This window comes from Pseudoalteromonas sp. Angola-7 (genome assembly GCF_028599255.1).
In the GTDB taxonomy this organism is placed as follows: Bacteria; Pseudomonadota; Gammaproteobacteria; order Enterobacterales; family Alteromonadaceae; genus Pseudoalteromonas; species Pseudoalteromonas atlantica.
On sequence record NZ_JAQREL010000015.1, the window covers coordinates 1 to 57,671 of the forward strand.

Here is a 57,671-nt window from a genome sequence, read left to right on the forward strand (position 1 = left end):
TAACCGACGACATTACTTGCTTCATCCTATGTATTAACTCGCTCTAATTCGAGCTAAAGTAATTATGGCTTAAAAAGTTAGGCAGGGATCAGTGCGTTTAACTTGACAGTGGGAGTCATACCAACGTGGCGCTCTGCGGCAAGTATGGAGCGCAGCGGAAAACTTGTCCGACAGCAGCTCCTTGTTAACCCTAAACAACCTTTGAAGCTGACACTTTTGGTGTTGCATCAATTATCACTATATTTTCAGCTCCCTGTTGCCCCATAGTCTTTAGTATTCTATCTACTTTTGCTACCTCTGACTTCGTGTAGCAGAGGATTACTTTGATATCGGAGATAGATTTAGATGCCTTTTTGTATATCCCTGTTTGATTTTTAAGGTTGTTTTTTAGCGATGAAGATCGGGCTAACTTAAATTCGATAATTGTCGAGTCACCACTACCAAAAGAAACTTTATAGTCAGCGGGCCCTCGGCCGTTGTTAACTTCAGAGTTTACGTCATACGGAGAGGCGTACCAAGTCAACCTAAACACACGCTGAATAGTATCTTCGGAAGCAATAGGCTTTCCTTTTTGATAGAAAATTCTGTACCCATCATTATTTTCTATATTGTCTTTAAGGAAGTTGGCTCTTTGTAGAGCTTCATTGTAGCTATTAGGTTTAACTTCGAAGAAATCACTAGATTCGAGTAGATTTTCACAGAAAAGCGAGAGGGTATTGATAAGCTCGCCGCGTATTTTTTCAATTTTCTCTTTTGATATTTTCGTGGATTGGTCTTTTTTGTCTTCTTTTTGCTTTATGTAATAGTCCAGAATCTCTGGAAATTCATTTATTGTTTTTGATACGGCGTACTCAATATCCTTTTTCTTAGGCGATATTGGTAAAGCTTTAAGGAAGTATGAGTTTACAGATTCGCGCAATGCTGCATTACCGATTGAGCTAGCTATTCTTCTGAAGTTACCCGAAAGTTCACTATAACATATAAATGCTTCATCTTTTGTAAGTATATCTAGAGGGGTAAGCAGTATAAAATCCCCATCTTCTTCAAGGTGGAAATATGGTAACTCATATTCTTTTGGCTTCCATATCATCAGTTTCTCATCATAAGAACATCTGACGCTGAAAACCTTTCTTTGATGGGATTGCAATGATTTTCTGGCAAAACTTTGCGTGTATTCTAATAGGTACTCGAGCATTAGATTAGTGGCGAAGTCACTAATAAAGTCTTTTCCAATTCCCGCACCTACAAGAGTCAGCTTCTCAATGTGGCTAGCTGATGAAATCGTCTCTTCGCCGAAATTTGAATAGAATCCGTTGAACGCTGCAATTATATCTTTAGCAAATTTTGCACCTAGACCCTTACCATTATTCCCATACTTACAGAGACCAAGCCAGTTTTGCTTTATCTCTGGAAATTTGAAGAGGTTTGTATTTGCACCGTCGCCCTCATTTACCGCAATCTCTTTTAGTAAAATAAGGTGGGAAACGATTTTGTCATGTTGCTCTTTATACTCTGGTTTATCTGATGCAAACAGTAGGAATGGATCGATAAACAGCGGTAAATCTGAAGTCAAACATATATTCAGAGCGCCGTGATCATCCAACTCTTTTTCTTCTATTTCAAAGTACTCTGAGAATATTAATTTGACACTCATAATCTTCCTTGAGGATTAATAATTTAATAGTGCGCTCGTCGCGCATATTTCTATCGACTTAGCACTCATTTATCTACTTTATATAGTTTTAACAAATTACCTAAGGTATTACTATAACTAAGTTTTCTAAAGTTTTTAGGTAAAATTAAATAATCCAATTTGCGCGCAGCGCTCATTTCATGGATATATGCGCAAAGCGCATTTAACCAATCAATTAACGACGATATTTAGCCAATCTCAATGAGCGTTTATCACTGATAAACGCCTTACTACATTTTTAACATCAGATAGCTTAGCTTTCAGAACATTCTTTTAATACGAGTTTAAACAATAAACGCTATCCATACCGTATTAAATCAAGAAAAATACAGCATGGAATATTAATTTAGGATCTTTATTTGGTGTTTTAATCAGTTTTAGCCTAAAACTAAACTCCAAACCTTATGAGAAAGAACATATAGCGATCTTTTTTGATCAAAAAACAGCGATTATCCGATTAAGTGCAATTTGTCATAAAACTGCAATCAAAATAGGTGATAATTTAAACTCGAACTGTATTTTTTATAATCTAGAAGTTGAAGTAAATGAGCACACCAATGACGCAACTCACATTTGCGTTACAATCGTTTGAAGATCCTCTCTCTGCGGCTATGGGCCACACAATGGAATACGAGCAGTTAACCTTGCAAGCCAGTGCTATGCATGAAATAACGCTGCAATGCGTATTGCCTGACGACGCCCACGAAAACGATATTATTTCGCTGAGCGCAACGTATCCCAGTGCCCGTGATGCACAATACTTTACTGAAAAAGTACTCACTAACGCCGACTTAGAGCGTGGTTATGTGTATTTAACATTAAGTAAAATTACTCAAAGCCACTGCTTAGTAATGCAATTGATGCTGCATGGCTTAAATGCCACTTTAAAAAATAGTTTACAGTTTGATATGCAAGTAAATGCGTTTGAGGCTGGTTATAAAAATCAGCAAGCACTAAAAAGCCAAACTAAGCCACATGGCGTTAAAAAATACTTTCGTAATATGAGCTCAAGTTTATTTTCGTTTTTTTAATGTGTTGGTATACAAATTTATAAAAACTTAATCAGCAAAACTCACTTTACCCATAGTGACCCCTGCAATACCCTGCGCAGTATTATTTAGGTGCTGCTGCTCACCTGCTAGGCATTCGTTGGCTAAAATGGCAAATAGTACGGCTTCTTTGGCATCGGGGTTTATGCCTAAATCATCAGTATTTTTAAACGCTTTAATAGTCGGGCACAGCGCATTAAGGTGCGCTATTAATAATGGGTTATGAATACCGCCACCACTTGCATACACCACACACTCTTTAGCACTTTGCGCGCATTCGTTTAACGCATTTGCAATTACCCTCGCGCTAAACATATTTAAAGTTGCCATTACATCTTCATGGCTTAAGTGCTGTGTATTTGTTTGCTGTTGAGCAGCATATAAATAGCCTAAATTGAATACCTCAGGCCCCGTTGTTTTAGGCAGCGCAAGCTCAAAAAAAGTGTTGCTACACATTGCATTTAATAAGGCTGTATTTACCTTGCCCGCTTTTGCTATTTTTGCGCCATCATCAAAGTGCATGCCTTCAAAATGCTGCTGTACGTACGCATCCATAATGGTGTTACCTGGGCCTATGTCGCTACTAAATACGCTATTTGCATCACCGCTTTTAAGTAAAAACGTTAAATTAGCAATACCACCCATGTTTAATAAAATGCGGTTCTCATTGGGGTTTGTAAAAAATAAGTAGTCGCCATATACCGCAAGCGGTGCACCTTCGCCCCCTGCGGCTATGTGTTTTTGCCTAAAGTCGCCAATCGTTGTAATACCGGTAGTAACGGCTATTTGGTCGCTGTCGCCAATTTGTAGTGTGCCATTAGTAAAGCTTTTATGATTATGCTGCGACTGTGGGCAGTGGTAAATTGTTTGCCCGTGACTGGCTATTACATCAATACTTGCTGGATTCACCTGCCAAGTATCTAAGCACTGATTAACCATATCGCCATGGAGTTTACCCACCCATGGATGCAGTAAGGTAACAAGTTCTAAATCACACTCTCGTTTGGCAAATACCTGCTTTATTTTACTTTTATACTCGTTGTTATAGTCAACGGTGGTAAAGTTCAGCACTTCAATTTGCGTATTTATACCTGCGCCCGCTACCTTACACAGTGCTACATCGAGCCCATCTAAGGAGGTACCACTCATTAAACCTATAATTAAACGGCTTGGTTTTTGGGCACTATTATAAAGGGCGGCTATGTGTGGGTGCATAAAAGTATCTTAAACAGGTATTATATTTTGCTTATATTAGAGTACTTTAAAACAAAGTTATAGGCGTAAACGGTTAATCTTTGTGATTGTGCAATCTCTAATTGCTTGCTAAGTTGACCCGTATGCAACAGACACTTAATTAAAACAATGATCACCCTAAGAGACTTTAAACCAAAAGACGCGCCACATATTATTAATACCTTAAACGATGAACAGGTTACGCGCTTTTTATCCTCTAAAATTCCATTTCCGTATACTCAAGCCGACGCCGACTGGTGGATAAACCAAGGCCCTAAAAGTGGAATAGTTAAGGCCATTGTTGTAGATGAGCAATTTGCGGGGTGTATTGGTATCACCCCCGGAGAATTTGAATATAGCCGCAGTGGCGAAATAGGCTATTGGCTTAATAGCCACTTTTGGGGGCAAGGAGTAATGACTCATGCTATTTCGCATATTTGCGATGACGCATTTAAAAGCTCAAACCTAAACCGTATTTTTGGCGCTGTATTTGCTGGCAATACTGGCTCTATAAAGGCACTCACTAAATGCGGTTTTAAGGCCGAGGCTGTGCTCAAACAAGCCATTTATAAACATGGTGTGTTTTACGATAGCCATATTTTTAGCAAGCTAAAATAAACCGTTTAGAATAAATACTCTGCAAAGCTTGAATTACCAGCCTCGCGCCCAAAGCTCGTGTATTAAGGTACAAATTTTTATTTTCGTAAAACTTAGCGCGCATTATTGTTTAGGCTCAACCTGGTTTTAAACGCGTAAACATTCGCTAAGTAAATTCACTCTTAAGAGGAGATTTTTATGTCTGCAACTAGTCGTCAACTTACTTTAGCATCACGCCCGCACGGTGCCCCTACCGATGAAAACTTTGAACTTAAAACAGTAGATTTACCAGCGCTTAAAGATGGCGAGGTGCTGCTGCGCACTATTTACCTATCACTTGACCCATACATGCGTGGCCGCATGAGCGATGCAAAGTCGTATGCCGATCCAGTTAATGTGGGCGATGTAATGGTAGGCGCTACCGTATGCCAAGTAGAAGAGTCTAAAAACGATAAATACAGCGAAGGCGAATGGGTACTTGCTTACACCGGTTGGCAAGATTACGCCATTACTAACGGCGAAGGTCTTATGCAATTAGGTAAAGAGCCAGAAAACCCATCGTACGCACTCGGTATTATGGGTATGCCAGGCTTTACAGCCTACATGGGCTTACTTGATATTGGCGCACCTAAAGAAGGCGAAACCGTTGTAGTAGCTGCAGCAACAGGGCCGGTTGGCGCAACCGTTGGCCAAATAGCTAAAATTAAAGGCTGTAAAGTGGTAGGCGTTGCTGGTGGCAGCGAAAAATGTACACATGCCGTTGAAAAGCTGGGCTTTGATGCCTGTATTGATCACAAAGCCGATGACTTTGCAGAGCAGCTAGAAAAAGCCTGTGATAACGGCATAGATGTTTATTACGAAAATGTGGGCGGTAAAGTGTTTGATGCCGTATTACCTCTACTTAATACCGCAGCCCGTGTACCTCTGTGTGGTTTAGTGTCGCAATATAATTCTACCAGCCTCCCAGATGGTCCTGATCGTATGGGAATGCTAATGGGGCAACTGCTTACTAAACGTATTAAAATGCAAGGCTTTATAATTTTTGACGACTACGGCCACCGCTACGACGAATTTGCGCAAGACATGCAAAAATGGCTACAAGATGGCAAAGTACAATACCGCGAACACATGGTAGAAGGTATTGAAAATACCATTAGCGCGTTTAACGACATGCTAAATGGTAAAAACTTTGGTAAAACCGTTGTTAAAATTAACGAGTCACTTTAAATTTTACAAAGCGTTACTGCACATGCAGTAACGCCAACAAGGACTGACATGATTAAACTACACCATTTAAATAAATCGCGCTCAAAACGTATTATTTGGCTTTTAGAAGAGCTGGATGTTGATTACGAAATTGTTGCCTACCAGCGCAACACAGAGACCTTTTTAGCGCCTGACGAACTTAAAAAAGTACACCAATTAGGTAAGTCACCAGTGATTGAAGACGATGGCTTAATTGTTACCGAATCTGGCGCGATCACCGATTATTTAATTACTAAATACGGTAACGGTAAATTTGCACCAAAAGCCGGCACTGCCGAATATGTTGAGTATCAACAATGGCTTCACTTTGCCGAAAGCTCAGCTATTTTGCCGCTACTGCTTAAAATGTTTGTTTTAAAAGATGGCGCTAAAACAGAGTTTTTAGAAAATTACGCCGATGCAGAAACCGTAAAAGTAATTAGCTACTTTAACGACCGACTCCAAGGTAAACGTTATTTAGTCGGCGACACGTTAACCGGTGCCGATATTATGATGTCGCTTATTGTAGAAATAGTTAAAAACTCGGGCCAGCTTGCCCACTTTAAACACCTTGTAAAGTACGATGAGCAATTACAAAGCCACGAGAAGTTTCATACAGCTAATGAGTTAGAAGCTAAATACGACTAATTTTATACGCCTATGACTGTGGAAACACAGTCATAGCAAACATTTTTGCTGCTCTGTTTTATTTACACTAATTTGCTCAAGCGTATTAAAATTCAATTAAAAATAATTTATCTGGATCATTGTGCTGTAGAGTAAAACTCTAAAGTTCTCATTTTTAGTCAACCAATCGATAACCCACGGCCGGTTCAGTTAAAATATATTTTGGACTCGCAGGGTTAGCCTCTAGTTTTTGTCTGAGCTGTGCCACATGGACTCTTACGTATTCAGGACGCTCTACATACTGCGCCCCCCAGATATGGCTTAAGATTGCATTATGGGTGAGTACTTTATTTTTATTTTGAAACAGCAATAAGAGTATTGCGTACTCTTTTTTAGTGAGTTTTACCTCACCTCCAGAAGCAGTAACACTGTGTTTTTGCGGATCTATTTTTATATTCCCGCAGGTAAATGCCACACTCGGTTGGCTTTGGGTGCGTAATAAAACCCGAATTCGGGCTAGCAACTCATTCGCGCTAAACGGTTTAGTAATATAGTCATTTGCCCCATTATCAAGCGCTGTGACTTTTTCAACTTCGCCATCTCGAGCTGAGAGTACTAAAACAGGTAAGGCACTCCATTGTCTAAACTCAATTAACCAGTCTTGACCATCCATGTCTAAAAGGCCCAAGTCTAACAATACAAGATCGTAACTTTGCTCACTTAAACGTGCAAAGCCATCTAACCCTTTATCACAAATACTTAGCTCGTAGCCACTGGCTTGCAACAAAGTTTTTAAAAAGCTTTGAAGGGGGGGAGAATCTTCTAATATCAAGATTTTAGTCATTACTTTTTTCCCAGATTAACTTTGCGTACGCCATATTTGTTTCGTTATTAATTGTTAATGTAAATGTGCCCTGATGAAATTTAGCAACTACATCACAAATAATGCTGCCTAACCCAACGCCTTCATTGCTACTTGTTTGCGCTTTAGTGATCACGTTATTAGTGAGAATTAGCTGATAACATATCTTTTGCTGATTGCTACTTCGAATAAATTCAACGCTCACCTTTTTATCACCATAACGCCATGCATTTTCGAGCATATTAGCCAGCGCAATTTCTAACAAAGTCACATCCCCTTCGCATGTTGTCTGAGCGTCTATATTGGTATTTATGACAAAATCAGTGAGTTGCTGCTGCCTTCTAGCTTTAGCTTCACTAAGTAGTGCTTGTAAGTTTATTGTTTGCCAACTTAGGTTTTCACCCATTTTATTAACTCGGCTTAACTCCATTACTTTATCAAAGTGCTCATTTAGTATTTTACTTTGCTCATAAATATTACTCGCTTGCTCTTTTATCACGATGTCACTGAGTGTAATCTCATCATCTGCAAGCATGCTCGATGCGCCCATAATAGTCGCCAGTGGTGTGCGTAAATCGTGAGACAAACTGCGTAAAAGTGCATTTTTAGCGCGCTCTAATTCCGCTTGCACCGAAATAGCAGCCGACTGTTGGCGTAATAACGTTTTTTCATGTACCTGATAAAGAAGCGAAATAGCGGTGTCAGCAAAGGATTTTTGCCCTTGCGTTAACCGTTTAGTAAAATTAAACCCGCCCCAGCTAGGGTTAACTTCACTAAGCAATATAAACTCACTATTGCCCTGCGATGTTGCAGGTATAAATGTACAAGATGCGTTTAAATGCTTACTGATGCGCTGCACAAAGTACTTTTTTTGTTCATCCAGCGTATCTAGGCTGTTTAATTCTTTGGCCAGTTCGTACAAGGTGCGACTATTACTTGCATGTAATTGCACATCCCTAACTTTAGTACTGAGCTCCCCTGCCAATTGGCTGATCACAAAACCAACAATGAGCATAACCATAAAGGTTACTAAATATTCTATGTTTTCAATATGAAAAGTAAAATTTGGAGCAACAAAAAACCAATCTGTACACGCTACACTCACTAAGGTGGTCAGTATGGCAAGACGACGATTACTGCGCACAGCAACCCAAGTCACCCATAATAACTGAAGCATCACGATATCGGTGGTAGTAAACCAATTACGCACAGGGTAAATGGCAATAACAACAATTAATGGCATTATTATTGCCAAAAACAATGCGTTATACCAACGTGGTTTAGCCTCTGCCTGATTCATTAATTATTCCTCTAACATTTGAGCACCTAGATTACTGCCTTTTCGATATTGCCTCTATAAAGTTTTTATAAAGTTTTTTATCTGATTCGTTAAATCTTTATAAAGCTTTTAACGCCTACCTTCATTGTTACTTTAATAACTCATATTCTAACTTCAGCAGAAGGAGTAATAGGTGTGTTGGGTTGGATAAAAACAGTGATGCTTACAGCCTATGTATTAACTGTTTATTGACCAAATGAACTTTACCACTTCTCTCTTTTAACTTTAATTTAGGTATCAACATGGCACATTTTACAGTGATCGGATTAGGTCGATTTGGCATTGCAGCAAGCCTTGAGTTAATTCATTTAGGGCATACAGTCACTGGAGTTGATAGTAACCCTAAACTCGCTGAAAAATATGTTGAGCATTTATCTGAAACCGTTGTTTGCGACTCCACTGATGAAGCCGCACTTAAAGAGCTTGATTTAGCGAGTAGTCAGGCAGTTTTAGTGGCAATTGGGGAAGACATGCAATCGAGCATTCTGTGCACCCTTGCATTAAAAAACCTAGCTGTTAAGCAAATATGGGTAAAAGCGAGCACTAAAGCACATCACACAATTATTTCTAAGCTGGGTGTAACACGCATCATTCATCCTGAAGAAGAAATGGGCGTACGCGTTGCACAAGCGCTTAATTACCCTGTAGTAAACGACTATATTTCCTTAGGCAATGGCTTATACGTTGTTGAAGTAAGTATAAAAGCGCACTTACATAAAACAAAACTAGGGCATTTACTTAAAGAAATAAAAGGCACTGTAAACCCATTATTGGTCAAGCGCGCAAAGCAAACGTTTGTCGAACTTGATGACGACTTTGAGTTACTTACTTACGACATTTTACTGTTATCAGGTAGCCGAGTCGAACTAAACTATCTTGCACCAAGGCTTTTATAATTATGGTTTTATGGCACCCTCTCAAAACACCTATAGATCGAAAAGCCAATGGGCATAAAAAACTCAATGTGGCTCCACCGCTTGTTCTCTGCTGTAGTTTTTTAATATTAATAACGCTAGGGGCCTTGGCGTTAAAACTACCTTTTGCAACCTATGAGCCTATTTCATGGATACAAAGTGCGTTTACAGCTACCTCCGCGGTGACTGTAACCGGATTAGTTGTAGTTGATACAGGTTCAGTATTTACTCCTTTTGGACAAGGCGTTATTGCGCTATTAATTCAACTAGGTGGTCTGGGTTTAATGACCATTGCGGTTGTAACTTTAATGGCGCTGGGTAATAAAGTTGGCTTTATTCAAAAAACAGTGACCAAAGCAGCCTTTAATCAAACAGATACATCGACTTTGGTAAATACCGCTAAGTCTGTTTTGCTGTTTGCGCTAATCGTTGAATCTTTAGGCATTATTATTTTAACGCTGTATTGGCTACCTGAAATGGGTTTACAAAAAAGCTTTTTCCATGCACTTTTTTATACTATTAGCGCTTTTAACAACGCAGGGTTTGCATTGAGCCCCAATAGCTTAATGCAATATGTAGAAGACCCCATTGTAAATTTAACAATTACCTATTTGTTTATTATTGGCGGCCTAGGCTTTACCGTATTAACCGATTTATATAAATCAAAGCGTTGGGCTAAGCTCAGTCCCTACAGTAAATTAATGCTGATCAGCACTGTTATTATTAACGTTATTGCATTGTTGCTTATTTACGTAATTGAATACGATAATCCAAAAACACTGCAGCCGTTATCTGAAATAGGTAAATGGCTAGCAGCTTGGTTTCAAGCCGTTACCCCTCGTACTGCGGGGTTTAATACCATTGCTATTGAAGAGTTAAAAAATGCAAGTACCGCTTTAACTATGATGCTTATGTTTATCGGTGGCGGGTCTTTGAGTACTGCAAGTGGCATAAAGGTCGTTACGTTTATCGTTTTAATATTAGCAACCTATAGCTACTTAAGGCGTGACAAGGGCGTCACCGTGTTACGCCGAGAAATAGACAAAGATTCAGTGTATAAAGCATTAGCCTTAACCGTTATTTCAGCGGGAGTCACTTGGTTGGCTATTTTTACATTACTGGTCGTTGAAGATGCACCTTTTTTAGATATTGCTTTTGAAGCGGTATCGGCACTGGGTACGGTAGGACTTTCACGCGGTTTAACGTCATCGTTATCACCGCTGGGGGAGTTTATCATTATGTTTTTAATGTTTATGGGAAGAATAGGCCCGCTCACTCTCGCCTACTTTTTAGCAAGTCCACGAAGTAAAAAACTAAGATACCCAAGCGCACAACTCTCTATTGGTTAAAAACACAAACGCGGGGTTATTAGTTAGTCCGTATTTTTAAATACCGGCTAATTCGCGCTCTGTTATACACTCGTTTGAGGCCATTTCAAACTCGCGGCACGTAAGTGGGCGGTTTTCGTAAATAGTACACATTAGGGTATTGCGGTCGAGTGCTTGGCACCAGCCGTCGTCTGCGCGTTTCATTACTTCGCTGCCCCATTTGTCGTAATCAATGTACTGAAAAGGCACGCCGGTGTCGGTCACTATGCGCACTTCTAATTGGCAGCAACATGCCTGGCAATTAGCGCAGGTTACGGGCTCAGGTGTAGAGGAAATAGTTTTACTTGGAATAACAGTATTAGGCATAGTGACTTACTTTTTTTAATAAGCCACTAGGATACAGTAACTAATTTAACGCGCTAGTAGTTTTGCTTTTATATCGCTGTAACGCATCTGCTCACAAAGCGCAAAACCACTCAGTTGGCGCACTTTATTACGTGCAAATAATGGCACGCTCATGCCCGCTAAAAAGCGGCACTGGGTTTCAATACCTACACTGTGAATACCTTTTGTCGCCATGTGCGCTAAAAACTCATCCACTTTTTGATAAACAACGTCATCGGCTATGTGAGCAGGCTCTATTGAATACTCAAGCTTTACAGCATTACCTCGGCATACACTACAATGCCCGCATTGCGCTGGCGCATTTTGGTCGTCAAAATAACGTGCCAAGTTATAGCTTAAGCAACTTTGTAGCTCAAAAAAGCGTACCAATGCAGCTATACGTTTAATCTCGGCTTGTTCTTTTTCGATAAAATAACTGTGTAATTGTTTTGCAAGTTCAGGGTTATTTATAACCTCACTATGCACTTTGTAAACTTGGGTAATACGTTTGGTTTCAAGGGTTATTAGGTTTTTTTCGGCTAGGTAGTCAAGCGCGGCCACAACCCGTTTACGATCAACTTGGGCGGCTTGGGTAAGGGTGTCAAAATTAAGCGTGCCCCATATTTTTTTAAAATCGGTGTGGCTAAATATTTGCGTTAAAAAGGCTTGGCGTTGCTCGTCAAACTGGCTAAGTAGCTCGTTTTTATCAACCAAAAACTTGTATTTAAAATCGGCGTAATAGGCGTACTGCGGCGTTATTGCGCCTTGCATTTCTAGTTGTACCAGCAAGGTTTTAAGCGCTAATTGGCGAATGTTACTTTCGCTGGATAAACTATATTCTTGCATTTCCCATTGCTGCGGCTGGGCTTTAATATCGTTAATTACGTATTCAATGCCGCTCAATTCAGGGGTGTCGCCATACACAAAGTTTTCAACCGTATTCAGACCATCTAAATTAGCTAGGGTGTAGCAGTTTGATGGGTTGCCATCGCGGCCTGCGCGGCCAATTTCTTGGCTGTAGTTTTCAATTGATTTTGGTAAATCGTAATGAATAACAAAGCGAATATCTGATTTATCAACGCCCATACCAAAGGCTATAGTTGCCACAACAACGTTAATTTTACCCGCCATAAAATCATCTTGAATTTGCCAGCGTAGTGTATCTTCAAGCCCTGCATGATACGCAACTGCCTGAATACCTTGCGCACTTAGCGTATTAGCCACTTGCTCGGCACTTTGCTGAAGCGTTACATACACAATACCTGGGCCATTTTGCGCACGCACTATATTTGTAAGCTCAGTGTTTTTATCAGCCGTTTTTACACTTAGTACACTTAAATCAAGGTTAGCGCGGTAAAAGCCGGTTTGTACAATGCACTCTGGGGCAATATTAAAACGCTCGCTCATGTCGCGTTTTACTTTTTTAGTGGCTGTGGCGGTGAGTAATAGTACCAGTGGAATATTTAGCTCTTCGCGGTATCGCGGTAGTTTAAGGTAGTCGGGTCTAAAGTTATGGCCCCATTCAGATATACAGTGCGCTTCGTCTACCACCAGCATAGACAGCGCAACTTGGCTTATAAACTCTCTAAAACGCTCGTTTTTAAAACGCTCAACCGACACCATTAATACTTTAATTTTACCATTTCGCACATCGTTCATTACGGTGCTGCTTTGCATTTGGTCTTGGCTAGAATCAAGGCTTGCCGCGTAAATACCTTTGCTATTTAAAAAGCTAATTTGATCTTTCATCAATGCAAGTAAAGGCGACACCACCAAGGTTAAGTTTGGTAAATGCATAGCCGTTAGCTGATAACACAACGATTTACCCGAGCCCGTAGGAAATATAGCCAATGACGACTGCCCATTTAAAAGCTGCTCAATGGTTTGCTGTTGCCCTGCTCTAAATTGGCTAAAACCAAAATGGTGCTCAAGTGATTTAATTAATGGCGTGGTCATAAATATCCTTTTTGGCTAGGGAATAGGCTTTAACAGCAAAAGTGCAACGTAAATGAAATATTTGCATATACCTCAAATCATCTCAATGTAAGAGTGTCTGTTGGCATTAAAAGCAATTTAGATAAAGCATAGATTGTAAGTATTAGCGGCTTTATTGCAACAATCAAAAACCCTGCAAAACTCACTTTAAATCAATAGGTTAAAATACTTAAAAGCATTTAGTGTCAGCGTTATACCCTATTAAGAGCAAGCTGCCTTTTATGTAAAGTAGCGCCTTTATATTAGGGCCCTGTAAAGCGCTAAATTTTTCATATTGAGGCAATTTAGACCTTAGTATACAACAAATAAGCTTATCAATTGCTGACATATGTTTTATTTAGGCGCAAAATACGCAGCAGATGCTCAATGGTGTAAACAGCCAAGCTAATTTTGTATACCCAAGTGATTTTTTATAAGCGTTATAAGCAGATTATTTGGGTATATTATTTTTTAAGGGCATTGCTATGAATATAACTAAACCTAAAATCGTCGTTATTGGCGGTGGCGCAGGCGGACTAGAGCTGGCAACACAATTAGGGCATAAATTAGGGAAGAAAAAACAAGCCGAAATTCTTTTAATCGATAAAAACCGCACCCACATATGGAAGCCGTTACTACACGAAGTAGCGACAGGCTCTATTGACCCCGATTTAGATGGCGTTGTGTATTCAGCCCACGCTGCAAAACATCATTATAATTTTCAGCTTGGTACATTTTGCGATATAGACCAAAGCAATAAAACCATTACCCTTGCACCGCACCTAGATGAGCTAGGCCATACTATTTTGCCACAGCGCAGCGTACGCTACGACCACCTTGTTATTGCCATTGGCAGCGTAAGCAACGACTTTAATACCCCCGGCATAAAAGATCATTGCTACTTTTTAGATTCAAATCAGCAAGCTGAGCGTTTTCAGCATTCACTACTCGACAGCTTTACTCGCCTTCACCAAGACGACAACCAACAGCAATCATTAAATATTGCCATTGTGGGCGGCGGCGCAACCGGCGTTGAGCTCTCGGCAGAGCTTTACCATGTATCTGAATTATTAAAGCTTTACGGCCTTACAAATATGTCGTCTAAGCGTTTACATATTCATTTAATAGAAGCGGGGCCCCGTATTTTGCCCGCCCTACCCGAGCGCATAGCCGATAGCGCAAAGCGCGAGTTATTAAAACTCGGCGTAAACGTACGAGAGCAAACACTGGTAAAAGAAGCCACCGAACAAGGGTTTATAACAAAAGACGAAGAACACATAGACGCCGATATAATGGTATGGGCTGCAGGTGTAAAAGCGCCAGATTTTATTAAAGATTTAGGTATTTTTGAGCTTACCCGCAGTAACCAAATTCAAGTAAACGAGTTTTTACAAAGCACAGTAGATGAAAGCATTTTTGTTATTGGTGATTGCTGCGCCTTTACCCAAGAAGACGGAAAGCTCGTTCCACCGCGTGCGCAATCGGCGCATCAAATGGCGCTATGTGTAGAAAAAAACCTCATTGCCACGTTAAAACAACAGCCATTGTGCGGCTTTAAATATAGCGACCATGGCTCTCTCGTTAACTTATCGCGCTACAGTACGGTAGGTAATTTAATGGGTAACTTAACCAGCAATACCTTTTTTATAGAAGGTAAAATTGCTCGCTTTATGTATATATCACTGTATCGCATGCACCAGCGCGCCATACACGGCAGCGCAAAAACCTTTGCATTATGGATAAGCGAAAAAGTACTGCGTGTTGTGCGCCCTAAAATGAAATTGCACTAGAACATAAACAGCAGCTAAATAGTCAAAAAGCTTTAATAGGTAATGTAAATTATCTTTTAAAGCTTTTTTGCATTATGCGTATCTAAAATAGTACCATGCAGTTAGATGTAATTGTAATTCAAGGGATTGACGCTAATGAAAAGAATACTTTTTGGGATTGTAATAATCACTGCTTTAGCTGTTTATTTTTTTCAAACTCAACCGCACTCTGTAGCTGTAGAGCAAGCAGCTCAAGTGAAACCAGCCACCTCTGAGGCAAGCGTAGTTAATAAAAAGCAGCCAAATGAGGACTCACCGCTACAGGTAGTAAATAAACTAAAAAAACAGATTAGCCTGTGTAGAGATCAGTCACAACAACAAAGCAATAAAGTACAAACATTGAATCAGTCGCTTGTTTCATTTTTTGTAAGTGAACTTAAAAAAGGGACATCGGTATCCACGCTTTTAAAGTATACAGATTTATCAAAAATCAATCAGCGTACATACATTGCCCTTTTAAAAGATGCCATTATTGCAGAGCAAAAGCAGCAACTTAACATTACTAGCTCTTTAAACGAGTTAGCTAATTGGCAAGGTATTGAGGCTATTAAGGGCTTCACCAATGATAAAGTAAAAGAAATGATACAACAGCTTGGAGATAATAAGCATAACCCTCCAGGACTTACTCTGAGTGTACCCCTTGATGAAAATGTACAAAAAGAAACGCTTTACGCTTTATTAAGCAACACCGATACATTTACCACTTACTCTAAAACGTTTATTAAACTTGAAGGCAGTGAGGTAATTTCTCCGGCGACATTGTTTGTGCTTAATGCAAATAAATTTACGCCAAAAGAGTTTGAGCAGGCAATTTCATCTAACCAATTTACAGTGAACGAAGTGGCTACCGCTATAAAAAACGATATTCCAAATGAGTATATTATTGCGCTTTTACAGCAAGTTCCCGTGCTAGATGCCATGCCGTTATACGAAAAAAACACTGTTTTATATAACTTAGCCGATATTGCGGTCAGTAAATTTAATTTACCTCTTGTAAAAGTACTGCAAACAAAAGGCGTTACGCCAACCAACGAGCCAGGCCTATTTACAGGTTTAGACGTGGCTATTGTAAACCTGCCTAAAAGCGGTAACTTAACCCTAGCCCCATTAGATACTAAGCACACCCAGCTTTTAGATTATCTTAAAAAGCGTGGTTACAAAGCACATAGCGGCAATGCGAATGAAGACCTAAATAGCAAAGGGGTATTTTTTGTAAATGACTTTATTTACCAGCAAGGGGCCTATATTAATAAGCAGGACAACCCAGCGCAATACGCTTACTTTAGCCCTATTAGTAAAATTAACAATAACGCGTTACCCCAAATAACTGAGCCTGATAATTCTGATGTTGCCCTTTTTTTAGTAGATTTAAAGCAGCAAAAAGCGCAGCTAAACAATAAAAGGCAAAACTGTGAGCTGTTACAACAACAGTTAAAAGATACAGAGCAGCTGCACACAGTAATGCAAGCTTATGACAAAGTTCAACAGGTTAAAAATAAGCACGGATCTAACTTTGTACGTGTTTTGCACGATATAGACCCTGTTTTAGTCAATTATTGGTGGAGTAGTCTGAGTAACCAGCTTTCAAACGATAGAAGCCAAAGCACATTTAACGAATATTTATCTAAGAAAGAATATCAAAAAGCTTATGAATACAGCCTCAGTACGGTATTAACTCAAGCCGAAACCGATACGCTTTTTTCTTTATTACTCTTAAACCCTGATGATTTAATCACTACTTGGCAAAACCGCATAAACCCTAAGCCACCGCGTGAGTTAACACGATTAAGCCGCTTTTCGCTAAATCATTGGCAAGCACTCGCACAGGCGGGTTTTGATTTTTCGATTACCGATATACATGGGCGCGACGTTTATACACAAGCTGCATCGTCTTCTGTTGAGGCAGTACAATTTTTAATTGATAATAAAATACCGGCTGATCCAAGTAAGCTTGGCGTAGATATACTCGACTTAGCACTAGAGCAAAGTTACACCAAAGGGGAGTTAAGCCCAATGATTCCTTTAGCTTTGCAGCTTGTGGAAAAATTTGAGCCAAACCACTTAGCCCGCGTAGCACGATTAAAAATGTTTTACCCTGCGATTTATCAGCAGTTAATTCAGCTAAACCCAGCGCTTAAGCCTGCCCAGGGCACAGAGCTAAATCATTATATATTTGATAATCACTAAATAACCCGCTAAGCACGCTAACGCCTCTTAGCGTGCTATTTGAAAAATTAATGTCTTTAATATTTAACATTGCCTGTGTAGAGTATTTAAAACAATTAAAGGATTAGGGCTATGACGGGTAAAACGCTAATTTTTAATTTTGATGGTACTGGTGGCGAACCTCGCGATGCAGAGCAATTTAGCTCAGACCATTTTAAAGAAGACAGTAGTATTTCTAATATTCTTAAGCTGCATTTATTATTAGGCGGCAAACTCGATGACTCCCCCACCACCCCATTTACAAACCAGCTTAGTTTTTATTATCAAGGTATTGGCACTAAAGGTAGCCGCTTAAAACGTATTTTAAACCAAACTTTAGCGCCACGTGGTGACGATGTTGCCAGTATTTTAAATCAAGCCATGAGTGATTTTAAAGCGCATTACCAACTAGGCGATACCCTTTTACTTACCGGTTTTAGCCGAGGCGGCGCACTCGCTAGGCGTTTTGCAAAAATCCTAGAGCCTTTAATTAGCGATAATGTTTACGTATGTGTATTTGATACCGTGGCCTCAATAGGTTTATCAAAAGTCAGTAAAGCAACGCGCGGTGCCGAGCATGTAATATTTGAAAACCACACCATTGCTAATAATATTTCGCAGGCACTGCACTGTGTAGCACTTGATGAAAAACGCCGTGCGTTTGAACCCACCCTAATGAACCATCAAAATAATATTACCGAGCTTTGGTTTGCAGGGGCGCATTCAGATATTGGCGGCGGTTATTACCGCGATGGCCTAGCTGATATTTGCCTGCGCTATGCGCTTGAATGGTTAATTGAGCAACCACTTAATATTAGCTTATTAACCAGCCACGACATTGACTACGAAACCTTATTGCCTGGCAGTAAATTAGTTGACCAAGACGATGTAACCGTAACGCCCGATCCTCTGGCTTTAAGCCATCAGCAAAATTACTTTTGGTTTAATCCCTTTTTTAAATTGGTGGATAGGGAGTGCTATGTACTTATTGATAACGAAGCCAGCAACTTAGAACCACATATACATCAAAGCGTAGCTACACGAATTAATAAACTAACTAGCTATCGCCCAGAGTCGCTTAAAAACCTGCATTACAAAATTAGGTATAACGATAACAGCACATTAAGCTTTACTGGTTTAAGCCAACACATTGCCCTTGAAAACCAAAACATGAGTGTATTACAAGTTTCGCAAAGCCAAGATGTGATAGTGTTTGCCAGCGAGGCACATAACAATACAGGGCTTATGTTAGTTGAAGGCGCAACTTATAAGTTTGAACCCTATCCCAATCAATTTTGGTATGACGACGGTATAAAATGCACCGCAAGCGGCTGGCACCGCGATAATGTGCAATTAGGGGTTAAAGAAATTCCCATGGCATTGCTTGAACCATTTAGACGACTTCCAAGAGCGCAGTGGTTCTCTTTGGTTGGCGCAATTAACAATAACGACGAATATTTATTTGAAATAGCCAATGGCGCTACAGTAACCATTACTAAATCCGGTGAATTTAGCCCCTTCGCCAATGACTTAAGCCGCTTTTACGGCGCCAATGCAGGGAAAATAAAAGTAAAAGTAACACGCATAAGTTAAATGGGCTGTAGACGAGCAGTTTGCTGGCGTGACGAGCGATAGCTCGTAAATATAACCAATGCATTCACAAAGATGTTAGTTGCTTCGTTTTTAGAGAAGCAACTAATATTTTGCGCGAGCAAGCTTCGCGCCTACAGCTTTCACTTCTCATTTACTCCTCATTCCCTTCTCTTTGTGCATTTTTGTATTAAAGATCAATAAATCACTAAGAGATTTAGAGGCGCTTCACTTTTAGAGAAGTAACTAATATTTTGCGCGAGCAAGCTTCGCGCCTACCTACAAAATTAACACAGAGGTAAATTACCTTGTAGAAGCGCAGCTTGCTGGCGTTTAAAAGCAACGCTTTTACCCTAGTATTAACCCCTTAATTTGAGGCGGCTAAGTCCGCTTCAGCGTCGGCAAGCATAGCAAACTCTTCATCTGCACTTTTAGCGACTAAATGCTTAGCGCTATAGCCAAAGTAATAAGCTGCACCAATCACAAATAGCACTACGGTGTATAAAAATGCACGAGGGTCAAACGCATACACACCCGTTAATGCAATAAGCGATAACACTAACGCAATACCCGATGTAACCACGCCACCTGGCGTTTTATACGGGCGAGCTAAATTAGGTTGCTTAATACGCAACATAATATGGCTCAGCGCCATTAACGCATATGATACCGTTGCACCTACCACCGCCATGGCTAGCATTAAATCGCCCTCGCCACTCAGTGAGGCAATAAATCCAAAAATAGCGGGTACAATTAACGCACGCGCGGGTACTTTGCGCTCTGTAGTAATTGATAACGAACGCGGCAAATAGCCCGCACGCGAAAGCGCAAACACTAAACGACTATAACCATAAATAATCGAAAAGAACGACGCGACCAGCCCCGCTAAACCTAAAATATTTACTACAGTGGCTAAGCTTGTATTGCCCGTGGCGTTAAGCGCATCAACTAAAGGAACTGCACTGGCGCCCATTGCGTTTGCACCACCGGCAGCAGGAACTAACACCACAACAAGTAAAGCGGTAAACAGTAAAAATAACATAGCGCCAATAATGCCTTTAGGTACATCTTTAGCTGGGTTTTTAGCTTCTTCGGCAGCAAGCGGCACGCCTTCTACTGCTAAAAATAACCACATAGCAAAAGGCAATGCAGCCCACACACCATACCAACCAAGTGGTAAAAATTCATTTGCACCTGCAGCATTAGTTACCGCAACATCAAATAAATTAGCCGCGTCAAAATTAGCAATTAACGCCACGGCAGTGGCAATAATAGCCAATACTGCTAAGCCACTTATCACCATCATTACTTTTAGCGCTTCACCCACACCCGCTAAGTGAATACCTACAAACGCTAAATAAAACAGTGCATATACCCACGGGCCATTAAAACCCGTTAACGCCTCAACCGCCGAGCCAATAAATATAACAATGGCGGCGGGGGCTAATGCATATTCAATTAATACCGCAAGCCCAGTTAAATAACCCCCAGCTGGGCCCATTGCTTGTCGTGCAAAACTGTAACCGCCACCCGCCGCAGGAATTGCTGCCGACATTTCAGCAAGCGATAACACCAGCGTTAAATACATTATTGCCATTAACACGGCAGCAATGGCAAATCCGCCCCAGCCGGCTTCGGCTATGCCAAAGTTCCAGCCTGCAAAGTCGCCCGAAATTACATACGACACCCCTAGCCCTGCAAGCAATAACCAGCCCGCAGTGCCACTTTTTAACTGCCTTTGTGCAAGATACTCTTTATTGTTATTAGACATATTGACCTCTTTTTATGGTTTTATTCCGCGATTAAAAAATTTGTGGTTTGAACCTGATGCTCTATTACATCGTCTTGTGTTCTGTCTTTTAAGTTAACCCCAGTAAGCCCGCACTTTTTGGCCTCTTGCAGTAAATATACGGCTCTTCGGGCAGCCTCAAAGTAGCTAAGCCCTGCAGGGCGAATGTTAGAAATACAATTACGGCACGCATCGTTAAGCCCCGTTTTTGGCTCCCACGTTAAATAAAGGCCAAGGCTGTCGGGGGAGCTAAGCCCTGGGCGCTCACCAATTAATACCATTACCACTTGTGCGTTTAACAGCTCGCCAATGTCATCACCAATCGCTACGCGGCCTTGCTCTACTAGGGTAATTGGCGCAATTTTGTAAGGTGAGGGCTCAGTAGGAAGCTGCTTTAAAAGCTCGCTTATAAATGGCGCTGCATTTTTTTGTACCGCCAACGACGAAAGCCCATCAACTACCACAATGGCTAAATCGTATTGCGCCTGTGTACTGTTTTGCCTACTTTGCATAGTATTTAAAAGCGTTGTACGCCCTGCTTGGTTTAGCTTTCGGCCTAAATCGGGGCGCTGTAAATAGGTAACACGATCAACAGCCTCACTTTGTACACTTAGCGGTTTTTCAACCTCGCTAAGCGCATCAATAGCACTGAGAGTTTTTGTCATTTCGCTAATATCTAACGGAAAGTTAACCGCATCGCGCGCCTGAGCATGCGATAGCTGAAACGCTAACATTTCAGATGTAGGTAAACTAATGCCTGCGCGGCCAAGGCCAATACGGGCATCGGTAAAACGGCGTAAATCGCTCCATGGGTTTTCAACCACTTTGCCATTATCGTGATCGTGGCTGCTTTGCGTGTTTATGCTTTTAACCGCTTTCATTACATCCCTCCTTGTACTGCTTTTAATGGCTTAGCAAAGGCAGTTGGTAAGGTGTTTGATAAAATAGTCTCGGCGGTATTTTCCATAATTTTCATTTTGCTAAGCCACGCTTCAAACTCGGGCGCTGGGCGCGAGCCTAAAACTCGGCGCACATATAAGGCATCATGAAATGAGGTAGTTTGGTAATTAAGCATAATATCGTCCGAGCCTGGAATCCCCATTACAAACGAGCAACCCGCCACACCTAATAAGGTGAGTAAGTTATCCATATCGTTTTGGTCGGCCTCGGCGTGGTTGGTGTAACACACATCGCACCCCATAGGTATGCCTAAAAGCTTGGCACAAAAGTGATCTTCAAGCCCTGCGCGGGTAATTTCTTTACCATCAAATAAATACTCGGGGCCAATAAAGCCTACAACGGTATTAACTAATAAAGGGTTAAACTTGCGTGCTACAGCATAAGCACGCGCCTCACAGGTTTGTTGGTCAAGCCCATGGTGTGCATTAGCCGAAAGCGAGCTGCCTTGCCCGGTTTCAAAATACATTACATTATTGCCAACCGTGCCACGCTTTAAGCTCAGCGCAGCATCTTGCGCCTCAGCTAGTGTATTTAAATTAAAACCAAAGCTTGAATTTGTTGCTTCTGTACCGCCTATTGACTGAAACACCAAATCAACCGGAGCGCCTGCTTCTATGCACTCTATGGTGTTAGTTACATGGGTAAGCACGCAGCTTTGTGTCGGAATTTCGTATTTTTGAATCACATCATCCATCAGCGTCATTAACTTAATGGCTTGCGCTACGTTGTCGGTGGCGGGATTAATGCCAATTACCGCATCGCCATTGCCGTATAAAAGGCCATCAAGCATGCAGGCAGCTATACCATTTATGTCATCGGTTGGGTGGTTAGGTTGCAAGCGGGTTGATAAATGCCCAGGCAAGCCTATGGTGTTTCTAAACGCGCTTTTTACGTGGCACTTTTTAGCAACAAGTATGAGATCTTGATTACGCATTATTTTACTTACCGCAGCCGCCATTTCAGGGGTAATGGCTCGCCTAACACTTGCAAGTACCGCAGGCGTTGCAAAATCACTTAATAACCAGTTTCTAAAATCTCCCACGGTTAAGTGCGATATAAGCTTAAAAGCGTTTGCGTCGTGCTCGTCAATAATAAGGCGTGTAATTTCGTCTTGCTCGTAGGGAATAAGTACATCGTTTAAAAATGTTTTTAGCGGTACTTCGGCCAATGTCATCTGCGCTACAGCGCGCTCTTGTGCCGATTGTGCAATAACGCCCGCTAACCTATCACCCGAGCGCTGCGGCGTAGCTTTAGCCATTAACTGCGCTAAGCTCTTGAATTGATAAGTATGTGTTCCTAAAGTATAACTGTACATATGCCCCATGATTTACTCCGCATAACTAATATTACAAACCTTGGTATAGGTCTTGCCTCATATAAGCTATAAATCAATTTTGAATAGTCACAAGAAGGCTTAATTTGTACCAAGTGGCTATCGAATTTTGGCAAATCACTTTTTATTATTTTATTTCAGTAAGTTAATGCCTTTATTTGGCATTCACTTAAACTAAAAATATGTTTACTTTAAAAGAGCATCACCTATATGGCGCAGCAAGGCAGCAACAACGCACCACAAAAGAGCAAGGTATACACGCACGATATTGACGAGCAAGCCCACAACCTCACTCAATGGCAGCAAAAGTACGACCAAGTAAGCGATGGCCGCTTTTATGGCTGTATAGAAGGCGTAAATTACAACGATATTCATGCTTTTAAAGAATACACCGAGCGTGCACTGCGCCAGCAATGCAACATAGCGCCTAACTCTATTTGGCTTGGCATACCGAGTCAGTCGCAGCAAAGTAAAATTAATGGCCTTGATGTAGCGAGCAATCAATTTATGTGCCGTACCAGCAGCAGTGACTTTGAGCTAATTACCCCTGAGCAATTTGATATTTACGGTTTGGTTATTGATTGGCATTCCATTGAGTACATGGCGCAGTTACAAGGCGTAACAATTAAAAACCTATCATCTGCACAATCTGCTCGTTTAACGGTTAGTGACTCATCGCTGCAAACAGCAAGGCAAATTATTAATAGTATGGTTGCCTGTAAAGGCTTTGGGCTTAAACCAGAGTCACAGCAAGATATGCTTAGTATGCTAGCACTGCATTTACTGCAAGCTGATAACCCGCAGCAAAACATAGCCCCAAGCTATAAACACCGTAAAGCGGTGGTCGATAAAGTAAAAGAGTACGTGGCAGCCAACCCACAAAAAACAATAACCATAACCGAACTTTGCGAGCTTACTTTTGTTAGTAGGCGCACGTTGCAGTACAGTTTTGAAAGCATTTTAGGTATTAACCCGCTTAGGTTTTTGCGTTTAACCCGTTTAAATAACGTAAGGCGCGAGCTTAAAGTTGTTGGTCAAACTAAGCCTATATCAATCATAGCGGCCAATTGGGGGTTTTGGCACGCAGGGCAATTTACTAAAGATTACACGCAGTTATTTGGTGAAAACCCCTCTCAAACCATCGCCAATAATTTAAAAGAAAGTGGCCTAGATTTTTAGATGCTTAGCATCGCGCGTGAGTAAGCTTTTCGCGCCTACCGACAAAATTAACACCGAGGTAAATTACCTTGTTGACGCTCAGCTTGCTGGCGTGACGAGCGATAGCTCGTAAATAAAGCTAATTCATTCACAAAGAGGTTAAGAGGCGCTTCGCTTTTAGAGAAGTAACTACCATCTTGCGCGAGCAAGCTTCGCGCCTGCAGCTTTCACTTCTCATTTACTCCTCATTCTCTTCTCTTTGTGCATTTTTGTATTAAAGATCAATAAATCACAAAGAGATTAAGAGAGCCTTCGCTTTTAGAGAAGTAACTTGCATCTCGCGCAAGCAAGCTTCGCGCCTACAACTTTCACTTCTCATTTACTCCTCTTTCTCTTCTCTTTGTGCATTTTTGTATTAAAGATCAATAAATCACAAAGAGGCTCAGAGGCGCGTCGCTTTTAGAGAAGTAACGAGCATCGCGCGTGAGCAAGCTTCGCGCCTACAGCTTTCACTTCTCATTTACTCCTCATTCTTTTCTCTTTGTGCATTTTTGTATTAAAGCTCAATTAATCACAAAGAGGTTATGAGGCGCTTCGCTTTTAAAGAAGTAACTAACATCTTGCGCGAGCAAGTTTCGCGCCTCCAACTTTCACTTCTCATTTACTTCTCTATCCCTTCTCTTTGTGCATTTTTGTATTAAAGATCAATAAATCATTAAGGGGTTCAGAGCCGCGTCGCTTTTAGAGAAGCAACTTACATCTTGCGCGAGCAAGCTTCGCGCCTACAACTTTCACTTCACGTTGCGGGTTTATCCTTTTAAATTTAAAAAATAAGTTTCGTTAACCCTACTTTAACCCTCTATAGTTTAAGCTAGCTGCATTAATGTAGATTATTCAATTGTACACGCAACTAAGCGCCACTTTTTAAGTTAGGAATAACCACAATGAAACTTACAAAAGATACAACAAGTACGTTAAGCAAAACCACCATAAGCCTGCATTGGATTGTAGCTATTTTAATTATTGGTTTATTAGGCTCAGGCCTATATATGGAAAACTTTAAAGCGTTTTTTCTAATGAGTTGGCACAAATCATTTGGCGTAATACTGCTTGCTTTTGCGTTATTAAGAGTAACATGGCGCATTGTAAATGGCTGGCCAAAGCACGATGTTAAACACCCAAATTATGAGCAAGTGTTAGCTAAAATTGTGCATTACGTTCTTATAATAAGCATGTTACTTATGCCTATTTCGGGGCTGATTATGTCGGGCTTTGGTGGGCATGGCGTAGAGATGTTCGGGCTAGAGCTTATTCCGCACAACCCCAACCCAGAAAACCCACAAAAAAGCCTCGCTTTTAACCAAGGCTTTGCAGAGATAGGAAAAACCGTTCACGGTATTACAGCAAATGCGCTTCTTATCGCGTTAGGTTTACATATTGTGGGCGCTTTAAAGCACCATATTATTGATAAAGACAACACCCTTACGCGTATGCTTGGTAAAAAGTAGGTAGTTAAAAGTCTTATTTGATCGGTGCTATTTAAGCCGCGATTAAATAAGACTCTCGTCCTACGTGTTTGTTATTGCGCTTAAACGAGCCTTTCCCTTTTTTAGCTTTAACCACTTGAGGTTTAAACACTTTAGAGGTTACTAGCGCCGCCAGCGCATTATGATTAATAACACCTCGGCCGGTGTCTACCGCACTATTATTTGCGGCTTTGGTTTTCGATTTTTTAGCCATTTTATTTCCTAACTATTTATAACAATAAGAACCTTAAGAAGTGGCGATTGTATGCCTAATTTTCAACCTTGCAAGTGTTTTAACGCTCTTTTTTCATAATAAATAAACGTAAAAAAAGCGCAGTAAATAACTGCGCTTAGTAACAAGTTTTATCTCAAATAATTAAAATTCAAAGCTTACTTTTGCATAATAAGTACGCCCGTCAAAGCCGTAAGGCAATGCACGTACAGGGTATTTAAACGCGCCGTTGGTAATAAAGTTAAGCACTTCGTCATCACCTAGCTCATCTGGGGTTTCATCAAAAATATTATCAGCCCCTACCGATACGTTAAATATTTCGTTAATTTGGTAGCTAACGTTTAAATCCACTAGTACTGCTGATTCAACTGTACTAGTTGGTTTAAACGACCCCGTAGGCGAAAGCTCACCTGGTAAAGGGATGTGGTCATTACCAAAGTATTTAACGTCTGTTTCGCCAAAGTAATTAAAGCGAAGCGTTGTTTCATACGCATCACGCTCATAGTCAAACGTTAAAGTTGCGCGCTCACCTGGCTGGCCGTCGGTAAAAAAGCTACGTTGTAAATCATCAAACGCCACCGACTCAGGAATACCTTCTTCTGCGTTCACGTTATCAATTTTAGTGTCGTTTAAGTTACCCGCAAAGGTTACTCCAAAATTACCGCCCTCTACATCAGTACGGTAAGAAGCAATAATATCAACACCTTGCGTAGTTGAATCTACAGAGTTTGAAAAGTAGTTAGCTTGCACAGCGCCGGTTGCTTGAAGCGCGGCTACGGCTTCATCGCTAAAGGCAACGTCCTCTGCAGAAAGTAAACTACCAAGCGTAATACGGTCTTTAATTTCTACACGGTAAAAATCAACCGTTAACGAAAGCTCACTTGTTACATCGTAAACAAAACCAGCACTGTAGTTAGTTGAGGTTTCAAGCTCTAGGCTATCTACACCCAATGCACTTGGAAAAGCAGTCCCCGTATTTGCAGTGAACGACTGCGTAAGTGTGCCATCTGAGCCTAGGTTAGTTGTAAATGCGGTATAACCACTTTGCTGAAGCGATGGCGCTCTAAAACCAGTCGATACCGCACCACGTACTGCAAAGTCATCGTTAAATTCATAACGTGTTGCTAATTTACCAATTAAGTCATCGCCCGCATCTGAAAAGTCTTCATAGCGCAACGCACCACTTACGTTCCATGCATCCGTTACCATGGTTTCTACATCTACATAAAACGCGTAGCTGTGGCGATCGCTCTTGTTTGTTGCCTCTGGGCGCAAACCGTTATAAGCCTGAAAACCACACTCAGCAAATTGATCAGGGTCGTTTACTGAAGGGTACGAAGCATCGGTATTTGCCAAGCCACATGCATAAGAGGCTTCATCGCCAGGTACTATTTCGTAGTTTTCTTTACGGTATTCAGCACCAATAGTTACATATAAAGGCTCATTGCGGCCAATATCAACGATGCCGTTAAAATCAGCATTAACTGTTGTTTGATCAAATCTAAAACCACCAGAGTAACCGCCACTTGGGCCTGCATTTGCTGCTATATCGGCATCGCTTGCATCTGGGTTATTAAATACGTACTCCGCCGCATAAGAGGCATTTATAGTATTACGTGAGGTAAAGTCGTATTGGTTTTCACCATACACTGCCGATACATCGTATCCCCAATCTGGGTTTATATCGCCTCTAAAACCAACCGCTACTGAAATATCTTCAGCTTCGTTATAAATGCGGGGTAAAAAGCCATCGTTGTATACTTGCGTTACATTTTTAGATGCTTCGTTAAAGTTACGGTAAAAACCATTACCCAGCGCGGTACGCTCAGAATAGCCACCAAATGAGTACAATTCGCTGTCGCCCATTGGCAAAGCCATGTTGTAAAACAACGAGGTAAATTCACTTTCTGAGTTACCTTGGCCCCAACGTACATCTTCACTTAGCGTGCCTGGCTCAACATTTAACGACCCACCGGTATCGCGCTCTGCACGGTTAGTGCCATCGGCATCACGATACTCAAATGATAAATTAATAAAGCCGCCTTCATTACCTAAGTCAAAACCACGGTTTAAACCTGCAGAAAGCGTATCGCCGTCGCCTTCACTGGTGCCGCCGTACTGTACGTAACCCGTTGTTACGCCAGTTGAATTATTAAGCGATAAGTTAATTACGCCAGCTATCGCGTCAGAGCCATATTTAGCTGCTGCGCCATCGCGTAGTACTTCTACACCTTTAAGCGCAGTTAGCGGAATGGCGTTCATGTCGGTGCCGGCAGCGCCTGCACCTACAGTGCCGTTAAGGCCAAAAATAGATTGATTATGGCGGCGCTTACCGTTCACCAACACTAACGTTTGATCTGGCTGTAAGCCGCGCAGCGTTGCTGGTCTAAATAAATCAGAGCCATCAGATACTTGCGTACGAGAAAAGTTAAACGACGGGGCAGTAGCTTGCAGACTCTGCCCTAGTTCTGTAAAGCCGCCTTTGTTTAAATCATCAGCGTCTATTAAATCAATAGGTGACGAAGACTCAGTAGAGGTGCGGTTAGAAACGCGCGACCCTAATACAGAAATTTGTTCGATATTTTGTGCAGCCTCAACAGGTGCTTCTTGAGCGCTTACGATGCTTGGTGCGCTTACGGCAAACGCAACAGCGGCAGCTAATGTATTTAAACGGTATGTTGACATGGTGACGACCCTGTTTAGTGTGTTCTTTAATATTTGTTATTGCGATGTAACGCATCGCACTGGGGAACATCCTAGCAACATATGCAAATAAAAAGAAATGAAAAAACTAAATAATAGGTCTAACTATGCAAAAAAATGTAAATACTAAAAAATAACACTTAAACTTGTTCAAAACACATACAATTAAGGATTTTAATTTCAACCTCAAATTAAATTAACACTTTATTTACAATGGGTTTATCACGCTTTCTTGTACTTTTACGGGTAACCAACAACAAATGGTAGTACCTGTTCCTAAAGTACTGCTAACTTCTATTTTTCCGCCGTGATCTTGCAAAATAAAGTTAACAACGGTCATCCCTATTCCTAATGAGTGGGCGGTTTTATGTGTGGTAAAAAAAGGCTTAAACAGATGCGCTTGGGTATTTTCATCCATTCCACAACCGTTATCTTTCACTTTTATACATACCCCCTCATTTTGCTGCGTTACGCTTAGTTCAATAATGGTGCCTTTTTCTAGTTCATGTTCGCACGCTTGTTGAGCATTTAGTAACAGCTCAACAAAAATTTGATGAATAGACGACAGCTCCCCCCAAATTAGCGGCACTTGCTCAAAGTTGGTTTTTATTTCGCAGTATTTAAGCTGCCCTTGCAACACGCCTAAAGCAGAGCCTGCAACCTCGCTTACATCTATATATTGCTTGTTATGGGTACTTGAAAATTGGCTAAGGTTTAATAAATTATGCACGGTTTGCTTTATGCGCTTTAAACCATCTAGGCTTTCGCTCAACTGCGAGTAAATTTCGTGTCCATTCCATGCCAGTTCGTATTGTTTTTTTAGATCAACCAACACGTTTTTAAATTGCCCTGCATTTAATTGGCCGGTTAAAAACTGCTCGTTATAGTGAAGAGATTTTGATAAAAGAGGGCTAACATATTGCAAGCTTTCTATATTACTAATTACATACGAAAGCGGGTTATTTATTTCATGCGCAATACTGCAAGACAAAACACCCACACTTGCCATTTTGTCGGCCTGAACAAACATTTGCTGATACAAAGACAGCTCAGCAACGTTTTTGGTTAGTTCGCCATTTAACACAACTAACAATTGGCTTTTATCGGCAAGCAGTTGCTCTGCGGCTATGCGCTTTTGCTGCTCATCTAAAAAGGCTTGTTTGTAGTCGTCGGTTAAAGTGCTCATCCTATTCGCTCCATAAATACGCATCCATGTATAACGTTTAGTTTGCCATACGTAATTATGCAAACTAGGGGCAATTTTTAGGCTATGCTTATTATTTTAAAAGGTAGCACTATGACCAAACCAGCAGACGCTGCACATTCAATCACTGCCGTAGATGTACTTTGTGTTGATGACGACGAAATTGTTCTGCGCTCACTAACCTCCTTATTAAAAAATAATAACTTTAGTTTTATGACCTGCAAAAGCCCAGTGCAAGCGCTTGAGCTTTTAAACAGCTACGAATTTAGCTTAATTATTAGCGACATGAAAATGCCCACCATGAATGGCGCGCAATTTTTAGAGCAAGCCCGTAACAAAGCCCCCGAAACACAACGTATTTTATTAACCGGCTACGCCGAAATAGAAACCACCCTAGCAGCTGTAAACCTAGCGCAAATTAACGGCTACATACAAAAGCCATGGCAAAACGATATGCTTTTGCGCAGCATAAACGACAGCATCGAAAAGTTTCAGCTAAAAAAACAAAACAAGCAACTCGAGCTGCAAGTAAAACAGCAAAACAAAGAACTTCTCGAATTAAATAACTCGTTAGAGCAACGAGTAGAAAAGCGTACAAAACAAATTAAGCAGGTACTTAAACAGCTAGAAGATGCCAACGAGCGCGAAAAACACGAACATAAAGCCACCGTAGAGCTACTTTATAATTTTATAAACGCCAACCCATACTTAGATGGCAACAAAGCGCAAAAAATTGCCGACACCTGCACCCAAATAGCACTGTACTTAAACCTCTCGCAAAAAAGTATAGATTTAGCCCCCATGGCGGGTTACTTAGCGCAAATAGGTTTGCTTGCTATGGACCCAGAGCTCTATAAAAAGCCAGTGAGTCGGCTAAGCGAGCAACAGCGCAAAGCCTTTTATACGCACCCTAGCACAGCACAATTAATGCTGATGCCTGCAATACATTTACATGATGTATCTGATGCAATTTATCATCAATATGAGCGCTTTAACGGTAACGGTTTACCAAAGGGATTAGCAGCAAACGACATTCCTATTGGCGCTATGGTGCTTAGCGTTGCTCGCGATTATTGGAACGCATTTGAACAAAGCCAAAGCCCCACAGACAAAGAGCGCCACAGCGACGCGCTCGAAAGCGTTAAAATGTACAGTGGCACTTTTTACCACCCTAAAATTGTGCGCGCACTCGAGGCAAGCCATAGCAAATTAAATGAGCAACTTAATAATGCGGGCTCTATCATTATATGCAGCGCTCGAGAGCTAAAAGCCAATATGATTTTAGGCCATACGTTACACAGCCACAGCGGTATTATGTTGTTACCTAAAGGCCATGTGTTTGGTAAAAAATCCATCGAAAAACTACAGCAACTAGAAGCCAAAAAACCGACCCCGTTTAGAATAATGGTAAAAAGCGCTAAATGAGTGATCTAAACTGTGGCTTTTTTCGTTACAATTACCGTAAATAAGCTAAACTAATTCAAACAGGTACCTGTTAATCTGGGTATAAATTTTAAACTGTTTAATACCAATCCGCTTAATTAAGTAATTTATTTTGAGGGTGGAAAAACGTGTAGATAGCTAGGCAAAAAAATTCGCTATTTAGTTGTTCTAAATGAGAATTGCTTAACGCTGGTAGCGACACGTTTAGCCCCGCAAAATGATCAAGTAATATTGCGAATAGGTATCACATTGCTTTAAGGAGCACAGCGTGTCGCGATTTTCTGCAGTCACTGACAATCCCCACGACGGACGTTTTAATCAAAAAACGGGCATTTTACTTACCAACTTAGGCAGTCCAGACGCGCCCACGCCAGCGGCACTGCGTACCTACTTACGTGAATTTTTATCTGATCCGCGCATTGTAGAAATTCCACGTTTAGTGTGGATGATAATACTGCACGGTATAATTTTGCGTATTCGCCCTAAGCGCTCAGCAAAACTATACGAAAGCATTTGGACCGAAAACGGCTCGCCGCTAACACATATTACCCGCCTGCAACGCGACAAACTAAACGCGCTACTCCAAGAGCAAGGTTATACCAATACCGAAGTTGTTATGGCCATGCGTTACGGCAACCCTTCAATAGAGGCCGGCCTTGAAGAGCTACGCGATAAAGGCCTAACGCGCATAATTGTACTGCCGCTTTATCCGCAATACTCAAGCCCTACCACCGGCTCAACATTTGATGCCGTATCAAGAGTATTGCAAAAATGGCGCTGGGTGCCAGAGCTACACTTTGTGAATGGTTATCACAAAAACACCGCTTACATTGATTCATTAGCTAGCAGCATTAGTGAAGATTTAGAAAAAAACGGCATGCCGCAAAAATTAGTTTTTTCATACCACGGTATGCCAAAGCTATTTTTAGATAGAGGCGACCCTTACCACTGCCTATGTTTGCAAACCACGCGTTTAGTGGTTGAAAAACTAGGCCTTGATAAAGATAAAGTAATTAGCACTTTTCAAAGCCGCTTTGGTAAAGCCGAATGGTTAAAGCCATACACCGACGCCACGCTTGCATCGTTACCTGATGAAAACATTACCGACGTTGCAATTTTAAGCCCTGCTTTTAGCGCCGATTGCTTAGAAACACTCGAAGAGCTTGAAGAAGAAAATCGCGAAATTTTTGAAAACGCAGGCGGCGAAAAGTACCGTTATATTGCAGCCTTAAACGACAGAGACGATCACATTAACGCTTTATATGATGTGCTAAAACCAATGCTTTAAACGCATCTTAACGTAAAAAAGCGGTGTTAAATTTTAACACCGCTTTTTTAGCTGTAAAATAAGCAATTATTAAATGTCATAGCCACTATTTTGCGCGAGCAAGCTTCGCACCTACAACTTTCACTTCTCATTTACTCCTCTTTCCCTTCTCTTTGTGCATTTTTGTATTAAAGATCAATAAACCACAAAGAGGTTAAGAGGCGCTTTGCTTTTAGAAAAGTAACTTGCATCTCGCGCGAGCAAGCTTCGCGCCTACCAACAAAATTAACACCGAGGTAAATTACCCTTTAGACGCGCAGCTTGCTGGCGCTTTAAAAGCAACGCTTTTACCTGTTTTAACCTATCCATAGGCACTTTTATTTAACTTTTACGGGTGATCATCAACGTACAAACGCCGGCAATTATTCCCCAAAACGCAGAGCCCACCGAGAGCATGGTTAAATCAGATGCGGTTACCAAAAACGTAACTATTGCAGCCTCTGTGTATTGGGCTGAGCTTAAAGCTTGCTGCAAGCTATTAGCAATGGTGCCAAACAACGCAATACCCGCTAAGGCTAAAATTAATGCCTGCGGCAAACTTGCCACTAAACCAACAAGCGTTGCTGCGCAAAGTGCCATAACAATATAAAATACGCCTGCGGCAATACTTGCCCAATAGCGTTTATCGGGGCTTTTATCGGCCTCATCGCTCATACAAATAGCAGCAGTAATAGCGGCTAAATTAATAGAGTACGTACCAAACGGGGCTGTTAAAATATTAATAAAACCAGTTACGTTAAGCGTAGCCGAGATAGGCGCTTTATAATTATGAGCCTTTAATACAGCAATACCCGGTAAGTTTTGTGAGGTCATGGTTACTATATAAAGTGGTAAGCCAATACTTATACACGCTTGCAAGTTAAACACCGGTGCTATGAATGCAAACTCACTTATTTTCCAATGAATAGCGCCAGTATCAATATGCCCCATTTGCCACGCCAGTAGCACGCCTGCAACTAAAACGCTAAGCATGGCAAAACGTGCAAAAAATCGTTTTCCTAAAAAATACATAAGCACCATTAGGCCTATAACCAGTGGTAGCTCATTCATAAAATTAAATACATCTATACCAAAGGTGACCAATACGCCTGCCAGCATGGCACAGGCAAGTTCGCTCGGTATACGGTTCATTATTTTTTCAAACCAACCGGTAACCCCCGACACAAAAACCAATGTAGCGGCAAACATAAATGCACCAATGGCTTCGCCTAAATGGTAGCCCTGCGCGCTGGAAATAAGTAAAGCCGCCCCAGTGGTAGACCATGCAATTAAAACGGGCACTTTATAATAATACGACAACCCAATAGTGGTTATGCCCATTACTAGCCCTAGCATTAAAAGCCAGCTTGCGACTAAATTGGGCGTGCCGCCAAGGGTTATAACAACTTGATAAATAAGCGCAATAGAACTTGAAAAACCAATAATAACAGCCACCAACCCTGCGGTTGCTCGATTAAGCAGCTGATCGGAAAACGTCATAAAATCCCTCTTAATTTTAGATTTTTAAGCCCACAACATACGTTGCCTATTTACGCTTTGCAATTAGCGTTTACGCTATTAAGCGTGAAAAATATTCATTATTTTAAAATTTTTTTTACCTATAAAGATCACAGCCTTCATTGCCAAATTAAAAACAAAAACAATTATTCGCTTACGCTTGCACCCCGCTAAAACCCTATAAAAACCCATCCTTTTTAGCTCAATAAATCAAACCCATTATAGGTAAATTGTTTATTTACAATCATTTACAATATAAATAATTAGTACTTTTATACTACCACCACTAACTTGATCTAATTCTCTAGATGATATAAAACGTAACAATTAGTTAACCAAAAACCCCGTAAGAGAAACAAATGAAACGCGCTATTTTAATAATTGTTACCCTTGGTCTATCTGCATTTGCTATTTATAAGCTGCTATTTAATACCGAAAAACCTCAGCAGGTAACGGCGCCTGTTGCAGTGGATATAGTGCCCGTTGACTCTCAATTTGCAGCAAATAAAAAAGCACCACAGCCCATAGATATGAGTAAAGATCCCGTTAACGTAAAACCTAAAACCATTGAGGCACCAGCGAAAAGCAACCAGTTTGAGGCTATAAACAAGGTATCTGAAAAAGCTAAAGAGGTACTTACCAACGCCAACGTACTACCAAGCGATTTAAACAACGAAGCCTACATAGAGTTCGACCTAAATACGTTACAAACCCTTGAAACTGGCGACTCGTTTGATATTTCAATTCCGCAAACCGTTGAAACCTACAGCGCCGAAATCACATCGTTATCGGAGGCGAGTAATGGCGATAAAAGTATATTTGGCCAAGTTATTGGTGCCAATGGGCAACTGCACACCACGGTTATGACCGTAGGAAACGATGCAATTTATGGGCAATTTACAGCACCTAGTGGCAATTACGTTTTTGAAAGTAGAGGTAAATATGGCTGGATTGCAGCAAAACGCGATTTATACCAAAACCACATAGAGCATCACGTAGATGCGCCCACACCAAAAACAGATAAAACCATAGATATGTTTGCCCCAAAAAAAACTGAACAACCCAACACGCAGTAACCCAACTAAATCAATCAGCAGTAAAACTTCCAACCACTACATAAGTAAGGAAATATAAAAATGAAAAAACTAATCACTACGGCAGCCATTGCCAGCGCGCTATTTGCAACCAGTGCAGCACAGGCAGTAACGATTGATATTGGTATTTTATATACCGACCAATCGGCCGCAGCTACGAGCAATATAAACACTAAAATAAACCAGCTGATCGCCTTTAGTAACCAGGTTTATAGCCAAAATGGGGTAGACATTACACTGCGTTTAGCCGGCACAGAAAACCTAGGCGATTACGCAATTACACCGTCTGAAGATTGGTTAGATGCGGTAACTAACAGCAGCTACGTAGATGGTTTACGCACTAGCTGGAAAGCCGATATGGTTGCCGTACTTGGTACCGGCCAAAGTGCGGGTAATGGTTTAATCTCGTGTGGTTTAGCTTGGGTTGGCCAAGGCACTAACGGTAATTTATACAGCTCAATGAGCGACCGTATGTACTCTATTACTGCTATTGACTGTGGTGCCACTACGTTTGTACACGAACTTGGTCATAACCAAGGCCTGGCGCACTCACGTAAACAAGGCGATACCTCGGGCGGTGTGTATGTTGATGGTATGGGCCACGGCGTACAAAATGAATTTGCCAGCATTATGGCTTACCCGCACGTTTACGGTAGCGCAACGCAGTACGATTACTTCTCTAACCCTAATTGGAGCGTAAATGGCTTAGCCTTTGGTGTAACTAACCAAGCGTATGCTATTCGTACGGTTACCGACACTAAAACAAGCATTGCTAACTTTAAGTAAGTGATTTAAAGCAGGCTGTATTTAGCCCACTTATAATTATTTCCCTTTAGAGCGCATTTGCGCTCTTTTTTATTTGGCTTAAGGTTTGTTGATCTTTCAAGGTTAAGTCACTAAAAGCCTAAAAGTGCGCAGCTAATTAATGCACTACTATTTTTTGTTTTATAGCAGGCATTAACGTTTTACCGTCACCATCTACTTTACTTAAAAGCTTAAGCCCCATTACTTTGGCAAGTACCGGGTAAATATCAAGATTATTTACCTTTTCAAGGCTTAGCCCTTGTTTAAAAGCAGGCCCTACAGCAATTAACGTAGCCGCCATATCATCGGTATAGGCATAGCCATGAGTACCTAAGTACATTGCTTTGCCTTCGTTAGTAAATACCGCAGGCGCATTAGTTTGCACAACAATATCACCCACCCGAGTGCCTTTATTATAATGATACCCAGCTAATCGCTCGTCGTTTAATACCGTATAACGCCCGTTTGCGGCTTGTTGCAAACGTTGTTTGTAAGTTGCAATTTGCTCGCTTGTTACAGCAGGCTTTGCATAAATAAGTAAACGCGGGCCGGTATTTTTAACTATAAAATTATCGTTTTTAGGCAATGTAGATACATCAATACTTTGCTCTGGGTTTACATGCGCCATACCGTGATCGGATACAATAACAAGGTTAATCTCTTGCTCTAGCTTGCTTAAACGGGTTTGTAATTGTCCCATTAGTTCATCTAATTGTTTTACCGCATCGCGAGTTTGCGGTGCGTCTGGGCCAAACTCGTGGCCCATGCTATCAACAAGTGAAAAATAACTTGCCACAAAACGTGGGCGCTGCGCTTTAGGTAAGCTTAGCCACTGTATTATTTGATCAACACGGCCTTGGTACTCACTGTATTTAGAATAATGAAAGTAATAGTCGGGCGTCATACCGTTAAAGCGCGCATCCGACTCTGGCCAAAAATAAGTAGCCGACTTTAGCCCCTGCATTTTTGCTAAATTCCAAAGTGGAATGCCGTTTACCCACGTGCTATCGCGCATGCCTTTACCCATGCTGTAGCACTCGTTTTTACGGGCTTTATCACAAAAGTTATTATCTACAATGCCATGATTTACCGGCAGCAACCCTGTAATAATAGAAATATGATTTGGAAACGTTTTTGTTGGGTAAACAGGCATTAGTTTTTGCGCGCGTACACCTTTAGCAGCCATTGCTTTTAAATTAGGCGCGCCGTGTTTTTCTATATAATCCCAACGCATGCCATCTATTGATATAAGTACAACGGTTTGCTCTTTTGCCGCATATGTCGCTTGGCTGGTTAACACTAAAAGAGCCAACATCATGGCCTTTAAAAATACATACTTCATTACAAATACTCGCCTACATTAAAATGCGTTAAATACTGAAAAATATAGCTTTATAATACAATTGCCAGGCCTTAAATGATACAAGCACCTGTACCTAACTCGTCTAGATGTATATATTAACAAGTAAGTATTTAAAACGAATGACAACGCGCATTTACTTTGCCAGTCGTCACCACTAAGCAAGGACTCCGATGACTATCGACTTTAGTAAAAAAATAACCCCAGCGCGCATGTATCGCACGACTGCAAATTTACAAATGGCGATGGAAAGCGATCGCGGTCGTATAATTAACAGTGCAGCTATTCGTAGGTTGCAGCAAAAAACTCAGGTTTTTCCGCTAGAGCGAAACGCAGCGGTACGCTCGCGCTTAACTCACTCACTAGAAGTACAGCAAGTTGGCCGTTTTATAGTACAGCGCATTTTTGCAAATTTAAGCTTTGAGCAACAAACCGAGTTTGGCTTAAAAGGGCTAGAACGCCCGCTCGAAAGCCTAGTAGAAATGGCCTGCCTAATGCACGATATAGGCAACCCACCCTTTGGACATTTTGGCGAAGCTGCCATAAATCACTGGTTTAATAACAACTTAGCAAGTGTTACCCCTGCGCGCTGCCAAGAACAAAATACCGGCATAGGGGTTATTTTTAAGCACCTAGCGCACGATATTTGTAATTTTGAAGGCAACGCCCAAGGCATACGCATAATACATTCGCTACTGGGGTTAAACTTAACTTATTGCCAAAGCGCGGGCATTTTAAAGTACACCCGCCCCGCGGGATTAAACCCAAAAGACATACCGCAAAATAAAAACTACTTAATGAAAAAAGTAGGTTACTACTACAGCGAAAAAACCTTTGTAGAGGCACTGCAAAACGAGCTGGTTATAGAGCCATACTGCCGCCATCCGGCAAGTTACATTATGGAAGCCGCCGACGATATTTCGTATTGCTTAGCCGACATAGAAGACGCCGTAGAAAAAGATATAATCACCACCGAACTACTTTGTCAGCAGCTAAAAAGTGAATATAAAAAAGCACTTATAAACCTAACCATTGACGACACCGAACACCTAAATTTTGTAGATAAAGCGGTAGATTACGCACTAGAGCGCGCCAACGCGCAGCCTTACAACTTTAATAGCGAATTTTTTATTTACCTACGCGTGGCCTTGCTTCACCCACTTGTAAACCACGCCGCTAAGCGTTTTATAGAGCACATTGAGCCTATTTACCACGGCGACTTTAACCAAGCACTACTAGAAGATAACAGCCACTTACATGCCGTTACTAAAACCCTTAAACAGGTGGCGCTTAAGCATGTGTTTTCTCACAAAGAGGTAGAAAAACTCGAACTACAAGGCTATCGCATCATTAACGGCCTGCTCGATTGTTATAGACCACTGCTACAACTTAACAGCGACGATTTTAAACGCGCATTAAATGGCGACTCACGATTATTAATCGAATCGCGTTTGGTTAAAAAGCTCTCTAAAAAGCACTTAAATAGTTATCAGCACGCCATAGATGCCATGCAAGAAGAGCCCGATCACTTTGCCGCTTACGAGTTTTACTATCGCTGTAGGCTAATTCAAGATTACATAAGTGGCATGACCGACCAATTTGCCTACGACGAGTACCGCAGCCTAATGGTGATTGATTAACTAGAGCGTGTTGCTGGGTGGTTTTTACTTATCTCACTAGGTTACAAACCTCACGCCGCGATTTAGTCGCCCTTAGTGCCTAGATATATTTTAATTTTGCGCTTAAAATCAAACTATTGATACTTAAGCGCCGTGTTTTATGATTATTAGACTCTCTCAACTTATTTTTTGCTTTGCTTTATTTTACAGCAGCCAAAGTGCTGCCTATAACGAAGCCATGTGTATTTTAATTAAGCAAGAAATGCAGCAGTACAGTAATAATAAAGCCAGTGCCAAATACCGCAGCGCCGCACGCGATTTTAAAAGAAACTGTAATAAACCCAAGCAAGTACAAACAAAACCAAAACCAGTAGAGCCGCCAGTTGTTGAACAAGAGCCACAACCACTTGCCCTTACCCCCGAGCAAGAACAACAACTGCTTGAGCAAATAACTGCGGCCGAAAAAGCTATAAAACAAAGCGCAAGCAAAGCCACTACAAGCTCTCAGCCTACAAATCAAATAAGCCAGCAAAGCTCAGAAACTAACGAGCCAGAGACTGCGCCAATTAATACAGTAAAGGATGCGCCAAGCACGCCTAAGGCCGAAATTGCGCCTAATAGCAGCGAGTTAACACCTACCACTAGCCAAGCGCAGCCGGTGGCCACTGAAACAGCCCCAAAAGCAGCGCCTAAAAAAGAGCAGCCAACGGTTAATACAACGCCCAAACCCGCACCTGTACTTATACCTGCGCCAGTTGCAGAGCCGCCAAGTTCATTATTGTTACCAAGTTTGCTACTGCTTATTGTGGTATTAATTGGCGCCATGGTGGTTATACGTTTACGCCGCGCTAAACAAAATAAGCCCGAGCCGCCTGTTGCTCCAACGGCTACAGCCCCAAAAAATAACAACAAAAGCGCAGCGCAAGCAGCACCACCCAAAACGGCTCCAACCCCAAGTGATGAACTTTCAAAACCAGCTGTGCCCACGGTTTCGGCCCCGAGTGAGCCAGAGCCTGCAAGCTCTAATGCACCAATAAACGAGACAATTAACGAGCCATTGCCTGCCAATACGCAAGCCATAGAGGCTGAGCCAGAACAAGCTAAACCAGAAGAAGATGCACCAGCATCTGAACCTGAACCTAAAAAAGTAGCGCCAGAGCCAAACACCGCAGAGTTTGAAGCTGCCGCAAAAAATACATTAGCGCGTATTCAAAATGCAAAAGGCTTTACAGAGCCCGAGGTAAGAGAGTTTAACCCAGACGCGCCTTCGGTTAAGCGCACGCGTAAGCACAAAGCCGCCGCAGTAGAACAGCCAAAAGCAGAGCCCATTGAAGAAGTAAAACCACAAGAGTCTACTCTTATAAACGAACCGGCTGCGCCTAGTAACCCTATCACTGAGCCTAATACAAGCGCGCAGCTGCATACAGCCGATAAAAACAGCGAGCTTGATCAAACCACGTTAAATAGCGAACACGACTTTAAAGAGCCCGAAATTCGTACCTACAATCCAGATGCGCCTTTAAAACCAAGTAAAGAGCCAGCACAATCTACAGTTTCAGCAAAACCAAATAACGAACTCACGTTAGATGCGCCAATATCAACAGCTCACCAACCACAGCCAGCTCAAGAAAAGCCAGCGCAATCAGAGGCCGATAGTACGCCCAAGCAAAGTGATTCTAGCAACCCATTTGCAAACCTTTCGCTAGATGAAAGCTGGGACCCAAATTCAGATAAAAAGCCCGTGATTGAGGAAAAAAAGAAAGCGCCTAAATCACAAGCCTTAATAGAGGCAGAAGAGCGCGCTAAAAACATGCAAACAAAAGAATAGCCGAGCAAATAAGCTTGATATTATTGCTCTATACAAATAATTTTTAACGCAGCAAGTACACTATTTAAAGATAAAATTGCTATTACTCAATTACCAGCACAAAAAAGCGGCCACAAGGCCGCTTTGTCGTTTAAAAATATAGAGTTGTATTAATGCGCTTAATTAAGCGAGCTATTTTAAGTATGGATTTAAGACTGAGAAAACGTTTTAATGCTACAAAAAATGCGCTGTTTAGTTGTTATAACTAACTAGTTGTACATTGCTGTACTTTTAGCATCTTTGTATTTGTAACACAGCTAGTGCCAAGTTTGGCTGCTAAAAATAATTAACTATTATTGCGCTTAGTATTATTCGGGGGGCATGTTTTTAATATTTAAATCGTATTGTAAAATACCATCGTTATTAACCGCCACACCCGCTAATTGCACAGAGTGATTAGCAAACTCTTCAGACGCCGATAAATGCGCTAACACGCCAGCTATATCCTCGTGTTTAGGTTGCCCGTCGGTTGCCACAATGCCTGCATTACAATCGTTTTGCTTACACTCAAAACTGTATAAAAATAGCGACTTTTCAGCAAAGCTGCTTTGCACTTTATCTAAAAACACTTGCTCTGACTGTGCTAAATCAAGCGTACTTTGAATTTGAGCAGCGCTTTCTAGCTCAGAGTATTCACCCACCTCTTGAGGAGTAATCACTATTTGCTCGGTAAGTGCAGTGCCTTCTTTATTAGTTACATCGTGGCTACTTTGCATTGCTTGTATATCTACCACCAGAGGTTGAGCAGGCTGCACAGACGTGGTGTTAGTTATTGAGTTGGGTAGATTATTTTGAGCCAAGGCGGTCAAATCGTTTTTAAACACGTACAAAGTTGCAGCAGTGATAGCGCATGCAATGAGTAATTTGTTCATAATACTTCCCTCCTTCAACCAATTTACGCAATACAATTAAGTGAAATGCTTTTTAAGTGTAGCCAATGTTAATATTATGTTTTGTTTGGGTGTGTACTGTCAACCTTTAATACTAGACAGTACAAATTAAAAGAACAATTTTATCAATGTTAATATTTAATGAACCACTGGTAAGCTCAGCGCGCCACATTATAATGCTGGCAATAGCTACACGCTCATTTTGCAACCAAGTGGCACGTTATTTATTTGTAACAAGCTGTAAAAAGCAGCTCTTTTTATGACCACACCCCAAGCAAAAAGTTTGCGTTTATTGTTACTAAAACTTAAATAAAATTACTCAAAGTAAATAACCGCATAATTAAAACCACACACAGCAGCTTTAATTTGCTAAAAGATGCGAAGATTACATAAAGAAAGGCACTAACATGTAGGCGCGATTTTATATCGCGCTTGTAAACGTCGGGCTTGCTCACGTTAGAAACGCAGCTTCTCATTACTTAAAAAATTAACACCGTAAAGCCCAGCTTTTAAACAAAAGCAATGCGCGTCTACAAGGTTAAATTTTACGCTGGCGTGGATGTGGTGTGTAGGCGCGATTTTATATCGCGCTTGTAGACTTCAAGATTTTCTGTTAGCACTCGATGTAGGCGCGAAGCTTGCTCGCGCTCTGTATTTTTAGTTCCCTATGTCGCGTTGGCGATGGCAACCAAGGGGCGCAAACGCATCAGAGCGCGCAAGGTAACTTTTACCATAATTAAACTCACCTCGGCCAGTTTATGGATTTAACTTAAAAAAACCACAAATTATGGGGCTGTCTTCTAAACCGTCAATAAATACATAAGCTTCAGAAGTCATCGTTAATCACCTGAGTTTTATTGCTTTTACGCTGTCTTGCATTATAACCGCCCACATCTGCGGCTAGCTCGTTAATTTCATCCAGCAATGAGCCTTGCAATTGAAGAACAACAAGGGCTTCAAACAATATATCGCTTTTTACTACCTCTCCTTGTTCAAGCTTTTGTACCGTGGAGCGAGATACACCAATCATCTTAGCGAACGTGCTCTGGGTATAAAGTAAAGTACGATGCTGACGAATTAAATCACCCAAGCGACGCGCCAGCTTTAATGCTTGTTCAGATCTCATAAATGCCTTCCTAATCGGTCATTAATAAACTAATGATTAGTTAAGCGGTATTTAATATGATTGCAATATTATTTAAATAGAGACGTAATGAGCTTCGAGGAGCGAACTTAAAGCGCCTAGTCCCTTTTGCGTTACCTCTTCAGCGCAGCGCTTCATAACCTCTTTGTGAATAAATCACTTAAAACCATATATGCACAAAGAGAAGTGAATGAGGGTAAATGAGAAGACAGTAAGCTATGGGTAACGAGCCGCGAGCAACGGGCTATAAATTCAGACTAACCCCTAGCGCCTTTAACCTATTCCCACCGTAGGCGTTAAGCTTGCTGACGCTAAAAAAGCTAGGCTTTTAAATTGCTTTACTTTCACGCAGTGAACGCTGAACTACTTGATAACAAATCGCACGTTGCTGCTCTTGGTTTAAATTTACTTGTCGCATCGAAAGAATCGTTTTCACTATTTGTTTATGCGAAACAATTGGAAAGAGTGGGCGCTGTTTTAATTCGACAAACCAACCAGGAAAGCACAAAACAGGGAAAACTTGAGTGTTAAAACCCGTTGCCTCTTGTAGCCATTTGTTCACCCAATTAGCCTGCTTTTGGGCTTGTTCTAGCGGCTTACTTTCAAACCAAGAGGGAAATGCTAAATGATTATTCTCAAATTTAACTTTGTAATTTGTATCGTCCTTTATTCGCTTGTGCCTGCCCTTGGTTTCAATAGCAAAAATACCATTTGGCCCTACTACTAAATGATCAATGTTAAAACCATCAGCTTGTATATCATGAAATACTTGGTATCCGTGAGACTGTAACTCTATAAGTTCAGAGGCAACAGCAAGTTCGGCATCACGCCCAAGCTTTAACTTTATTAAGTGATTTGATTTAGCCCAAAGCTTTCTTGCTACATAAGCTAAACCTAGCAAGATCATAATAATTAAAAAGCAATTAAACTTGCCGCTAGCAAGCATTTCAGCAATCCCTTTAATTGCAAAAGGCATTATAACGATGAGTGCAGCCAAAAATATTAGGCCAATAACATCAACAATCTTGTCATTCACTTGCTCTTGAAGAGTTTGAGCAGCAACACGTTTAAGCTTTTTACGATCTACAGGTAGTTTGGCATTTTTTTGATGAAGCCATATTTTGAGAAACAAAACGCCTAATAAGGAATAAACACTACCTACAATAACTAAAAGGCTTAAACCTTGGTTTAATAAATCATCCATGATGGGTTCCTATAATCACAATGTTTACGTTATACCTTAAAAACAGGTACATGTCGCATTATTCAAACTCCGTACAATCTATTCAACAAATTTCACCTAAACACCTGTAGACGTAGAGCTTGCTCACGTTAGAAGCGTAGCTTCTCATTACTTAATAAATTAACACCGTAAAAGCCCTGCTTTTAAAACGCCAACAAGTTGCGCGTCAACAGGTTATATCAAAGTGTTCTGTTAAAACTCGGCGTAAGCGCGAAGCTTGCTCGCGCTAAAAGCAGAGCTTTTGAAATAATACAAACAGTTCATAAATATCGCGTTGGCGATGGCAACCAAAGAGAAGTAACCGCCGACTTCTCTTTGGAATCTCTCGGCGCCCCGAGGATCACACTATCTCCTCAATTTAAATTAATGATATGAACGTAAACGCGATGAAACACGTCCGTGTGTAAGCATCACTTAACGCGCACCCATGCACTGCTATTACTCATCACTAATTCAATTTCGGGTGTGATCACGGGGGAGTGGCCTAAGCATCAGCCTTCAATTCAATAATGAGTTAATGCTTGTTTACAATGCACTTTTAAGTAAACTAACTGCACGCAAACAGGGAGTGGTTTTAATGCAGCAAATTGGTATTTACGAGCAGTTAATTACACAAGTAATTGAGCAAAACTTAAACCGTGACCAATTTTATGTGGGCGAACGCCAACTAGAATCGGCAGAGGCCGCAACATGGCTTTCACGCTTTTTGGGTAAACTTGTTGAACATGCCATAAATGCTATTCCCAACTCTAAAGAGCGTTTGCAGGAGCAAATTAGCCTAGCTAATAGCCTTGTCCTTTGGCTTAAAGATCATATTCGAGATGATGAACTGATCAACGAAAACCTTATCGACAGCCAAGGCCGAATACTTACCGCACTGTTTAATACCCAAAACCCTATTGCGGCCAACCTTAAAGATTACTCAAGCGATATATTTCCACTTACAGGGCTTACACAAAGTGAATTATTTAGCGGTGCTAATGCAGGTATATCGCTCGAAACTGAGCTAAAGCGCGAGATTAAATCGTCCGACACTATTTACTGGCTTGTCTCATTTATCAAATGGACGGGGCTGCGCATATTTAAAAATGAGCTTGAAGCCTTTACCAAAAGCGGTAATAAACTCAAAGTAATTACTACTTCATACATGGGCGCAACGGATGCCAAAGCGGTTGAGTTTTTGGCAAACCTACCAAATACCGAAGTAAAGCTAAGTTACAATAACCAGCAAGAGCGCCTACACGCTAAATCTTACTTATTTATGCGCAATACGGGTTTTCATACAGGTTATATTGGCTCGTCTAATTTATCGCATTCAGCGCTTACCAGCGGCCTTGAGTGGAACTTAAAAATTACCGCGCAAGAAATCCCACACATAATAGCCAAAACCAAAAGCACGTTTGAAACCTACTGGCAATCGCCAGATTTCGAGTTGTTTACTGGCAAAGCTGAATGTAAAGAAAAGCTAATAAACTCTCTTAATGAGCAACGCGGTGTTGGGCAATCAAGCAGCCAGTTTTATTTTGATATAACACCAAAAACACACCAGCTCGCTATTTTAGAAAAGCTAAGCGTTGAACGTGGCGTGCATAATCGTTTTAAAAACCTAGTGGTTGCTGCAACGGGCACAGGTAAAACCATTATATCGGCGTTCGACTTTAAAACCGTTTACGATAAAAACCCAAACGCACACTTTTTGTTTGTAGCCCACCGAGAAGAAATACTAAAACAAGCGCAAAGCGCTTATCGCGGCGTGCTTAAAAATAACGACTTTGGTGAGCTGTGGGTAGGTAACTACAAACCGCAGCGTTACAGCCAACTTTTTGCGTCAATACAAACATTAAACAGCCAAATTGAATCGCTCAATTTAACGCATGATTACTACGACTACATAGTAATAGACGAAGTACACCACGTAAGCGCAGCCAGTTATCGCGCTATATTAAATCACTTTACGCCCACAATATTACTTGGCTTAACTGCCACACCAGAGCGACATGATGGCGCAAATATACTCGATGACTTTTGCGGTGTAATAGCCGCTGAAATCCGCTTGCCAGAGGCAATAAATCAACGCCATTTATGTCCATTTCAATACTTTGGATTAGATGACGGTACCGACCTAAGTCAAATAACATGGCGCGGCGGCCGTTACGATATAACCGAGCTAAGTAACCTTTATACAGGGGAAAACAGCCGCGCTAACAAAATTATATCCAGCCTTGCTGATATAGTGACTAATGTTCACAACATTAAAGCGTTGGCATTTTGCGTAAGCCAAAAACACGCGGAGTTTATGGCCTCTAACTTTAATTTAGCAGGCATAAACGCCGATGTACTCACCAGCAAAAACACTAATGAGCGCGCGACCAAACAACAAGCACTGCGCCAAGGCGAAATACAAATACTTTGTGTGGTTGATATTTTTAACGAAGGAGTCGATATCCCAGAGGTCGATACCTTACTATTTTTACGCCCAACTGAAAGCCTAACGCTGTTTTTACAGCAACTCGGCCGTGGTTTTCGCCTACCCGACAACAGCCAAAAGCAATGCTGTACCGTGCTCGACTTTGTAGGTAATGCTCGCCCAGAATACGACTTTGCCAGTAAATTCCGCGCGCTAATTGGTAAAAGCAACCAACCAATAAAAACTGAGATTGAAAACAACTTCCCACATTTACCATTGGGTTGTCGTATTGAGCTACAAAAGCGCACACAACAAACAATATTAAAAAACATTCAGCAAGCCATAAACTCTAAACGCCGTTTACAGCAGCTTATAAATACCTATTCGCAACACACCAATGATGCGCTAACGCTCAGTAATTTTTTACGCATAAACCCACAAGTCACACTAGAAGATATATACAAACCCAAAAATAAAAAGCTCGGTGGCTGGCACTGGTTAAAAGGCGATGAAATACTCGCAGAGCAAACCGACATTTACGCCGCATATTACCGCGCCATAAACACCCAATTACTCGGCTGCGACTCGCTCAGTTATCTATGCTTTTTACGTGATTTATGTAATAACGATTTTAGCTTTACGCCAACAGCGCAAAACAAACAGTACGCACTTATGGCGCATTACAACTTTTGGGATAGTACAGGCACAAGTTTAGGATTCAAATCACTCGAACAAAGCTTACAAGCACTTAAACACAAAGAGCTACAGCACGAGCTTACACAAGTAATTACGCTATTAATAAACCGCATTCACCAGCAAGAAAGCGATTTAGCGTGCTTACCTAATCATGCAATAAAATTACACAGCCGCTACACCCGCCAACAAATACTCGCCGCGTTTGGGGCACACTCGTTTGATATAAAATCGACCGCCCGCGAAGGCGTTTTAGAATTTAAAAACCAAAACCTAGAGCTGCTATTTGTAACACTTAATAAGTGCGAAAAAACCTACTCGCCAACCACGCTTTATCACGACTACGCAATCAGCCCTACTTTGTTTCATTGGCAAACGCAAAACAGCGCCCGCCCAGAACACGGCCGCGGCCTTAGTTACTTACAACACCAACAAACAGGCAAAAACATCCTGTTATTTGTACGCGAACAAGGCAAAGACGAAAACGGCCGAACTATGGGGTTTGTAAACTACGGCGAGGTAAAATACCAAAGCCACAACGGTAGCCAGCCTATGAATATAACGTGGGAATTAACAAGCCCCATGCCAAGTGAAATGTGGCATGAGGCTGGGAAATTGGCAGTTGGGTGATGGATTTTAAGCTTGATCATCCTTAACTGCTATGTGCCGATAGCAGACTTTAGTAACCCTTCAATAAGCGACAGACACACTTTTCCGGGAGTCCGACTTCAGTGGTTGCTATATGTATCACAGCGACGACCAAATAAGTGAGCCTGCAAAAAATGTTATTCCAAGCACGATAGATAAATACACTGCCCAGCGAATAATTTCACTTAATTTTGCAGCTATAACACCTACTAAAACAGCAGAGCCAATAATTATGGAAAATCTCATTAATTTTAGGTCAATTTTTCCATCTGTAATATTTGCTACAACAAACCCAGTACACAATGCAGCAATGACAAATATCCATACTTTCCAATTTTCTGATTGATGCTCAGAGAGCTCTTCATCTGATAAATATGAATTTCCAACACGATGTCTAGCCATTAAATTCTCCTTTTCCATGTCAAAACAAATAACACTTTATTAGTGATACTCTAAAAGGTAGCATATCTTGCAAGGTTTCGAACTACCATAGTTCGCTTTTCAGTCTTTGCCGAAATTCTAAACCGTGCCTTGAGCAGGCATCGAACACTCTTAATGTGTGAAGTCAAGATTTGACCCTATCCGCTCCTTCATGCCAAGTGAAATGTGGCACGAGGCAGGGAAGTTAGCGGCTGGGTGATTATGAGATCATGGATATTTCATCGTATTCAATCGTGTTTATCTTAAATTCACTCAAAAGTTTTGGTTTATCAAAACCTATTAGCTCCTTACTTTTCCCGTCAATTATTAAGTGCTTTTTTAACTCTTTATCGTTAAATATTTTTAGTGCTGTATAACGAGATATACCTAAGTTTTGCATAGCAATCACTAAAGGGTGCTTACTGCCATACTCTAAAAACCCAGCCCAGTTCTGACCTGCTTTTTCCTCTCCTAAAAAAGTAATAAGAACTTTATGGTAGTGGTTAAAATATCTTTCAAAAGTATATCTTAGTTTTCTTTCAATATTATCGAGAAGATTATCAATAACATGATTAATATGCTCTTTACTACCATTGAATACTGGTTTCTTTTTTCCATAATCCATATACAACTCAACTTCATTGTCTTTATGATACTCAATGGCTTTTCCAATCATTTCACTTATTGATTTACCACTAATCCAGTTATTCATTAAAAAAGCATAAAAATTAATCTGAGCAGGTGTGATTTTTTCAGTGTTTTCCCAATTATATAGCTTGTGTAACTTCTTTAACGTGATTAAGCAACTATCGTAAGTAAAATCTGGTAATACATTTTGTAGAGGATCATTACTTACAAAGTCATATACCTTTCTTTGTATTTCGAAATTTAGCGATTTGTATGAGTTTATGATATCAAAAGAAATATCTCGGACTATTTCACTTCTATTTTTAGCTAAATCTAAAATCTCCTCTAAATGTTTTTCTATAAATTTTTTCAATATGAAACTATTTTCAAAGCTATTTGGAAAACGTAATGTATCAATACAAATAATATTAGCTAAATATTCGATTGTCTTACTAATATTTACATCGCCTTTTTTACTATTTTTTAAGGCTTCCTCTATCTCCAAGACACTTGATTTAGAGTTTAATTTAAGATCTATTGTCGGGGTTAATTTAATTTGTTTCGTTTTGAATATTACTTTTGAGTCCCAACTTTTTGCTTCTGAAGGTAAACAAAAAATATTCCCTGAAAGCTCTTTTCGATATCTCCCGGCGCGACCAGCCAAGTTCCAAAATGTTAAAGTTTTGTTTGCATTTCTTTTCTTATCTTTAGTTAACCTTATTTTATCTTCACAATTTATAAATATATTTTTTGTTGGCATATTAATACCTTCAATTAATGTAGGTGTACAAAAAATGAAATCAATATTGCCATTTCGGAACAGCTCTTCGATTATATTTCTCACGATAAGTGGCAACTGTCCATGGTGGTATGCAACACCTTTTTTAAGGCACTCAACCAAATAGTAAGATTTGTGTATATAAGATGATATTTTTTTTATTGCATCAGCAAGTGGTTCCGTTATTTTTTCTTTATTTATTCTTTCTGAAAATGAATAGGCATTAACAATTGATTTGTCTCGGCTAGAACAGTAGATCATATTAGAGTGTTGTTTATTTCCAATTTCAAAAATAAAATCATCAACACTTTGGACTTTATTCATAATTAATGAATCAATACTTAGTTCATCTTTATCTACGTAGCTTTTTATTATTTTATTATTTACATCTACAACATATAAGTTTTGTGCTACGGGAGATTCTTGAATTGATTTTGAATACTTAACATTCTTATTAAATAACTTAAGAAAAACTTCAGGATTGGTTATATTAGGTGATGAAAAATACACTTTTAAATCAGGATATTTTTTAATTGTTAAATCGATAGCGCTGTATTCTGTAATACTGCGCTCTGCATCTTCTCCATCCTCTGAAAGCTTGTGTGCCTCATCTACAAAAAGAAAACCAATATCTATATTTATTTTGCTATTATGAAGGTTTAATAATCGTTCCGGCGTTAATATAAATATATACCTTTTATTTATATCTTCGCTTCCATTTACATTTGCTACTACATGATAATTATTGCTCTTTAGTTTTTCACCGCACTCATTATTCAACTCAACTTGAAATTGAGAAATTAGTGCTCGACTAGGGACAATAATAACAAGGTTTGACTTTTCTTTAATAACTTCTGATTCGACAAACCTTTTAATTATAAATGACTTCCCTAAAGATGTAGGTCCAGAAAAGCTATAGCATGGTGCAATCTCCATCTCAGAATATATGCTAAATTGTGAATCAGTAAAATGGTATTTACCACAAGCAGTCGTATGTAGATATTTTTTGAAGTTGCTTTCCAAACGTCGCTCTGTGGGTAGGCAATTTGAGTCATAGTTCAAGGCAAATAAGCCCATTTTTGAATAGACTGATGCTGATATTACTTTGAATTTATCTTTGTCTGTAATAAAGGGATCCAACAAGCTTATTAAATGATAGGCTTTTGCTCGTGCAGAAGGTAATGCTGAATTAGCCAACAAATCGATAAACCTAATAAGATCATTTTCCTCTTTAGTTGTTAATTCGTATTCTTTTATTCCATCAAATATTAATATTGAATAGCAACGATGAGCCTTAACAAATAATTTTTTAAAGTAATTACTTTCAAGAACACTTTTAGCGAGTGAGTTACCTAAACGTTCCATTTTATAGCTCCTCTAAAAAAGATTGGCAAAACTCTTTAGTATCTGAAAATGGGACAACGTAACAGTTCAACTCAGCATCAACAACATTAAAAGCATCTAGCAATTTTTTAATATTAACCAAAACAGTTCTCATCGCCTCAATTACTTCACCTTGAAATAGTGAACTATATTCAATGTTATTTTTATATCGAATAGAGTCACTGCATTTAAAGTCAAAACCTATTAAAAGAGAAAAAGAGTTATTTAAATTATTAGGTTTATCATCCTCCTCTGGTAAAAGAATACTCTCTAATATAGATTGATCATTACTATCAAAAGTCAAATCGAATAGGTGATTACTAAGCAATGACCCTACTCCGTCTAAATTCGGTATTGCCTGAAGAAGCTCATTTAAACTATCGTATAAAGTCGACTGTAAGCACTTTCCCATTTTCGCTGCCGAGTAGACTAGCTCACAGGACTTAGTATCAATAAATTTAATATGGACACTTTGCATTGGTTTATTTTGGTCACTATTAAATGAATAAAGCTTTGGTGCGTTTAAGTGAGACTCTAAAAAACCCTGCAATAATAGTTCTGCCACCTTATGATCACTTTCCAAGGCTAAAAACAACTTATCACCTTCTTTAACGGCCTTTTTATTTTTGTTTTGTTCCTCATATTGTTTAATTATCTTCCTAGGTAGAGAGAATAACCTGATACATTCATTTAACCTTTCTTTAAGGTTTTCGTAATCACAATTTTTACCGTTTAGTTTAACTGTAAAGAGATTTAACTTTCTCTTTTCACCTAAAATCAGTCCATGTTCAAGTTTTGTAAAGCACTTTAAAAAGTCATTTTTAATTAAAGTACTTATTTCATTTACCTCGCTTTCAAAAGCCAGCAAAGGAAGGTTGGAAAGTTTAAGTAAGTCATTAACTGAATGGTCGATATATTCCCCAAAGGATGCACTAATATCACCAGTCTTAGTGTATATACCCACGAGCAAGTTTTTAGAGTCATGTTTTTTTATTAGCCCAGCCCCAGAGTTTGCAGATAAATTATCCTTTGCTGATTCCAAATTTGAAATAACATTCCCCTCTACTTGGAAATTGATACCAAGCCCTAGCCTCGACATATCTGAATAATGAATAGGCTGCGGCTCCTCATTTCCGGCAACATTTGGATAGCCACACGTGACAAATTTATCTTTACTATTTATATCATCAAGACTAGAAATTTTGATATTCGGTAAATTAACGACTGAAGGAATATCTTTATCTTTAAAAACTAAAAGAGCTAAATCTTTATTATTATGAGCCACAACCTTTTTAGGTTTTATTGTAAGGTTATCAGGGCCAACTCTACCTATTGAGATTTTTGTTACCTTAGCTGCATAAGAGTTTTTTAATTCACATGTATTACATTCTCTTTTAATAACTTCACATTCATTAATGACTTTTGGGCAAATACTGTGTTTAGCTGTTAATATGTAGGCTGTTCCCTCATTAACATATATAGTTCCACTGCTGTTCTTATCACCGCAGTGAATAGTAACTGAGAGTTGCTCTGCAATATCAACATTCATAATTAAATACAATACCTTCTTCTTTTATTTTTGGATAATAAGTCTTTATGTTAGGGTTTTTGTAAAATATTTTTTCTATTTCACTATTTTTAATTACGAAATGAAAACTTGTTGCTTCAATGTCAAAGTGCTCTAAAACTCTAACTAAAGTCTCCTTATTCGGGTGGTAATGTTTTTTATTGCCATTGGCAGAAATTACGAAGTTTTGGCAATCGATCATTTCTAATAGAGAGTCATTTGTATTCTTTTTACTACCATGATGAGAGATCTTTAAAGCATCAACTACAACCTTGTTGCTTTCTGAAAAATTTAGTTTTTTCAGGTTTTCGACAACTACATCAGGGTGTGAGTCGGATAAGAAGAGCCATTTAAAATCACTGAACTCAGCAAGAATAGCAATACTTGCACCATTAACCGGACTAGCATCTTGTTCAAAATGCACCAAGCGCCGCCTTAGCTCCGAAAAACTTAGCTCGTAATCACATTTTTCCTTGCCAGACGACTTTACTGCACCCGTTTTTTTTAAAGGTTGTGATGGCCAATAATTGTTTAGTGCTTCAAGCTTCGCTAGGGAAGGTGATAGGACCGTTATTTTTAACCCACTTATATCTAATATGGTCTTATCCGTAATAACTTTTTCATCCCATTTCGGACTAAGCTGCAAAATAGAATATAAATCGTTATCTTGTTGCCGAGAAGACTTAACAGCCCCTTTGTTATTTTTAACTACAGAGTATTTCTGTGTATGTTCATAATTATGACCTAATAACTTTGCTATCGACCTTTCAGAGTTAAACCAATATTGTTCAACATACTGCTCTAGTTCCTCGTCAGCAATTAGGTTTAATATACCTTTAATATGGTCATCATCACTGTGAGTAACTATAACAAGATCGAACTTCCCACGATTACCAGAGTCAATTATTTTCAAAAGTTGTTTTTTTTGTTTTTTAAAATCAAGAGCTGTCCGATTCCCACCATCAATTAAAATATTATGATAATTAAATTTTTCGTCTTGAAATTGTATAACAAAGCAATCGCCTTGGCCCGCAGGTAAAAAGTGTACTGAGCAATTTTTTTTCGGCATCTTAAGGTCTCTTTTTCATAAATCATGGTTTGCTCTCATAGAGAGATATCAGCTAAATGATTTACTCTCAATAAATTTTATTTGGTGAAGTAACTCGATACCTGAGCCATAAACACCAACCTACCAACATACTCCAATTCCCCGTGATCACACCTGAAACTTAGTTAATGATGAGTAATTTACAGCATGGATGCTGTACAAAGCGTAGCTCGGCCATGGATGGCCGATCTACACTGGTTACGTTCACATCACTAACGTAAGTTGAAGATACAGTGTGATCCTCGGGTGCGCCGGGGGATTCCAAAGGGCAGTCGGCGGCAACCGCCCTTTGGTTGCCATCGCCAACGCGATAAAACCTCGAATAGAGGTTATTAGATCCCTAAAGCTCTCACGCAAAATAGCGCTTTTAACGCCAGCAAGCTGCGCGTCTACACGTTAAAACGCGATATAAAATCGCGACTACAAAACCACTTGTTTAAAGCGTGCGAACGTTCGCATGCTTTCATCAGCAATCATTACTTCGTAATCGGGGTTTTGAGCAATTAGCTCATATTGCCCATTAGGTAATTTATTAACTTTGCGCAGTAAATACTGGCCATCTCCGCCTATTTCATCTCGCTCTATCGCGACTATTTGGCCGCGAAGCGATCCGGCTCTATCGGAAGTTATAAGCTCAAGTAACAATAAGTCGCCATCAAGTATTGGGTGTTTACCGCCATTCATAGAGTTGCCCGATGCACGTGCTAAAAAATGCACGTTTGGATCAAGCTTGCCCGCGCCAAGTGGCGCATCTAAATATTCAACATCGCTGCTATCGCCAGTTTTAAAATGCCCACAGGCTATTTTAATATTAGGGAAGTACGGTAGCTTTAATGCTTCATCAACTGATTTTAAACTAATGGCAGGTTCAGCAACTTGATTTAGCTCAGGCTGTGGTGCATTTGGAAACGTAAACAATTCTGCGGTTGGTTTTGCTTGTTCGAAATGGTCTTTATTGGCAATCCATAATTTAGCGCTGTTTGCTTGCGCTACTTGGTAAGCCCAATTGCTTACAGCGAGAGATTTATCGGCATCGCAATGAAAATAGGCACTTAGCTCATTACTAATAGTTTGGCTATTAACGACCAAATTTTGGTTTTGCCAGCGTTCACGGTGCTGCTGTGCGGCTAAAAAGTCGCGTTTGTTGTTATTACATGTGCGATGCGCGGCCACAAAATTATGGCCAAGATCGTTTGCATAGCGGGCAAACGGTATAAAGTGATCAACCTCAACATCGTTTTTCATTGGCTTTTGGCAATAAAAACAGGTGTTTGATTGCAGCTCTACTAAAACAGGCTTTGCCTTGGTAAGTGCATTACGGTCTACCCCAAATAAAAACTCTTGCAGCTGACTTTGCGGGCCAATAAGGGCTTGGTTGTGCTTTATGCTTTGAATTTTTTGAAGCCATGCATTTTTAGCCAAGTACACTACTAGGTCGTAAAAGCGTCTAAAGCAGCTAGCAATGCCTGCATTTAACGTAATAAATTGAGTGCTGTTTGTATGTGGGTATAAAAAGCATTCTTCTTGTTTGGCTAGAATTTGTAAGCGCCAAAGCGGCCCTGATTTTAGTGTTGCCATAGCAGCATTAAACGTGGGCTTATAAAACGGGCTTTGCTTAAGCTGGCGAAAGTTACGTATGTTGTTTTGTTGGCATTCAAACAATACGCTAATTACTTTTGATTGCGCGCCTGTATTTTGCTTAAGTAAAGCGCTTTCGCCGGTGTGCTCTGACGAAAACGGCATTGCATGGTGCCAGTATAAAGTAATGAGTTTATCGGCAAGTGTTGGTAGCTCTATTACTAATTCACTTTGCTCAGATAACAGCGGATGCTCTACGCATACATCGGCAATGGCGTGTAAAAGTGCAAACTTGTAGGTAGCGCTAAAATCGCCCTCAACCAGCATACGTTGTATGTATGCTATAAAGTCGAGCTGTTGCTGCATTGCGCTGATCATAAAATGGGTGCAGCCTTTATTATGGCATTTAGCCACACTTCGCTTTCGCGCCCTGGGCGCTGATCAACACTTTGCCAGTGCTTAACTATACTTAATTGCGTGTGTTGATTTAGCAAACTACTTAATAACTGCTCGGTTAAATCGGTAAATTCACGGCCATTATGTACACGCTCTTGCGTGCCATATTTAAACGATACATATAAAACGCCATTGGGTTTAAGCGCATTTTGCAGGTTTATAAACACCTGCGGTAACTCGGCCTTTGGCACATGTAACAAACTGGCGCAGCACCAAATACCGTCGTATTTATTAACACACTCAAGCTCTTGAAAGGTTTTAACCTCTACTGGTTGTTGTAAGTAACTGCTTGCAAGCTCTGCAAGTGCAGGGCTCGCATCAAAAGCCGACACACTAAAGCCTTGGCTTTTAAAATAGGCGGCATCGCGAGCTGAGCCACAACCTGCATCGAGCACATAGCCATTTTGGACAACATAAGGTAAAAACTCACGGTAAAGCGCAGACATATCAACATTAAGTGTTGAGTCGCTAAAGGATTGTGCATTTTGGTTATAATAATTTAATGTGGTATTGGGCACTGCTTATACCGCTCCTTGGCTTTTGCGAGTTTGCAACGTTAATGCTGCATTCATGTTTGTTTAATCTACAGGAACAAGCCGATAAATTAAAGAACTTATAAGTAGGTTTTTTTAGCTTAATACGCTGTTTGTATTGAATTTAGCAATAATTATCTCCTTAAAGCCTTTACCCTCTCCTTTTTAGATACATTTTTTTACAACTTTAATGATTCCTTCACCATTATATTATTTTGCTAGGTTATACTGTTTTAATAACGTACAAAAAAGCTTACCTCAGAGACTTAATGAATAAATTAATAACCTTACTATTGTGTGTGTTGTTTAGTACCTCTTGGGGTGTGTTTGCCTGCGAAAGAACGCTTAGCGTTGGCGCACATGATGCTTTTTGGCCGCCGTATGTAATGGGCATTAGCGGCCAGTTACAGGGTAAAGAGGTGGATGCGTTAACTATTATTTTTAAAGACTCGCCTTTTTGTTTTGAAATAAAAATGCTGCCTAATTCTAAACGGGCTTTTACCGAGCTGCGCCATGGCCGAATAGACATAGGCTGGGCAGCAAGTTACACCAGTGAGCGCGCTAAATATGCTCATTATACAAAGGCCTACCGCACCGAGGTAATGCGTTTATACGAAAACAAAAAAAATCAGCATACGGTTAAAAACTTGGCTGATATTTTTAACCAAGGTTTAACCATAGGCGCTAACTTTGGTAGTTATTATGGCGAAGAGTTTGAGCAGTATAAAAAAAGCCATAAAAAACAAATAGAATACACCAGCGCAACCAGTAAGCGCTTTGAAATGCTTAATAAGCAGCGTATAGATTACGCAATAGAAGACGAGCTAGTAGGCAATTATTTAAGTAAGCGTGGTAACAGCTTAATGAAAGCGCCAACTATACCCGCTATTAATAAAGACCAAATACACTTAATGCTGAGCAAAAGAACAGTTACGCCTGATGAGGTTAAAATTATTAACGCGCATATAGCTAAAAATAAAGCGGCACTTAAGGCGCTGTTTGAATGAATGTTTTAAGCTGTACGCGTGTGTTTTTATTGATGTGGGTAACGTGTTTGGGGTTATTTAGCGCTAAAGCCCAAGCATGCGATAAAACCATTAATGTAGGCACCAACGAGCGCTACTGGCCGCCGTATGTGGTACTAAAAAACAATACGTTAACGGGGGTTGAAATAGATATAATTAAAACCATTTTTAAAGACTCCCCTTTTTGTATAAATTTTACGTTATTACCTAACTCCTTACGCGCCTTAGAAGAGCTAAAACACGGCCGTGTAGATTTAATGTTTGCAGCAAGTAAAACCCGTGAGCGCCAAGCTTACGCCCACTTTAGTTTGCCTTATCGCGAAGAAGTAATGTTGTTGTATAAACATGCTGGCTCGGCAAATATTAGTTCGTTAGAGCAGTTATTT

The 57,671-nt window shown here is 40.4% G+C and carries 43 protein-coding genes and 1 pseudogene (1 of these 44 running past the window's edge); 20 read left to right on the forward strand and 24 right to left on the reverse strand.

Annotated features, from left to right (window positions below; genetic code table 11):
• Nucleotides 1-190: 190 nt before the first annotated feature.
• The gene (locus PSH50_RS16940; RefSeq protein ID WP_273588026.1) at nt 191-1,654 is read right to left on the reverse strand and encodes a hypothetical protein; all 1,464 of its coding nucleotides are present in this window, start codon (nt 1,652-1,654) and stop codon (nt 191-193) included.
• Between the two features lie 584 nt (nt 1,655-2,238).
• Here PSH50_RS16940 and PSH50_RS16945 point away from each other — a divergent pair.
• Nucleotides 2,239-2,724 (forward strand): hypothetical protein, encoded by a 486-nt coding sequence (locus PSH50_RS16945; RefSeq protein ID WP_024032946.1) that lies wholly within the window; start codon nt 2,239-2,241, stop codon nt 2,722-2,724.
• Between the two features lie 27 nt (nt 2,725-2,751).
• Here PSH50_RS16945 and PSH50_RS16950 read toward each other — a convergent pair whose 3' ends face one another.
• A complete protein-coding gene (locus tag PSH50_RS16950; protein WP_273588025.1) occupies nt 2,752-3,957 on the reverse strand; it encodes an anhydro-N-acetylmuramic acid kinase in 1,206 nt (401 codons plus the stop codon).
• 147 nt (nt 3,958-4,104) lie between these two features.
• Here PSH50_RS16950 and PSH50_RS16955 point away from each other — a divergent pair, with 147 nt between their 5' ends.
• The 3 genes from PSH50_RS16955 (at nt 4,105) to PSH50_RS16965 (ending at nt 6,465) form a co-directional block, all read left to right on the forward strand.
• A complete protein-coding gene (locus PSH50_RS16955; RefSeq protein WP_273588024.1) occupies nt 4,105-4,593 on the forward strand; it encodes a GNAT family N-acetyltransferase in 489 nt (162 codons plus the stop codon).
• 177 nt (nt 4,594-4,770) lie between these two features.
• Entirely contained in the window at nt 4,771-5,799 is a 1,029-nt protein-coding gene (locus tag PSH50_RS16960) for an NADP-dependent oxidoreductase (protein ID WP_273588023.1), read from the forward strand.
• Nucleotides 5,800-5,847: 48 nt separating this feature from the next.
• Nucleotides 5,848-6,465: a glutathione S-transferase family protein gene (locus PSH50_RS16965; protein ID WP_273588022.1), complete on the forward strand. Its 618-nt coding sequence runs from the start codon at nt 5,848-5,850 to the stop codon at nt 6,463-6,465.
• A gap of 154 nt (nt 6,466-6,619) precedes the next feature.
• Here the strand turns inward: PSH50_RS16965 and PSH50_RS16970 are convergent, their stop codons facing one another.
• Nucleotides 6,620-7,288: a winged helix-turn-helix domain-containing protein gene (locus PSH50_RS16970; protein WP_008130878.1), complete on the reverse strand. Its 669-nt coding sequence runs from the start codon at nt 7,286-7,288 to the stop codon at nt 6,620-6,622.
• Entirely contained in the window at nt 7,281-8,606 is a 1,326-nt protein-coding gene (locus PSH50_RS16975; protein WP_256850956.1) for a DUF4118 domain-containing protein, read from the reverse strand. The genes PSH50_RS16970 and PSH50_RS16975 overlap by 8 nt, the downstream gene beginning before the upstream one ends.
• 281 nt (nt 8,607-8,887) lie before the next feature.
• Between PSH50_RS16975 and PSH50_RS16980 the strand changes: the two genes are divergently transcribed.
• Together PSH50_RS16980 and PSH50_RS16985 are read left to right on the forward strand one after the other, a co-directional pair.
• Complete coding sequence (locus tag PSH50_RS16980; RefSeq protein ID WP_126009513.1) at nt 8,888-9,541, forward strand: TrkA family potassium uptake protein; 654 nt, start codon at nt 8,888-8,890, stop codon at nt 9,539-9,541.
• Nucleotides 9,542-9,543: 2 nt separating this feature from the next.
• Nucleotides 9,544-10,908 carry a TrkH family potassium uptake protein gene (locus PSH50_RS16985; protein ID WP_273588021.1) on the forward strand — a complete coding sequence of 455 codons (1,365 nt, stop codon included), beginning with the start codon at nt 9,544-9,546 and terminating at the stop codon, nt 10,906-10,908.
• Between the two features lie 36 nt (nt 10,909-10,944).
• On the opposite strand, the gene PSH50_RS16990 is transcribed toward PSH50_RS16985, so the two are convergent.
• Nucleotides 10,945-11,253, reverse strand: a complete 309-nt coding sequence (locus PSH50_RS16990) for a YkgJ family cysteine cluster protein (RefSeq protein WP_273588019.1) — start codon at nt 11,251-11,253, stop codon at nt 10,945-10,947.
• A 45-nt stretch (nt 11,254-11,298) separates the two neighbouring features.
• Nucleotides 11,299-13,227, reverse strand: a complete 1,929-nt coding sequence (locus PSH50_RS16995; RefSeq protein WP_273588018.1) for an ATP-dependent DNA helicase RecQ — start codon at nt 13,225-13,227, stop codon at nt 11,299-11,301.
• A gap of 503 nt (nt 13,228-13,730) precedes the next feature.
• Between PSH50_RS16995 and PSH50_RS17000 the strand changes: the two genes are divergently transcribed.
• The 3 genes from PSH50_RS17000 (at nt 13,731) to PSH50_RS17010 (ending at nt 18,872) form a co-directional block, all read left to right on the forward strand.
• Nucleotides 13,731-15,035, forward strand: coding sequence for an NAD(P)/FAD-dependent oxidoreductase (locus PSH50_RS17000; RefSeq protein WP_004586960.1), 1,305 nt, complete (start codon nt 13,731-13,733; stop codon nt 15,033-15,035).
• 135 nt (nt 15,036-15,170) lie between these two features.
• Nucleotides 15,171-17,261 carry a cupric reductase gene (locus tag PSH50_RS17005; RefSeq protein WP_273588017.1) on the forward strand — a complete coding sequence of 697 codons (2,091 nt, stop codon included), beginning with the start codon at nt 15,171-15,173 and terminating at the stop codon, nt 17,259-17,261.
• Nucleotides 17,262-17,372: 111 nt separating this feature from the next.
• On the forward strand, nt 17,373-18,872 hold the full coding sequence (locus PSH50_RS17010) for a DUF2235 domain-containing protein (protein ID WP_138576698.1): 1,500 nt from the start codon (nt 17,373-17,375) through the stop codon (nt 18,870-18,872).
• A 364-nt stretch (nt 18,873-19,236) separates the two neighbouring features.
• Here the strand turns inward: PSH50_RS17010 and eat are convergent, their stop codons facing one another.
• Genes eat through PSH50_RS17025 form a run of 3 tightly spaced genes read right to left on the reverse strand, consistent with a single transcriptional unit; the run spans nt 19,237 to nt 22,942 of the window.
• Nucleotides 19,237-20,640, reverse strand: coding sequence for an ethanolamine permease (gene eat, locus PSH50_RS17015; RefSeq protein WP_273588016.1), 1,404 nt, complete (start codon nt 20,638-20,640; stop codon nt 19,237-19,239).
• A gap of 20 nt (nt 20,641-20,660) precedes the next feature.
• Entirely contained in the window at nt 20,661-21,539 is an 879-nt protein-coding gene (gene eutC, locus PSH50_RS17020; protein ID WP_055255624.1) for an ethanolamine ammonia-lyase subunit EutC, read from the reverse strand.
• Nucleotides 21,539-22,942 (reverse strand): ethanolamine ammonia-lyase subunit EutB, encoded by a 1,404-nt coding sequence (locus PSH50_RS17025; RefSeq protein ID WP_273588015.1) that lies wholly within the window; start codon nt 22,940-22,942, stop codon nt 21,539-21,541. Before PSH50_RS17025 ends, eutC begins: the two co-directional genes overlap by 1 nt.
• Nucleotides 22,943-23,161: 219 nt before the next feature.
• On the opposite strand from PSH50_RS17025, the gene PSH50_RS17030 reads away from it, so the two are divergent.
• On the forward strand, nt 23,162-24,130 hold the full coding sequence (locus PSH50_RS17030) for a helix-turn-helix domain-containing protein (RefSeq protein ID WP_273588014.1): 969 nt from the start codon (nt 23,162-23,164) through the stop codon (nt 24,128-24,130).
• Nucleotides 24,131-25,053: 923 nt separating this feature from the next.
• Nucleotides 25,054-25,617, forward strand: coding sequence for a cytochrome b (locus tag PSH50_RS17035; RefSeq protein WP_273588013.1), 564 nt, complete (start codon nt 25,054-25,056; stop codon nt 25,615-25,617).
• 31 nt (nt 25,618-25,648) lie between these two features.
• On the opposite strand, the gene arfA is transcribed toward PSH50_RS17035, so the two are convergent.
• From arfA to PSH50_RS17050, 3 genes are all read right to left on the reverse strand, one after another.
• Nucleotides 25,649-25,849 (reverse strand): alternative ribosome rescue factor ArfA, encoded by a 201-nt coding sequence (gene arfA, locus PSH50_RS17040; protein ID WP_024032961.1) that lies wholly within the window; start codon nt 25,847-25,849, stop codon nt 25,649-25,651.
• Between the two features lie 162 nt (nt 25,850-26,011).
• On the reverse strand, nt 26,012-28,552 hold the full coding sequence (locus PSH50_RS17045; RefSeq protein ID WP_273588012.1) for a TonB-dependent siderophore receptor: 2,541 nt from the start codon (nt 28,550-28,552) through the stop codon (nt 26,012-26,014).
• 226 nt (nt 28,553-28,778) lie between these two features.
• A complete protein-coding gene (locus PSH50_RS17050) occupies nt 28,779-29,756 on the reverse strand; it encodes a sensor histidine kinase (RefSeq protein ID WP_273609859.1) in 978 nt (325 codons plus the stop codon).
• Between the two features lie 111 nt (nt 29,757-29,867).
• Between PSH50_RS17050 and PSH50_RS17055 the strand changes: the two genes are divergently transcribed.
• Both PSH50_RS17055 and hemH read left to right on the forward strand, forming a co-directional pair.
• The gene (locus PSH50_RS17055; RefSeq protein ID WP_273609860.1) at nt 29,868-31,199 is read left to right on the forward strand and encodes an HD domain-containing phosphohydrolase; all 1,332 of its coding nucleotides are present in this window, start codon (nt 29,868-29,870) and stop codon (nt 31,197-31,199) included.
• A 286-nt stretch (nt 31,200-31,485) separates the two neighbouring features.
• Complete coding sequence (gene hemH / locus PSH50_RS17060; protein WP_004589664.1) at nt 31,486-32,505, forward strand: ferrochelatase; 1,020 nt, start codon at nt 31,486-31,488, stop codon at nt 32,503-32,505.
• Between the two features lie 360 nt (nt 32,506-32,865).
• Here hemH and PSH50_RS17065 read toward each other — a convergent pair whose 3' ends face one another.
• Nucleotides 32,866-34,023 (reverse strand): benzoate/H(+) symporter BenE family transporter, encoded by a 1,158-nt coding sequence (locus tag PSH50_RS17065; RefSeq protein ID WP_273609861.1) that lies wholly within the window; start codon nt 34,021-34,023, stop codon nt 32,866-32,868.
• A gap of 377 nt (nt 34,024-34,400) precedes the next feature.
• Here PSH50_RS17065 and PSH50_RS17070 point away from each other — a divergent pair, with 377 nt between their 5' ends.
• Nucleotides 34,401-35,117: a hypothetical protein gene (locus PSH50_RS17070; RefSeq protein WP_273609862.1), complete on the forward strand. Its 717-nt coding sequence runs from the start codon at nt 34,401-34,403 to the stop codon at nt 35,115-35,117.
• Between the two features lie 60 nt (nt 35,118-35,177).
• Nucleotides 35,178-35,921: a zinc-dependent metalloprotease family protein gene (locus PSH50_RS17075; protein ID WP_004589607.1), complete on the forward strand. Its 744-nt coding sequence runs from the start codon at nt 35,178-35,180 to the stop codon at nt 35,919-35,921.
• A gap of 136 nt (nt 35,922-36,057) precedes the next feature.
• Here PSH50_RS17075 and PSH50_RS17080 read toward each other — a convergent pair whose 3' ends face one another.
• Nucleotides 36,058-37,281, reverse strand: a complete 1,224-nt coding sequence (locus tag PSH50_RS17080) for an alkaline phosphatase family protein (protein ID WP_273609863.1) — start codon at nt 37,279-37,281, stop codon at nt 36,058-36,060.
• Nucleotides 37,282-37,472: 191 nt separating this feature from the next.
• Here PSH50_RS17080 and dgt point away from each other — a divergent pair, with 191 nt between their 5' ends.
• On the forward strand, nt 37,473-38,939 hold the full coding sequence (dgt, locus tag PSH50_RS17085) for a dGTPase (RefSeq protein ID WP_055255826.1): 1,467 nt from the start codon (nt 37,473-37,475) through the stop codon (nt 38,937-38,939).
• A gap of 139 nt (nt 38,940-39,078) precedes the next feature.
• The gene (locus PSH50_RS17090) at nt 39,079-40,746 is read left to right on the forward strand and encodes a cell surface protein (RefSeq protein WP_273609864.1); all 1,668 of its coding nucleotides are present in this window, start codon (nt 39,079-39,081) and stop codon (nt 40,744-40,746) included.
• 347 nt (nt 40,747-41,093) lie between these two features.
• Here the strand turns inward: PSH50_RS17090 and PSH50_RS17095 are convergent, their stop codons facing one another.
• The 4 genes and pseudogenes from PSH50_RS17095 to PSH50_RS17105 all read right to left on the reverse strand — a co-directional run bounded on the left by PSH50_RS17095 (nt 41,094) and on the right by PSH50_RS17105 (nt 44,023).
• On the reverse strand, nt 41,094-41,657 hold the full coding sequence (locus tag PSH50_RS17095; RefSeq protein ID WP_054982079.1) for a hypothetical protein: 564 nt from the start codon (nt 41,655-41,657) through the stop codon (nt 41,094-41,096).
• A gap of 714 nt (nt 41,658-42,371) precedes the next feature.
• Nucleotides 42,372-42,512 (reverse strand): annotated as a pseudogene (locus PSH50_RS21200) (type II toxin-antitoxin system HipA family toxin); the annotation flags it as partial.
• The gene (locus PSH50_RS17100) at nt 42,502-42,801 is read right to left on the reverse strand and encodes a helix-turn-helix transcriptional regulator (RefSeq protein ID WP_004589614.1); all 300 of its coding nucleotides are present in this window, start codon (nt 42,799-42,801) and stop codon (nt 42,502-42,504) included. The gene PSH50_RS17100 and the pseudogene PSH50_RS21200, both read right to left, overlap by 11 nt.
• A gap of 346 nt (nt 42,802-43,147) precedes the next feature.
• Entirely contained in the window at nt 43,148-44,023 is an 876-nt protein-coding gene (locus PSH50_RS17105; RefSeq protein ID WP_273609865.1) for a nuclease-related domain-containing protein, read from the reverse strand.
• Nucleotides 44,024-44,639: 616 nt separating this feature from the next.
• Between PSH50_RS17105 and PSH50_RS17110 the strand changes: the two genes are divergently transcribed.
• On the forward strand, nt 44,640-47,792 hold the full coding sequence (locus tag PSH50_RS17110; protein ID WP_273609866.1) for a DUF3427 domain-containing protein: 3,153 nt from the start codon (nt 44,640-44,642) through the stop codon (nt 47,790-47,792).
• A gap of 117 nt (nt 47,793-47,909) precedes the next feature.
• On the opposite strand, the gene PSH50_RS17115 is transcribed toward PSH50_RS17110, so the two are convergent.
• From PSH50_RS17115 to PSH50_RS17140, 6 genes are all read right to left on the reverse strand, one after another.
• Nucleotides 47,910-48,212 carry a hypothetical protein gene (locus PSH50_RS17115; RefSeq protein ID WP_182736617.1) on the reverse strand — a complete coding sequence of 101 codons (303 nt, stop codon included), beginning with the start codon at nt 48,210-48,212 and terminating at the stop codon, nt 47,910-47,912.
• Between the two features lie 238 nt (nt 48,213-48,450).
• Nucleotides 48,451-51,000: a DEAD/DEAH box helicase gene (locus PSH50_RS17120; RefSeq protein WP_273609867.1), complete on the reverse strand. Its 2,550-nt coding sequence runs from the start codon at nt 50,998-51,000 to the stop codon at nt 48,451-48,453.
• Between the two features lies 1 nt (nt 51,001).
• Complete coding sequence (locus PSH50_RS17125; RefSeq protein ID WP_273609868.1) at nt 51,002-52,567, reverse strand: Hachiman antiphage defense system protein HamA; 1,566 nt, start codon at nt 52,565-52,567, stop codon at nt 51,002-51,004.
• The gene (locus tag PSH50_RS17130; RefSeq protein ID WP_273609869.1) at nt 52,557-53,654 is read right to left on the reverse strand and encodes a ComEC/Rec2 family competence protein; all 1,098 of its coding nucleotides are present in this window, start codon (nt 53,652-53,654) and stop codon (nt 52,557-52,559) included. The genes PSH50_RS17125 and PSH50_RS17130 overlap by 11 nt, the downstream gene beginning before the upstream one ends.
• Nucleotides 53,655-54,113: 459 nt before the next feature.
• Entirely contained in the window at nt 54,114-55,649 is a 1,536-nt protein-coding gene (locus PSH50_RS17135) for a S24 family peptidase (protein ID WP_273609870.1), read from the reverse strand.
• Complete coding sequence (locus PSH50_RS17140) at nt 55,646-56,245, reverse strand: bifunctional 2-polyprenyl-6-hydroxyphenol methylase/3-demethylubiquinol 3-O-methyltransferase UbiG (RefSeq protein ID WP_273609871.1); 600 nt, start codon at nt 56,243-56,245, stop codon at nt 55,646-55,648. The genes PSH50_RS17135 and PSH50_RS17140 overlap by 4 nt, the downstream gene beginning before the upstream one ends.
• Nucleotides 56,246-56,529: 284 nt before the next feature.
• Between PSH50_RS17140 and PSH50_RS17145 the strand changes: the two genes are divergently transcribed.
• Nucleotides 56,530-57,267 carry an ABC transporter substrate-binding protein gene (locus PSH50_RS17145; protein ID WP_273609872.1) on the forward strand — a complete coding sequence of 246 codons (738 nt, stop codon included), beginning with the start codon at nt 56,530-56,532 and terminating at the stop codon, nt 57,265-57,267.
• Nucleotides 57,264-57,671, forward strand: the 5' portion of a protein-coding gene (locus PSH50_RS17150) for an ABC transporter substrate-binding protein (protein WP_273609873.1). 345 nt of this gene lie beyond the right edge of the window; only the first 408 of its 753 coding nucleotides appear in the window; it begins with the start codon at nt 57,264-57,266; its stop codon lies beyond the right edge, outside the window. Before PSH50_RS17145 ends, PSH50_RS17150 begins: the two co-directional genes overlap by 4 nt.

What these genes read in the sequence shown, in the direction of transcription:
- PSH50_RS16940 (WP_273588026.1), bottom strand. Translation starts at nt 1,654, where the DNA reads ATGAGTGTCAAATTAATATTCTCAGAGTACTTTGAAATAGAAGAAAAA.
- PSH50_RS16945 (WP_024032946.1), top strand. Translation starts at nt 2,239, where the DNA reads ATGAGCACACCAATGACGCAACTCACATTTGCGTTACAATCGTTTGAA.
- PSH50_RS16950 (WP_273588025.1), bottom strand. Translation starts at nt 3,957, where the DNA reads ATGCACCCACACATAGCCGCCCTTTATAATAGTGCCCAAAAACCAAGC.
- PSH50_RS16955 (WP_273588024.1), top strand. Translation starts at nt 4,105, where the DNA reads ATGATCACCCTAAGAGACTTTAAACCAAAAGACGCGCCACATATTATT.
- PSH50_RS16960 (WP_273588023.1), top strand. Translation starts at nt 4,771, where the DNA reads ATGTCTGCAACTAGTCGTCAACTTACTTTAGCATCACGCCCGCACGGT.
- PSH50_RS16965 (WP_273588022.1), top strand. Translation starts at nt 5,848, where the DNA reads ATGATTAAACTACACCATTTAAATAAATCGCGCTCAAAACGTATTATT.
- PSH50_RS16970 (WP_008130878.1), bottom strand. Translation starts at nt 7,288, where the DNA reads ATGACTAAAATCTTGATATTAGAAGATTCTCCCCCCCTTCAAAGCTTT.
- PSH50_RS16975 (WP_256850956.1), bottom strand. Translation starts at nt 8,606, where the DNA reads ATGAATCAGGCAGAGGCTAAACCACGTTGGTATAACGCATTGTTTTTG.
- PSH50_RS16980 (WP_126009513.1), top strand. Translation starts at nt 8,888, where the DNA reads ATGGCACATTTTACAGTGATCGGATTAGGTCGATTTGGCATTGCAGCA.
- PSH50_RS16985 (WP_273588021.1), top strand. Translation starts at nt 9,544, where the DNA reads ATGGTTTTATGGCACCCTCTCAAAACACCTATAGATCGAAAAGCCAAT.
- PSH50_RS16990 (WP_273588019.1), bottom strand. Translation starts at nt 11,253, where the DNA reads ATGCCTAATACTGTTATTCCAAGTAAAACTATTTCCTCTACACCTGAG.
- PSH50_RS16995 (WP_273588018.1), bottom strand. Translation starts at nt 13,227, where the DNA reads ATGACCACGCCATTAATTAAATCACTTGAGCACCATTTTGGTTTTAGC.
- PSH50_RS17000 (WP_004586960.1), top strand. Translation starts at nt 13,731, where the DNA reads ATGAATATAACTAAACCTAAAATCGTCGTTATTGGCGGTGGCGCAGGC.
- PSH50_RS17005 (WP_273588017.1), top strand. Translation starts at nt 15,171, where the DNA reads ATGAAAAGAATACTTTTTGGGATTGTAATAATCACTGCTTTAGCTGTT.
- PSH50_RS17010 (WP_138576698.1), top strand. Translation starts at nt 17,373, where the DNA reads ATGACGGGTAAAACGCTAATTTTTAATTTTGATGGTACTGGTGGCGAA.
- eat (WP_273588016.1), bottom strand. Translation starts at nt 20,640, where the DNA reads ATGTCTAATAACAATAAAGAGTATCTTGCACAAAGGCAGTTAAAAAGT.
- eutC (WP_055255624.1), bottom strand. Translation starts at nt 21,539, where the DNA reads ATGAAAGCGGTTAAAAGCATAAACACGCAAAGCAGCCACGATCACGAT.
- PSH50_RS17025 (WP_273588015.1), bottom strand. Translation starts at nt 22,942, where the DNA reads ATGGGGCATATGTACAGTTATACTTTAGGAACACATACTTATCAATTC.
- PSH50_RS17030 (WP_273588014.1), top strand. Translation starts at nt 23,162, where the DNA reads ATGGCGCAGCAAGGCAGCAACAACGCACCACAAAAGAGCAAGGTATAC.
- PSH50_RS17035 (WP_273588013.1), top strand. Translation starts at nt 25,054, where the DNA reads ATGAAACTTACAAAAGATACAACAAGTACGTTAAGCAAAACCACCATA.
- arfA (WP_024032961.1), bottom strand. Translation starts at nt 25,849, where the DNA reads ATGGCTAAAAAATCGAAAACCAAAGCCGCAAATAATAGTGCGGTAGAC.
- PSH50_RS17045 (WP_273588012.1), bottom strand. Translation starts at nt 28,552, where the DNA reads ATGTCAACATACCGTTTAAATACATTAGCTGCCGCTGTTGCGTTTGCC.
- PSH50_RS17050 (WP_273609859.1), bottom strand. Translation starts at nt 29,756, where the DNA reads ATGAGCACTTTAACCGACGACTACAAACAAGCCTTTTTAGATGAGCAG.
- PSH50_RS17055 (WP_273609860.1), top strand. Translation starts at nt 29,868, where the DNA reads ATGACCAAACCAGCAGACGCTGCACATTCAATCACTGCCGTAGATGTA.
- PSH50_RS17065 (WP_273609861.1), bottom strand. Translation starts at nt 34,023, where the DNA reads ATGACGTTTTCCGATCAGCTGCTTAATCGAGCAACCGCAGGGTTGGTG.
- PSH50_RS17070 (WP_273609862.1), top strand. Translation starts at nt 34,401, where the DNA reads ATGAAACGCGCTATTTTAATAATTGTTACCCTTGGTCTATCTGCATTT.
- PSH50_RS17075 (WP_004589607.1), top strand. Translation starts at nt 35,178, where the DNA reads ATGAAAAAACTAATCACTACGGCAGCCATTGCCAGCGCGCTATTTGCA.
- PSH50_RS17080 (WP_273609863.1), bottom strand. Translation starts at nt 37,281, where the DNA reads ATGAAGTATGTATTTTTAAAGGCCATGATGTTGGCTCTTTTAGTGTTA.
- dgt (WP_055255826.1), top strand. Translation starts at nt 37,473, where the DNA reads ATGACTATCGACTTTAGTAAAAAAATAACCCCAGCGCGCATGTATCGC.
- PSH50_RS17090 (WP_273609864.1), top strand. Translation starts at nt 39,079, where the DNA reads ATGATTATTAGACTCTCTCAACTTATTTTTTGCTTTGCTTTATTTTAC.
- PSH50_RS17095 (WP_054982079.1), bottom strand. Translation starts at nt 41,657, where the DNA reads ATGAACAAATTACTCATTGCATGCGCTATCACTGCTGCAACTTTGTAC.
- PSH50_RS17100 (WP_004589614.1), bottom strand. Translation starts at nt 42,801, where the DNA reads ATGAGATCTGAACAAGCATTAAAGCTGGCGCGTCGCTTGGGTGATTTA.
- PSH50_RS17105 (WP_273609865.1), bottom strand. Translation starts at nt 44,023, where the DNA reads ATGGATGATTTATTAAACCAAGGTTTAAGCCTTTTAGTTATTGTAGGT.
- PSH50_RS17110 (WP_273609866.1), top strand. Translation starts at nt 44,640, where the DNA reads ATGCAGCAAATTGGTATTTACGAGCAGTTAATTACACAAGTAATTGAG.
- PSH50_RS17115 (WP_182736617.1), bottom strand. Translation starts at nt 48,212, where the DNA reads ATGGCTAGACATCGTGTTGGAAATTCATATTTATCAGATGAAGAGCTC.
- PSH50_RS17120 (WP_273609867.1), bottom strand. Translation starts at nt 51,000, where the DNA reads ATGGAACGTTTAGGTAACTCACTCGCTAAAAGTGTTCTTGAAAGTAAT.
- PSH50_RS17125 (WP_273609868.1), bottom strand. Translation starts at nt 52,567, where the DNA reads ATGAATGTTGATATTGCAGAGCAACTCTCAGTTACTATTCACTGCGGT.
- PSH50_RS17130 (WP_273609869.1), bottom strand. Translation starts at nt 53,654, where the DNA reads ATGCCGAAAAAAAATTGCTCAGTACACTTTTTACCTGCGGGCCAAGGC.
- PSH50_RS17135 (WP_273609870.1), bottom strand. Translation starts at nt 55,649, where the DNA reads ATGATCAGCGCAATGCAGCAACAGCTCGACTTTATAGCATACATACAA.
- PSH50_RS17145 (WP_273609872.1), top strand. Translation starts at nt 56,530, where the DNA reads ATGAATAAATTAATAACCTTACTATTGTGTGTGTTGTTTAGTACCTCT.